This window comes from Flavobacterium frigoritolerans (genome assembly GCF_025847275.1).
Classification (GTDB): domain Bacteria; phylum Bacteroidota; class Bacteroidia; order Flavobacteriales; family Flavobacteriaceae; genus Flavobacterium; species Flavobacterium frigoritolerans.
Genome location: NZ_JAOZEV010000020.1, coordinates 1 through 49,805, shown reverse-complemented (window position 1 = coordinate 49,805; position 49,805 = coordinate 1). Strand labels below are relative to the sequence as shown.

Sequence of the window (49,805 nt, the reverse complement as noted above, 5' to 3'; positions counted from 1 at the left end):
CATGAGTAGGGATTGATCCTGAACATAAAGTCAAAACTCCGTTTGTCCCTGCGTTAGGAACTGTTTGTATATTAATAGTTTTAGTTACTCCGGTTATAATTTGACCACAAATACCATCTGTACTATTTGTTAAATTCAAAGTTGTATCTGAGGTTGGCGATGGAATAGTTACCGTTACTGAGCCTGCAGTTCCTATTACAGTAGTTCCAGAAATAGCTCCAGTATAGCTTACGAGGTCGCCTGTTGATCCTGTTATTGTAAAAATAGCATCTGATCCTGCGCAAATAGAATTGAGACTGGTTAAAGTTGGAACGGTTACTAGTGAATAGATTCCTGTAACCGTAACTATTGCAGGAAGTGAATTACAGCCTCCATTAGAAGTATTGGTTACCATTAAATTATAAGTTCCTGCTGAGCTAACAATTGGGTTTAGTGTTGTCGCTCCACTAACGATTGTACCATCGGTAGTAGTCCATTGATAGTCAATACCTGCACCGGTTGTCGAGCCAGTACCGTCTAATGTAACAGAAGGGCTGCTACAGTTGATTGTTGCAGTGGTAATAACTTTTGCTACTGGAATAGTACAAATAGGAGCTGTATTTGTCTGACAGGTTTTGTTCCCGGCTTCAAAGCAAGTATCAGAAGCGCCTATGGGAATTACAGAAAACAACACATTATCAGAAGGTTGTAATGAGGTTACATCATATGTGAACACGTTACCAATAGCTCCGATGTTTTGTACTGGGTTAGCATTCACCTGATAAGAAACAGAATAATCAGTAGCTCCTGAAACAGCTTCCCAATTAAAAGATACTGTATTTTGCGTTTGAGTTCCGCATGTGATTTTAGGTTTTACTATTGAATTTACAACAACTTCTATCTGCTTTTTTTTGATAATATCTGTAATACCGTCACAATCTTTACTGGTACAGGTTACTTCATAAGTACCTGCGTTTATGGCTTGTGCGTTTGTAATATTTGGGTTTTGAATTGCACTAGTAAAGCCATTTGGCCCTGTCCATGAATAAGTAGTTCCAGATGGGAGAGTACCATTTACGCTTAGATTGATAGTACTATTTGCACAAGAAGAAATAGGTGTAATAACAGCGGGTTCAAGAACAACAGCTGGGGTAACTACCAGATTTTTGGTTCTTGTAATTAAGCAGTCAAAAGAACTGATTTCTAAAGTATAGAGACCCGCATCTGTAGGCGTAACAGCAGGGATGTTATATTTTTTTGACGTAGAAACTACCATTCCTAAAGGATTTATCCATTTGTAGGTAATTCTGGAATCGGTATCCAGATAATCTGGAAAATTATTTTTTATTGTAAAATCGGCTGGATATCCTTCACATAATAAGTCAGGCATAGACTCAGTATATAGAATATCATCAAAATCATCAACATTAAACAAGAACATTTGTACTCCAGATACAGTACTGCCATATGTGATATTTCTAAAGTCAATTTTTTGAGGCTTTGAACAATCATTATTGACATAAATAGCGTGTACTTTTCCAGGTTTTGAATAGCGTGTATCTGTTCTTCCTGCTTTAAACTGAGTTTGAGTTTCGGGAATAGAAGTCCATAAACGTGGAGCGATAAGAGTACCATTATTTATCGTAATAGCGGCTTCTTCACCTGTTAATGGTGTTACTTTGTTTTTTTGTTCTACATACATTTTACCTAGAACAGGAGAATCACTATTGTTTCTTACGCCGGCATATAAGCCATCTTTATTGATAAATCCGTTACCATGCAGTCTATAGTATTTGCCTTTAGCTCCTGCAGATTGAAATTCAATATTATAAATGTATAAACCAGTTGTTTGTATTTTATAAATAACTCTGTCTGCATTAAGACCCAATCCGTTGAACCAGCTTCCATCATTTATACCTCCGTTTGTGATGGCCGGATCCGCAGAAGAAGTGTACAGTCCATGACCATCTATCCCTGTTGGAAAACATGGAGTACCTGTTAAAGTTGGAGGCAAACAGGGGCCTTGATTCGGTCCGTAAAATCCTGAATCATTGTTTCTGAAATTTAGAGTATTACTAACGGTTCCTGTGGTATAATTTACGATATTAATTTTTCCAGGTAAATTATTAAGCTGATGAAACCAACGTTGAGTTATATTTCCAGAAGCATCCAATTTGTCCCATGACCATTCATTCCCTCCTGGTAAGTTTTGAGTTTCAATCAAGTGAATTCTATTGTCGTGTGACATATCTCGCGCACCGGCAGCACCTTGAAAACTGAGCATATGCACTTTTTTTCCAGGTATTACTTTACAATCTAAAATTCGTTGTCTGTCTATCCACAAACTCGTTTCTTTCTCTTCAACCTTAGGGAGGGCAGTTTTAAAAATATCTACAAGTAAGGCACGAGAAGTTAGCAAGGTATGATTAGCATTCATTCTTTTGTAATACTCGGCATTGAATTTTTTGAAAACATCAACATCTTCAACATACATCTTATAAAAAGCGGCTGCACTTGTACCATAACGTTCCCAATGTGCACCGATACCCTGATCACTTGACCAAAAATCGGTAGTGGTGAGTTGTGAATGATTCTGAAAATCATAATCCCAATCAAAGGCATACCCGTCTTCGTGTCCCCAATGTTTGTTTAAATAGGCGCTGCTAACGGGAAAGTAGTTCGGATAAGCAGCTACAAATTTATCCATAACAATTTGCGCTACACATTCTGCCATACCTTCTTCAAAGCCACTTAAAGTGTTTTCGTAATGCCAAAGATTGTCTGAAGACAAACACACATTATCACGCCAGGCATGTAAAAGTTCATGTATCATTAAGCGTGGCTGAGTCATTTTTCCATAAGCATCGGCTGTATATTGGGTAGAAATCCAGTTAGGGCCATTATAAAAAGTGTTGCTACCAGAAGCATTACCATCATTAATAACATTTACTGTATAAGAATGAGATGAAGGACCATATACTTGTGTTATAATAGGAATCACTTTACTGTAAAAGTCCATCATGTTGGTTGTTTGCCAATTGGCAAAACCGCCTAGTCCATTGACTCCAAATTGTGTCTCTATGGTAACATTTACTATGTTGCCAGCAGTACCTAGATTTTCCCATGTAAAATTTAATGGGCCAATTACAGTGTCTGTACCACCATTTAATAAGTGAAAATAAAAATTTTGTCCTTGTGTAAATGTTGTTCCTAAAGCTAGAGCTGTTAAACGTAATTCTTCATAACTATAGCCGTAGGTAGTCTTATCAAGAGAGTTTAAACCTTGACTCCAGCGGATATTTTGCGAATTTGGACCATTAGGAACAGAGCCTGTACCGATAGAGAAACTTGTAAATCCACCGCTTTGCCAGTTTACAAAGGCGCTATGAATACTTTCAACTTTGCCTGTGACACCTGTAGCAGCTATTGCTTTTATTTTACTATTTAGGTTTGGTTTAATAGCTACGGGAGCAGGAAGGGTTGCAGGTTTACATCCCATTAACGTATTACTGGTTTGGGGTACTTGTATTTGAGCAGTAAGGGAGATGGAAAAAAAAGTAAACAGGAATAGAATGTATAATTTTTTCATTGTATAAAATTGTAGGTTAATCGACAATGAGTATGTTTTATCGAAGCACTACAAAATTAGTTTTGTCATGAAAAGAAAATGGTTGTAAATTAATCAATATTGATATTAAATTAACATTATTTATATGGTTATTTTATGTTTTTTGTATTAAAAATATTGTTATTGTTTTATTTTGGTATTTTTATTGAAAAATTAAAAAGTGGGTTTGTATGGCTTAAGTAAAGAAATTGCTATTTATTAAGAGTATTTCATTTGAGAGGGGGAAACATAGATTTTATGTGTAAAAAAGAACTAAAAAACAAAACTCATTTCTTTGAGATAGTGGCTGTACTAATTTAAAATAAGTGAAATTTTTTCTATAATAATACCAAAAACATATGGTTAAGTGTTAGTGTTAATAATGATTAATATGTTAATAGGTTAGTAATAGTATTATTTTTTAGTAATTATGATATTAAAAATAAAATTTTAGTTTGTTTGTATTTATGGAATGATAAAAATTGTTCTTGCGTTGTTATTGATAAGAAAGATTTAGGGATAAAGGCTAAATTTGTGAGGTGAAAAAAATTATTATTTACATATTCATTTTTTTAATAGCTTCTAATATTGGCTTTTTCCAGCAATTTTATAAACTGCCAGTATTGTTTCAGCATTTTAAAGAACATAAAGAAATAAGTAAAGTAAGTTTTATTGATTTTTTAGCCATGCATTATTGGGGTGATGATTTAGACGATGATGATGCTGATCGCGATATGCAGCTTCCTTTTAAAAATATAAGTGGTTACTCATTACAGCTTGTATTTATTCCTACAGACAAACATGCTATTTATATTCCTTTTACTAGTAGTCTAACGCAGACTAACAGTATTCCATATACATGCAATTTACATTCTAACCCCGCTTTATTTTCGGTATTCAGACCTCCTATAGTATAATTTGATTTTCAAATTTTTATTGTGGTTAAGACATATTATATGTTTTAGCCATAGCATTATTATTTCTAAAATTAAATCAAATTATGCTTAATAAGATAATACAATTTTCAGTTAAGAATAAACTGGTAATTGGCGTTTTTACATTGCTATGGATTATTTATGGCGTGTACGAAGTGAGTCGTTTACCTATTGATGCCGTTCCGGACATCACAAACAATCAAGTACAAATTATTACAACAGCTCCATCATTGGGAGCAGAAGACGTAGAGCGTCTTATAACTTTTCCGATAGAGCAGGCAATAAGCAATATTCCGCAGTTAAAAGAAAGCCGTAGTATTTCTCGTTTTGGACTATCGTTAGTTACTATCGTTTTTGACGATGATACTGATGTGTATTGGGCGCGCCAACAAGTTGCAGAACGCTTACAAAAAGTAGCGATAGACGAAAATGCCAGTACACCCGAAATGGCACCTGCTACAACAGGGCTGGGCGAAATATACCAATATGTTGTAAAGCCACAACCGGGTTATGAAGCCAAGTATTCTCTAGAGGATTTAAGAACAATTCAAGACTGGACGATCAGAAGACAACTTTTAGGAACTCCCGGAATTGCCGATGTAGCTACTTTTGGAGGGAAATTAAAACAATATGAAATTGCAGTAAATCCAGCACGACTAAAAGCTCAAAGTCTTACTATAAAGGAGGTATTTACAGCATTAAGCAGCAACAACGAAAATACAGGGGGAGCTTATATTGAGAAAGGACCAACGGTTCTTTATATCCGAAGCGTAGGACTTACCAAGAATATAAGTGATATTCAGAATATTATAGTAAAGAACACACAGGCAGGAACTCCAATTCTTATAAAAGATATTGCAGATGTAAAAATGTCTTCGGCAATACGATACGGAGCATTAACGACAGACGATCTTGGTGAATCTGTAGGCGGAATAGTGATGATGCTTAAAGGAGAAAATGCTAATAATGTTATCGTAAATGTAAAGAAACGAGTTGCCGAAATAGAGAAAATTTTACCAGAAGGTTTAAAAATAGAACCTTTTTTAGACCGTACAAAAATGGTAGATAATGCTATTGGTACAGTTCAAAAAAACCTTATTGAGGGGGCATTGATTGTTGTTCTGGTGTTGGTATTATTTTTAGGAAATTTAAGAGCAGGGTTTATTGTAGCATCAGTTATTCCTTTGGCGATGCTGTTTGCAATTATCATGATGAACACCTTTGGGGTAAGTGGTAATCTTATGAGTCTTGGTGCGCTTGATTTTGGTTTAATAGTAGATGGAGCAGTAATTATAGTCGAAGCCATATTGCACCATTTGCACAGTACCAAAAAATATAAGGGTACAGATATTATTTCGCAAGAAGATATGGATAAAGAAGTTACCGGATCGGCAGGACGTATGATGAATGCGGCTGTATTTGGACAAATAATTATCCTTATAGTATATCTTCCTATACTGTCGTTGGAAGGAATAGAGGGTAAAATGTTTAAACCAATGGCACAAACAGTCGCTTTTGCCATTTTAGGAGCCTTTATACTGTCACTTACTTATGTACCGATGGTTAGTTCATTATTTATAAGTAAGAATATGAACCATAAACCAAATCTTTCAGATCGAATTATGGCTAGGCTAGAGTTCTATTATGAAAAGTGGTTGTCTAAAGCTTTACGCATAAGAAAGGGTATAGTGATTTCGGCATTTGTTTTATTTGGAATCGCAATGTTTATGTTTTCTAGGATGGGAGGAGAGTTTATACCACAGCTAGAAGAAGGAGATTTTGCAGTAGAAACACGTTTGCTACTCGGAACTAACCTTTCGACAACTACAGCAACAATTCAGAAAATATCAGTAGCTCTTAAAAGCAAATATCCAGAAGTAGAAAAGGTAGTTTCTAGAATTGGAAGTGCTGAAATCCCCACAGATCCAATGCCTATAGAGGGAGGGGATATGATTATTGTTTTAAAAGACAAATCAGAATGGACAAGTGCTTCCTCATTTCCAGAGTTGGCAGATAAAATGACCGAAACAGTAAAAGAAGTTGCCCCGGGAGTTACTACAGGTTTTCAATTTCCAGTTCAAATGCGTTTTAATGAATTGATGACTGGAGCAAAGCAAGATGTTGTATGTAAGATTTATGGAGAAGACCTTGATAAACTTGCTGAATATGCGGAGAAATTAGGAGCAATAGCTAAAACAGTAGATGGAGCTACAGATCTTTATGTGGAGAAAGTTACAGGAATGCCTCAGATTGTTATTGATTATGATTGGGCAGAAATGGCTAAATATGGAATCTACGTTTCAGATATAAACAAAACGGTAAATGCTGCTTTTGCCGGAGCAGTAGCAGGTAGTATTTATGAAGGAGAGAAACGCTTTGACATGGTTGTTAGAGTAGAGGATAGTGGTCGAAAAGATATCTCAGATGTACGTAATTTATTGATAGCAACCCCTACAGGAATGCAAATCCCATTGTATCAGGTAGCATCGGTAAAAGAAATAGAAGGACCAAACCAGATACAGCGAGAAGATGCAAAAAGAAGAATAATTGTAGGATTTAATGTCAGAGGCCGTGATGTAGAATCTATAGTAGAAGAATTGCAGAAAAAGGTAAATAATCAAATAAAATTTGATCCCGGTTACTATATTACTTACGGAGGTACATTCGAAAACTTGCAAGAAGCAAAATCACGCCTAGGTGTTGCTGTTCCAGCTGCATTATTAATGATTTTAGCACTATTATACTTTGCATTCAGGTCTTTAAAAGAAGGAATTATAATTTTTACAGCAATTCCATTATCGGCTATTGGAGGAGTATTTGGACTTGCCTTGCGTGATATGCCATTTAGTATATCAGCAGGAGTTGGATTTATTGCACTCTTTGGAGTAGCAGTACTAAACGGAATTGTTTTAATATCCGAGTTTAATCGAATACAGAAGCTTGGTGAAATTACCGATGCCATACAAATTATCATTACAGGAACAAAAAATAGGTTGCGTCCTGTGTTGATGACAGCTGCAGTAGCTTCATTAGGTTTCTTGCCAATGGCTTTAAGCAATGGTGCAGGAGCAGAGGTACAACGTCCATTAGCAACAGTAGTTATTGGCGGACTTATAACAGCAACATTACTTACGCTGTTTGTACTGCCATCTATTTATTTAATGACCTACCACACCAAAGTATTTACGAAAAAAATGAAAAAAAATAAAATTGATAAATTGGCATTATTGCTTGTTGGTTTATTTATAACTGCCTCAGTTCAGGCACAACAGCTGCCTACATCACTAGATCAATCTTTGTCTATAGCTATTCAGAATAATAAAAGAGTGAAATCGGCTCAGTTAAACGAAAAATCAAAAGAGCAACTCCGAAAATCAGCTTTTGATATTCCGAAGACCTCGTTAGATGCAGATTATGGACAGTTTAATAGCCGACTTAATGATAGCCGTTTCGGAATAAGTCAAACCTTTGCTTTTCCAACAGTGTATAGCAATCAGAAAAAAAACTTAACAGAAAACTATAATGTTGCTAAGGTTGAATCGCAGTTAACGACACAGCAGATTAAATCAAATGTGAGGAATCTTTTTTACTCCTATATCTGGTTAAATAGTAAAAAAGAATTGCTGACATATGCAGACTCTATTTATAGATTAATGGAGCAAAAATCGGATTTGCGTTATAAAACAGGAGAAACAAATGTGCTCGAAAAAAGTGCTTCACAATCTGCTAGACAATTTTATACCAACCAGCTTACAATGGTAAATAGAGATATCGATATCACAATTCGATCCTTTAATGCCGTTCTTCAGGACAGTATAACCCATATACCAGCTTCAGAAAATATTAAGAATGATTTTAATATCTCGTTAAGTGATAAATCTAATATAACTGAATTACCACAGATAAGGCTTTCGAATCATATTGCAGCTGCAGCAAAATGGAAGTGGAAAACTGAACAAGCTAAGATGTTACCCGATATTACATTGGGATATAATAATTTAAGTATTATAGGTACACAAACCAATAACACCGGACAGGATGTTTATTATGATAGCAATAACAGATTTAGCTATGTTAATCTAGGATTGTCTATTCCGTTGTTTTATTCGAGTCAATCAGCACGTAATAAAGCTGCCAAAATAGAATATGACAATTACCAAACAATGGCAGAGGCAACAAAAATTGAAATAAAAACAGAGATTACAAATGCTTTAAGCGAGGTAGAGAAGTATAAAGAAAGCCTTAATTATTATGAGAATGATGGGCTTAAAAATGCATCAATTATAATAGATGCAGCCAATAGTCAATTAGAAAATGGAGATATTGATTATCTCCAGTGGGTATTGGTAGTAAACCAGGCAATAACAATAAAAAATGAATATCTCGATAGGATTAATGATTATAATAAAGCAATAGTTAACCTTCAAACCCTTAATAATTTATAATATAATGAGAACATATATAACCGCAATTTTAGGGATGTTATTTATAGTATCCTGTAAAAGTGATAAAAAAGAGCAACAAAATAATGCCGAAGCTAATAAGGAGGAAAGCAGTATTCAATTAACTAATGAACAAGTAAAGAATGCAGAGTTGGTAATCGGTAATCCTCAGGAAAAAGATGTAAAAGGAATATTAAGCCTTCAGGGAACAGTTACCGTACCGCCTAAAAGTGTTATAAGTATAAGTATTCCGTTGGGAGGGTATATTAAAAAGACCGATTTAATGGCTGGAATGAAAGTTAAAAAAGGTCAGTTACTAGCAGTAGTAGAAGATATGCAATATATACAGCTTCAGCAGGATTACCTAACTGCTAAAGAAAAGTTTCAATTAGCTCAAAGCGAATACAACAGACAAAAAGAACTAAATGCCAAGAAAGCAAGCAGTGATAAGCTGTTTGAACAAACCGCTACAGAAATGCAGACGCAACGTATAAATATGGCATCATTAGCACAGAAATTAACATTGTTGGGGATTCATGTAAAAACACTTACGGCATCAAATATTAGTAAAACAGTAGCTATAATTTCTCCAATAAATGGTTTAGTATCAAAGGTAAATGTAAATGTGGGTAAATATATTTCTCCAACAGATATGCTCTTTGAGTTGATGGAAACAAGCGATATTGTACTTGTTATGAATGCTTTTGAGAAAGATGTGCATTTACTTTCGATAGGACAAACAGTAACCGCTTTTGCTAATAGTAATCCATCAAAGAAATATACTGCAAAAATCGCATATATAAATCAAAGTCTTAATGGCGACAGGGCGGCTGAGGTTGTTTGTAAAATAAACCAATATGATAGTTCGTTACTTCCGGGGCTGTTTATTAATGCCGAAGTAGAATTTGAAAATGAAAAAGCACTTACAGTACCAGAAGATGCAGTCGTGAGATGGCAGGGAGAGTTTTTTGTTTTTTCAGATACAGGAAATAATAATTATAAGATGGTTGCAGTAACCCCTGGAACGACTAATGATGGGTATCGCCAAATTAAATCGGTTCTAATAAATTCATCATCAAAAATAGTTACCAAGAATGCGTACACACTTTTAATGACCTTTATGAATAGCGCAGAATAATAGCGATATAAAACATTATAATAAGAAGGGCAGTCTATTTTAGACTGCCCTTCTTTATTCAATAGCAATTTATTAGGTAGAATAATCTTATTTAAAAGACAGACAAATGAGATGTAGCTGCTTAATTTTTTTCTATATCAAAAAAAGGAATAGTTAGTTTTCTATATTTTTTTCTATATTTACTTTCAAAAATAAATACGGCTTTTAGCATATCTCATACGTGTTGTAAGCATATTATTTCATTTAAGCTTCTAGTGTTTTAAGGATAAAAATGAAGCAACTCAGTTTAAAAATCATTCCCCTATGATTTTTAATTGATAGCTAATTCCATAAGACACAATTTTATAGGATTACATATTGATTATGAAAGTTTTTTTGAAATTATATTAAAGCAAAACAAGCTTTGTTTTGTGAAAAAAGTTAAACAAATACCATGAAAAAAATTACACATCATTATGGAGTAGAGCTCGATTGGGTTGAACCGCTTGCAGAGGAACTTGAAGGAAAGGTTGATGGTAATTTTATTTTAGTGCCAGATTATATCCATACAGGAGACAGATATGTTTTAAATTGTGACCCTAATATTTCAGCACTTTATTTAGATGTAGTATATCATTCAGAAATTCATTTTAGACAAGTAAATAAAACAGACGATTTTATAGGAGTTTATTATAATCTTACAGAAGGAAGAGTTGCTCTATTATCAGATGATAATATAAATCGTATCGGAAAATGGAGTTACAATATGGCTATTATTGATAGTGCACTGCATTCAGACTATATTGTCAAACGTGGAAGTGAAACGTTTGCGCTTAATATTTTTATAAAAAAAGAAGCAATCAAAGAATATTTTAAAAATAATCTCACACAAAAAAAACATATAGACAATATACTCAACCCTGAAAAAAATACGATTATTAATCTTACAAGAATGAGTAATAAAAGTTACAATCTTCTGATGGATTTGAGATCTAAAAAAGTAGAAGACACCTCTTTTGAATTTCATTTAAAAGGGACAGTATTAAATCTTATAGCAGAGTTTATAGAAAAAATGAGCTTTGATGAAATTATAATTGATACTGTTAATGAAGATGATTTGGCTCATATTATGAGATCTAAAATCTATTTAACAGAAAATATAAAGGGCGCTTTTCCAGGTATTCCTTTTTTGGCAAAAGAAGTAAATATGTCAGTATCAAAATATAAAAAACTCTTCAGGAAAATTACAGGAATGACTCCGAATTATTTTTTCATGAATAGTAAACTATTGGAATCCAAGAGACTTTTGGAAGAAAAGCAATTAACAATCAGGCAAGTTTCTGAAAAATTGAATTTTTCGGGCAGCTCCTATTTTATTATAAAATTTAAGGAATCATTCGGAATGTCTCCAAAGAATTTCATTAAACAATTGCAATAATGATGGAAATAAGTCATACTTATACCTTAACAGCCGACTGGCAAAAACAATTTACTCAGCAACTTGTTGAGGAGATGGGAGCAGAGCTAATAGAAGAGAAGCTATTGCTCATGCCTAAAAGTATTGCAGATGGAGGTTTTTATTTTACTGGCGTTATACCTGGGCTATCAGTTGTAATTTGGGATTTAACATTTAAAAAACCAATCAAAATAAATAGTCTTAAATCAGATGATGATTTATACATAATACATTATAATCTTAGCGACGGGATAAATTTAATTAATATTCAAGGGGCAAATGATAAAATTGGATATAAATCAAATTTAGGATTAGGAGTATTTGATAATGTTGTTGACAAAGTTTTTCATCCAATTATAGGAGAACGTATTTTTGCAATGCGATTACTAGTTGCTAAGGATTTATTGAATTTTCCGGTTATTAATGGAACGAAAAATGAACATGATAAACGAAAGGCAAAAAAAAGTAAAAGCAGTGTTTTCTTCTACGATCATATTGATAGTGAGAGTATGCTTATAATACATGATATTAAAAGCAAATCCTTTCAGGACCCTGCCTTTGATATTTATTTAAAAGGAGTTGTATTTAGATTATTAGGGACATTTATTGATCGCTACTCTAAACAAGCTCCAATACTTCATTATATGCCTGAAAAAGAAATAGAGTTCTTAAATATTACTAAAGAATATTTATTAGATAATTTGTTTGCAAATTTTCCGGGAATTAAATTTTTGGCAAATATGGCAAATATGTCTGTTTCAAAATATACTTCTTCATTCAAGAAAATGTTTGTTAATAGCCCGAATCATTTTTTTATAAGAGAAAGGATGATTTTAGCCAATAAACTGCTTAAAAGTGGAAGTTTCGATTCATTAATGGAGGTCTCTAAAGAATTAAATTTTTGTACACTAAGCTATTTTTCTTTAAAGTATTATAAGCAATTTGGAAGAAGGCCTTCCGATGATTTTGTAAAAAATACGCTTTAATCCCTTACTGGTATTGCTGTTTTATTAAACATTTCTTTGGTTTTTTTAATGTCTATTTGCTTTATAAATACGATTGAAAAAAAGACTTATTGTGATATTTTTTTACCGTATTGTATGGTATAAAATTTATTATTTAGCCAAATAGAAAATTTAATAGAATGAAAAACAAAAGATTAGGATTGATACTACTAATTCTATCTATATATAATGTTAGTTGGGCACAACGGGAATCCCAATTTACACAATATATGTACAATACCACAAGTATCAATCCGGCTTATGCAGGCTCACGTGAAGTAATGAGCATTTTTGGTATGCATAGAAATCAATGGGTAGGCTTAGATGGAGCTCCGGTTACAAATGTTGTATCAATTAATGCACCCATTGAATTTAGTAATGTCGGTTGGGGAACATCAATTATTAATGATAAAATTGGTCCCATGACAGAGAATTCTATTTCAGCGGATTTCTCTTATACGATTAACACTTCGGATACATATAAACTATCCTTTGGATTAAAAGCGACGGCCAATTTACTTAATGTAGATTTTACAAAATTAAATATCTATGATCCTTCGGATCCAAGATTTCAGGAAAACATCGATAATAAATTTTCTCCAAATATAGGAGCAGGGGTTTATTGGTACTCAGATGTATCTTATATAGGATTATCGCTTCCTAAAATGCTGGAAACGAGTTATTACGATAAAAGTGCAAATAATACCGCATCGAGTTTTGTGGTCAAAGAACGTATGAGCTATTATTTGATGGCAGGTTACGTTTTTGATATAGATCGCGACATAAAGTTTAAACCTTCGATGTTGACAAAAGTGGTTAGAGGAGCCCCTTTACAAATGGATTTATCTGCCAATTTTATATTCGATGAAATATTTACGGCAGGAATAGCATACAGATGGAGTGCAGCCGTAAGCGGAATGGTAGCCTTTCAGGTATCAGACGGTATGTTGATTGGTTATGCTTACGATGCCGAAACAACCAAGTTAGCAAATTATAATTCAGGATCACATGAGATATTCTTTCGTTATGAGTTTTCTAAAAAACGAAAAATTACTCGTTATAGGTGCTTTTAAGCGAACAATATAGATTCAGAAGAACTCTATATTTATAAAAGCCCATTTTTAATTCAGAGAATTGAAAATGGGCTTTGTTGTTTACTAAATTATATTCCGATGAAAGTAAATGGTTTCGCAGTACTAAGTTTCTGAGAGCTTTCTCCTGCGTAGGTTTCATTTTTACTTACGCTTAGTCTTTTAACTGGAGCATTTTTATTAAAATTAATTTTCTTTAAATCGATCCAAAAAGTATTAGGAGTCTGTACAGTTTCAAAGTAATAAACTAGGTTTTTTTGGTCAGAAACAGATCTCCATCTGGTAGAAGAAATATTTGGTTCAGTCTCCGAAGAAATTCCGAAGGGAACAGAACAATTTCGTATAACGCTAAAAACACTAGCTATAGAGGTACGGATATCTGAAGTTTGTGGTATAGCATTGATATAAAAAGAGGCTCTTGCATATCTGTCGGCTGCCCGATTAGTTCCTGGTAGCATAACAGTTCCGGGAATGCCTTGCCAGTATTTATTAATGGCTAGTTGCTCTTCAAATATAGGTGAATTAGTCATGACGGTATAGAATGCATCGTGGTGGATTATTAGTTTTCCGCCAATATATTCAAAAATAGCATTGTCACCCGAAGCATCAGAAACAGAAAGATGTAAGGTGGTAAATTTTGTTGTACCAGGAATGTAATCAGAAACAACCACAAAGTCTTCTTTTCTCAACTCATCTACAGTTTCTTTAACAGACATAAAGTTATCCAGTACATATTGAGCCCATGCAGAGATAGTTATTCCTTTTGCGGCACCCTGAGGGCTATATTTGGGGTATTGGCTCTCAGCCAGCCACAAAACATTTGCAACTAATCCTTTTTCGTTGATACCATCTGTGGTAGCAATATCCCACGCACTGGTTATTACACTGCCGTATTTAGAAGTCCATTTAATGGAGTTTTTACCAACATTACCGTCTCTTTGTAATCCTCTGGGGAAAACCCAAATATTAGCATCAATTTCGTCTTTCCAGTCCATAGATCGAGCTGTAATTACAGTGTTTAGAGGGCCTTTGTAGACAACTCTAGTACAAGGATAAACTTCTGGTGACAGAATAGTTAAAAATAGTAGAGTAAGGGCAATACTATTTTTTAGGTTTGTGTGTTTTTTCATAAAATAGGGGGATAGATAGTTAGTATATTTTTCCTAATAATTTAAGTATAGCTAATTTAAGAAAAAAAAGAAGCACTTATTTTTAAAAAGTAACATAAAACAACTAATCACGAATAAGCTTTGATTTCTCTCTAATAACAATCAATTTTTAGCCCATAAAAAAAGCCTAACCAATGGTTAAGCTTTTATATACTACCTAACTTGTTGGGAGTAATTACTGAGTCTATTCGATTCGGTCGTAAAAATTTCATTTAACGCATAGAAACATAGGTTTCGTATACTCAAAAAAGACGTTTTACTTATTTTAAAGACATATAGACAGCGATGTGAAAGAAAAATATTTCTTTTTTGTGTTCTTTTTTACACATAAAATCTATGTTTCTATGCGTAAAATTAATTACACCCAACGGATAATGCCTATTTGTTTTGAATCAACTTTTCTAGTCTCAACATCATTTCGTCTTTTTCTTTAAGCATTTTGTTCTAGTAGTGATATTTTTTTTTGGTTCCAGTCTTCGCCAAGTTCAAATGCAAGTGCTTCTTGCTTTATGCCTAGGATTCCTTTGTTTATGGTGGTTTTTTTATCCTGCAACAGCCAATCTTATAAAATTTAATTTACGGTTTTTAAATTCGAATTGCCAATTATACATATATTCATTTTCAGAGTGATAGTCTGTAAATTCATTAAAGCCCTCAATTATTTTTGAATGTCCCGTATAATTGTAGTAAATGTTTATGCTTTCGCCTTCTATTGAAAGCTCGTAAACAATTTTAACAAAGCCATTATCTTCCATTACACTATTCAGGCCTTTGCTTTTGTAATAATTAATATTGTCTAAGTTGATTTTATTTAGCACCTCTTTAAGTGATTTCGGTTCATCAGCTCCTGTTTGATTTTCATAGAAAAAACCAAATTGTGATTTTAGCTCATTTGTTTTGTTGGTTAAAACAAACTCTTTAAATGATTTTAGCTGATTAATCAGTTCACTATCTTTTGTTTTTAGTGATTTTGTTGCTTCTTGTAAAAAACTAATGTTTTGTTTTTCGGTTTCGTTAAACACAACAGCCTTGTTATTGTTTTTTGATTTGTACCAAGATTTTTCACTAAAATAATTTTGGAATCTTGAGTTTTCAAATTGATACCCATTTCGTGCAAAAATTTCATTGGTTAATAATCGTATTTCATCAATACTTAAATTTTTTATTTGTGCAGATTTGATAATTTGCGTGGAGCAAGTGGAGCAGTCTTTTAATGTTTGTGCTGTTCCTTTAAAACAAAGAAGTAAAAAGGATATGTAAAGGATTTGTTTCATTGTAAAGTTTTAAATGATAATTTTATTCTTTTGGTTCCCAATCTTCATAACTAAACCAGGTTTGTTTTCCTTTTTTAATGTACTTTTTTGGATCGATCCATTTTTTAGCTTTCGGATTATAACTTATATAACCATCATTATCACCATATAGGATTCCTTTTTTGTCACAACTTTCAATAATTTTGACTTTTATGAAAAAATCTTTAGGATTTAATTCTGTGATAATTCCTTTAGCAATACAAATATCATCATCATATTTCTTTTCCTGTGCTTCACTAACAAATCCTTTTCGGTAATTGAATAGGATTGTATCCGAAATCTTGTATTTAGTAAACTCTGTTTTTTTTATCTCTATTTCAGCTTTTTTTGATTCTTGCCAATAGTCTTTATAGTATTGGATTTGTTCATCAAAATTTATTTCCTTGTTGTTCAAATATCGATAATAACTGTCCAAAATAATCCCAGACATATCATCAGGGTGGAATATTCCTTTATCATTAAAAAACTTTGAAAGTCTTGAGCCTCCCCAAAGTTGCCAATTGTTTCTCATCCACATTCCAAACCCCAGATGCAATCTTCCAGAAAACTCTTCTTCGGATAATTGCTTCAATTTAATTTTAGTACTGTCAGCCCAAAATGTGTTTATTTGTTTGAAACTATCTTCTAAATCTATTGGAATATAAATACTATTTAGTGTGTCTGTAGTAAATCTAACTTTTTCTTCTTCCTCTTTTTGCTTTTTATCGGCGGTTTGCCCAGAACAAATGGTGCTTGCAAATACGAGAAATAGGATTAATTGTAGTTTCTTCATAATATTGTGTTTAACTTTTTTTTCACGAAACGTTTCATGCTTCGATGCATTAAAAAAACGCAATAGAAGTTTTACAAATTAGCTTTGCAAACATAATTAAATAAGAATAAGTTTAGGATTTTTGATCAAATTATTTAGAATAGCGAAATAAAAATAGCGCTTTTATATTCGCAAGAGTTTTATGTTTACAGGATTTGACGCTCCGTTTTCTTAATGTATATAAACTCAAAAAAAAAACTTGGATCAGACTTTAATTAAAAAATCTAACCCAAGTTTGTAATCTTATTTAAATAGAACTTATTCCAAGAATTCTTTAGTTTATCAATAAAGACTTCAAGGAATTTTGGTTTTTAAACCAATTCGCAGTCCATTTTTATTGAAGTTATTTTTTGCAAATGCTTTTCTATTTGGTATTTATTAAAGTTATCCCATTTTGGTGCAGTGTTTGTTTTTTGTCCGTACATAGCATCCAGGCAAACATTGTTGTCTTTGTATAAGTGATGTAAAACTTCTAAAATTTTAAAGAAAAATTCATCTAGCATTACGATTGCATCAAATTCAGATTTTAGCGTATTGTAATTGCTGTCAGCTGGATTTAATAACTGTAGTAAATCTAAAATTTCGTTCTTTTCAGCTTCATTAATTTCGGCTAAATAACCTGTTTTCAGCGTTTTTACAACAAGATTATTCCAAGCAATGCTATCGTGTCCCCATTGTACATCAGGTAGGTTTAAAGAATGTTCACAAATTAGAAGAATTGATTGAAGCACATCATTTAAGTATTCCGTTGGAAACTCATCAAAGCTTCTGAATTCGAAACCACTTTGGTACATTTTCTCCTGATTAAAATCAAGTCCCAGTTCCGAAAGCATTTCATATTGCATATCTGCTTCAATCTGATCGCGCCACCAAATGTTTTCTTCTTTTTCAAATTTCAGCAGTTTTCTAAAATCATCTACATTATAGGTTAGAATTTTACCTTTTGGCATGGCTTTGTTATACGTTCCTACGCCTATGTAACGTGACATGGCATTTCGCATAGAACCTAGAGTAAAATTTTTGTCTAAATTGTATTTATCACTAATCACTCCCATAATGTCGGGACTTCCTAGAGTTGCTATAAAGAAGGGCTCAAACCATTGCAAGAGATAAATAGCATTAGCGTGTGTTTTTTCAAAATTTTTGTAATCAATAATTCTACTATCTTCGGTTAATGTTGGTAAAGTAATATGAAAATGATAGGTTCCAGTATTAAATAAAACTAGATTTTCCTGATTGGTCATAAACATATTAAGTCCATTGTTGTAATCTGGGAAATCTAATTTTTCTTTTAGTACAGCCGATTCATTAATTTTATCAATGAATAGTTTTTTGGTTGCTTTTAATTCTTTGCAGGAATCAACTACTGTTCTGTTTTCAAAATATTTGGTTACAAATTCGATAGAATCTCCATCAAAATGTACAGAACCCATTGTTTTATTCCTTTGGGTAATCATGCTCTGAATGTTGTAGGGTTGATCCTCAAGGAAAAGCTCCATGATTGATTTACCAAGGTATTCTGGATTTTCAATTGGCTGTACAGGTTCAGCAGTAGGGGCATCAACTAATGGAATTGCTTCTGCTAATGTTTTGTGCTGAAAGTTGATATCTAGTTTTTCCAGCGAATGACTATTCATCATTCTGCTTACTTGATAGTTTTCATTTAAATCAAAAGCTTTTTCCAATACAGGAGCCAAGCTATCTGGTTTATAGCATTTTCTGTAGTCAATACTATATCTCTCAAAGCCAATCTTTTCTTGTATAAACGCACCAGTGACTATTAAGGGGTCTTCAAATTGCAAGTAGGTTTCATTTTCTAATCCTATGCCCCAATAATATTTTTTTGTCTGTGTGTTTTTCATTTATACTAATTGTCTTTTTTGTGATTAATTAAAATTTTTAAAGCCTTTATTCTTATTTGGATATACGAGCTTAATCTGCTTAAAACAGGGACAAAACAATTTGTAATGGATCAACACAATAGATGCATCCATTAAAAAAGTTTAATTTTACTTTTAAAACTGTAGAAATTTATATTTTGTCCTCAGAAACTTGCATTTGTATCGACTGAAAGATTGATAAAAAGGTAAAATTTTATAATGAAGTTATAAAATTACGATTGTCATTAATTGCTTTTATATCAATAATTTAAGCGGATGAATAGCTCAATTATGATTTTGGCTATTCATGTTTTTTCCAAGTTGCGAATGTAGTTCTTTTTTACGTGATTTGCAACTATGTAATGCGTTGATAATCAGTAAGTATTTTAATTATTAAACAATCAAAGGGATTGTTTTTATTTATTCATGGTAATAAAGCACATAAGAGGAGTATAATTCATCATTCCACCAATCTTTTCTAACCTCAGAAAAGTAGTTATAATTTAGCTTTCCTGCCTGCGATTGGAGCGGATATACTACTACACCATTTTCACGGTAGGCTTTATTTGTTTCTGTTTCAGGAACAACAGGAACGATATGCCCAGAGAGCCCTTTTTGTTTTCTTTTGGCGCAAATTAGCCCAATTCCTCCATTGGTATTGACCTTGTTTTGAATTTCATCAACAGTATGCATTCTTTCCCAGCCAAAACTAGCTCCCCATTCTAAAAACCAATCGTGTAAAGCACTAGAATAAATGCGATCAACAGTTTGTTTAAAAACGGCTTTTTCTTCTTGTCCCTGCAATATTCTTTCCAGCGCTTTTTTTGTCCACCAAACCGTTGGGAGATATACTTTACCGTAATAACAATAATCGTATGAATACACATTACAATAAGTATCTTCTGTAGTTCTTTGATACCTAATATTAGTTTCAACATCTAGTTTATCAATGAGTAGGCCAATACTTTCTTTTTTACTAGCCGCATCGGTTAAATTTCTATACGGAATACTAGAATCCAGCATAGGTCTTTCTTTCTTTTTCATAGAATCTAACTGAGATTGCGGATCAGGTAATAAATCAGCTTTCTTTATTAGGCTATTGGGTATTGGATTATCTTCTAATGATACTATTTCTTCTGTTATGGTATGTTTTCCCATCTTGACTGCTTAAAATTAATTGGCTTTACGTTATAGATATTGACTATTTGTTCAACGTAATTTTGTGCGCTAAAAAGTAAATATAGGGATTTTAACTTTTCTAATGGGTCTGATAAAAGACAAATTATAGAAAAATTATGATTCATTTAATTAATCTATAGCTTTTAAAAAGCTTTATTCTCAGTGTGTTTACTTGTTATTTGTGGAATTATATTTTCTGTTTTTCCTTAGGTTTTAGTTGTAAAATATTGTTTTTCAATAAGGTATGTTACTTCGGTTGTTTTAAGAGACAATTTAAGTAGAGATTCAAAAAACAGATAAAACCAATAGCATTTCTAATAGATTTTTTTTTTGATGACTAGCAGGTCAAACGAAAGGATTGACTTCGTCAAATCTTTGATTTTGTGGTGAAGCGGGTTTATATAATTGTAGATAAAAATTATTTTAACCCGTTGGGTGTAATTACTTCGTCTATTCGCTTTGCTCGGGTCATAAAAGCTTAATTAAACACATAGGAACATAGATTTTATGTGTAAAAAAGAATACAACTAGCTATGTGTGCTTTAAATAAGTGAAACGCCTTATTTTTAGCTAAAAAACCATGTTTCTATGTGTTAATAATAATTACACCCAACGGGTTATTTTATTCTTCTGCTACAAATGTTTGAGCCGTTTTAATAACTGATATTTTACCACCAACAGAGCAAGGACAGATTGATTTGTCTAGCAATTCCTTTTTGTTGTCTATATCAAAAACCGAAATATCTTGCCATTTTGTTGGTGCTGGTATGCACGGAAAAAGACCTCCTAAATACATTTTGAGTTTACACTGTCCGAATGGCATAATGTTTTCGTTTGGTTTTATATCATCTTCAGTAGCTTGTAATTTGCCATCTATTTTCATAAATGTTTGGCTTGTTACTATTAATGCGGTTGGCTTTGTGCCTTTATCGCATTGAAGCTGAGTAGTGTCGATTATTGGGTTGGGCATAGGTTATTTTATAAATTATTTCATTCTTTTTCTATATACGAAGTTGTCTTTTCTTTAAAACATTGCTTTGCATGGAAAAAACTCATCTTAAATTATATTCTGTATCTAAACGTTTAAATGTTTTTCTAAATATCATTTTATTCAAAAAAACAGCAACAAGCAAACAGGGTATCATAAAAAAAAGTTTGTTATACCTCAACTTTCCGTCATAAGACATAACCACAATATTTAAATAATATTCATTGAATATATATAGAAGAGTAAAAGTTAAAAAAGTTGTCAAAAAAGCTGATACTATATAAGTTTTAGATATAGAATTATTAGGCTTAAAATAATTTATTATTAAAAAAATAACTGGATAAAAAAGGATACATAAACCCTCCATAAATAACAAGCTTATTGGGCTTAATAAGGTCATAATTAAAAAATCTTCTAAAATAAAAAAACCAGTTTTTAGATATTTAATCAGATTATATAATATCAAATACACAAAGGCGTATATGTAAATATGAGATATAAACAAAAAAATAATGTTTGATGTTTTATTAGGCTTCATCTTTTCTTAATTATTGCTTTAAATTCTTTTACTTTTAAATGATGTGGATGTTGGCTTGTGTCTCTCTAAGAAATCATGAGTATAGGTAAATCTATTCTAAACCCTACATCCTTGACATCGCCATACCAAGGATCATCAAATTGTTGGATTATTTTCTTTAGATTCTTTTGTATTTGTTTTTGAATAGCAACCAATTACAAGCAATAGAAACAATTAAACTTGGAATAATAAAATACATTAAATTGCATGAATCAGGAGAAAATAATATTTTGTCATGCTTATTATTTGAATACATCCAGAGATAATTTGATAAATAGGCAAAACAAATTGATATTATATAAGCTATAAACCATTTTTGTTTTAGTTTAGTTTTTATCAATATTAACATTAGTAGAATTGGCATCATAAAAAACAATGGTATTTGCTCAATCAAACCAAGAACCCCTAAAATAAACCCCAATAAAACTGTATATAGTTCATCATAATCATTATTAAACACCCTAATTGAAAGAGAAAAAACTAAATAATAAATAAATAGATGCACTCCCCATATTTGTATAAAAAAACCTGCTTTATTTTGCTTCATAATCACGAATAATTTTTTTATACTCTTCTTTTAAAAATCCTTTATTATCAACTTTTCCTTTAAATGGTGCAGAAGTTTGCTTGTGTCTATCTAGCCACAGCATAAGTATTGGTAAATCAATCCTAAATCCTGCATCCTTAACATCAACCTGCTATGGGCTAAGCTCATTTTAAATTATATTCTGTGTCTAAACGTTTAAATGTTTTTTTAAATATCATTTTATTCAAAAAAACAGCAACTAGTAAACTGGGTATCATAAAAAAAAGTTTATCAATGATGTAGTCTTGATTGTTTATTCGTCCCAATAATTTTATATAATTTTTTGAATTAAAAAACATTATTAAATACATAAAACTATTTACAAGAGTTGTTGATATAATATAGATATTAAAAATATTATGAGTTGATTTAGAATAATGACTTATAGCAATATAAAAAACGGGAATTAATAGAATGAAAAAGGGAATATCACCAAAATATAAAACATATAATGGACTAGCCAAACATGAAATTAAAAGTTCTTTAATTTCAAATCTATCTTCTATATAAAATCTAACAATATCATATAAAAGTACATATACAAGCGAGTATATATAAATATGTAAAAGGAATAATAAAAAAACAGAATTTGTATTATTTTTTCTCATAATTTCTCACTATTTTTTTAAATTCTTCTTTCAAAAATCCTTTGCTATCTGTTTTGTCTTTAAATGGTGCGGAGGTTGGTTTGTGCTTGTCTAACCAAAGCATAAGCATTGGTAAATCAATCCTAAATCCTACACCGATAACTTTTCCATTCCATGGTTCGTCAAATTCTATAAATGATTGAAAACTAATGTATTGGTTTTTTTTTTCATCTAATCCTGATAGATCGGGATAAAACGCGATACTATATTTAGGTTATTGCTTAATTGTAAAGAATGTATTTCTTGTTTTATCCAGCTTCTGTTTTTCCGTTATGGCCTTTGTTTATTATAGTTATTTTCCCTCCTGTTTTGCATAAACATTCTGATGTTTCCAGTACTATTTTTTGGTTATTTATTTCATCATTTTGGGTTGTTTTTTCCCATTTTTGAGTTTGTGGAGTGCAGGATTGGTTGTATTTTGCTTTACAATTGCCAAAAGGAAAAATATTTTCGTTAGGCTTTGCATCATTTTCGGTAGCAATAAATTTATCTTCAAAGGTGCTAAAGTCTTGGCTACTTACTTTTAGTTCGCTTAGTTTTGTGCCTTTATCACATTGGAGTTGAGCAGATTGGGTGACTTTTTGCGACATGGTTAGTTAGTGTTTATTGTTGCTCGGTAAATTCTATTTCTTTACTTATTAATACTTTATTTTTAATTTCTAAATTATTGAACTCATTAAATCCTTGAATTATTATTTTGCCTTTGGAAATTTTCCATTTATGTTTTTCAGTTAAATTATCAAACATGTGTTCGTACAAATTTTTTAATTCAGAAGAATTAACGTGTGCAGTAACTTTACGAGAGATTTTTACGGAGTCTTTACTGAACTGTAAAACTATTTATTGATGAAGTGTGTCTATTCCATCTTTACATGTTTCTCCCAAATTTGCAATATATGTTTTACCAATAATTTTGGATTGTGTGTTAGCACTAATAGCTAAAAATAACACTCCTACTAAAATTAAATTTTCATGTTACGACTTGTTTTTTTTATATTTTGTAGTGTTTTCATCAATTAATATCATAACCCACTTGGTTAAACGTTACATTTCTTTTATTCTCAAAATAAATAAGTGCTCCCATAATAAGAAGAAATGCTGCTAGAACGATTACTAATAATAAATTGTTGTTGCCACCATCGTTGTTATCGTTGTTATTGTTAACTAGTGGGATAGTGTTTTGGTTTTGCTTCGCATTAATTGTTTTATGAGCTGTTTTGGCTTTGGGTAAGCGATTTATTGCTTCTTTAAATTCAGAATTATATAGTCTTTCATACAGTATTTTGCCTGTTGTACCATCTATTATGACCCTTTTTGAAGGAATATCGTCCCCTCTTCTTCGGTGAAAAAATAAAACTTCATAAATAGGACGAAAATCATTTTCATAAACCTCTTCTTTTTCTATTCGTGAACAGATATATACAAGTCTGTTTTTATCAGGGTCATCTGGTACTTTCATTAAATCAATATCGTACTCTTCTTTAATTAATTCGCAAACACTTTCTACACTAAATTTATATGGTAAATCATGATTGGTTTCTTTTATTAATTCGCCATTGGCATTAAATTCTTTGCTAACCCCTACGCAAAAAGTATAAAATTCATATCCTATAAATGCTAAATACTTAGTTTTTCCTTTAAATACTTTTCTTTCTGTAATTGGAGAATTAAATTTTTCTCTTTTTACTGTAACATGATCATTACTGCTCATTACTTGAATTTGATCTCCATTAACATCTAAATAGTTTCCCTGTCCCGAACGTCTAGGATGTGGTTGTAGTCTTTTATATTTTTCTGTGTCAAAATATTCCATGGTATCTTTTTTTATATTGTTATTTATTAAAGTGTCTTTTATTTGACTTTTGCAACTTATCGAAACTAGTACTAAAGCTATTGTTATAATTAATGTTTTCATTTATTTTATGTGTTTTTTAATTATTTCCCATTGCCATTTCCAAGTTGTTTTACCATCAGGCTGATAACTCATAATATTATCTGTTGCACTAGACGGATCTGTACTTGCATGAGCAAATACAAATTTTTGTTTAGAATCTGTTATAGTTCCATTAGCATGCGTGTGATATAAACCTAAGCCGTGTAAAACTTCATGATTTAAAGTGACATTATCTCTTCCTGGATATAATACAACACTTTTTTTACCTATATCTTCTACTCGTCCAGCAACATTTTGTGTAGATTCTGGTATCCCAAAAACAAAAACATAAAAATAGTCTGTATAAACACTTGTGGTAGATCGGCTTAGTAATTGCCTCATATAACTATTTAGTGTGGGTTCAGTTCTTACTATTAATCCTCCGGATATATATATCCCTCCTATTTGAAAATTAGCATTTGTACTCAAATCTAAATAATCAATAATAGCACCTGCTGAATCTAATAAAGGATTACCGTGTATGTCTTTTGCAACAAACTCCTCCACCTCTCCATGTATCAAGGCTTGGTGTAAAGCATTATGTAAATTTATTTTTTCAGCTGGGTCAAAAACACCTGTCTCTTCTTTTCCCATAACATTCGTTCTTACTTGTACCAATACAAATTTCTGTGTTTTTCTATTTGTAATCGCTTTAATCTTTCCGTTTTTAGGTCTGTTAAGGTTGGCACACACTATTATTTTCCCTGCTAATCTACGCAAAGTAAGTTGTTTGGCTGTGGTTTCTAGTAGGGAATCTTTGGGGTAGGCATATACTTTTATTTCTTGGTCTGTGCCAAACTCACGGATGCATTTTATGTTTATGGTGCCTACTTCTCTTTTTGCACCTAGGGTTTTGTTGGTTAGCAATACTGGGTTAGCATCGGTACCGTCTTTGTTATCTATTGTAAAATAGCGCTTGTCAAAAACAAGGCGTACTTGGTCAGGTTCTTCTATTTCTACATCTATCAGAACACGCAATTCGGCTTCATAAGCGGGTTTGGGTGTCGTTATTATGGCATCGCTTACTGCTTTTGGGTACAAATTAAGCCATGGTACATAATATTGGGTTAGTTTTGGTGTGCTGGTTCGGCTTATGGGTAGTTGGTTATACATTTTCTCTAAAGCAGGGAAGGCTTCGCCTGCTTCGTATTCGGTATTAGAATCGGTATAAGTAATCTTTTTTGTAGTAGGGTTTACTATTTTGCCATTTGGTTTTTCGTAGCCGTTTACGAGACAATCTTCATACTTTTTTTCGTTGGTTAAGCCGTTATCATCTATTCGCAACCAATCGAACCCAAATTGTCCAGTATAAGTTCCGTCTTGTTTGGTTCTAAATTCAACAATTACATTAGTAAGATTTTTGGGTGGAGCAAGTGCTACTGCAAGTGGTGCATTGGTAAAACTGTTTTTGGTTTTGCCATGCATTTCGGCTACTTCTTTGCTGTTTATGCTGGTTAATTTATCAGAATGAACGAGCATTTTTTCGGTGCCATGTGTGGTTACTTCTTTGGCTTCGATGCTTATAGCATGACTCGAATTAATTAATGCTTTGGCACTAAAAAGGCTCATAAATCCGCTTACTACCTGCTCTAATGCTGGGGTAAAAGTAAATATTTTACGTTTTACATCCATTATCAATTCTTTAGAGATGTTCATTTCTAAATTATTGCCAGCGTTGAGCACAATATTATTACTGGCATTTATTACAACATTTTTAGCATGTATTGTTACAGTCTCTAAGGCATTAACATTAATATTGTTGCCTGTGCTGTCTATATGAAATTTATTTTCTTTGATGTCGCCCAAAGTAATATTACGTTCTTTTTCTAGCTCTAATCGATGCCCTGAACCGTCATAAATACTCCTTAAATCATTACTAGCTCCGCCTCCTTTTGCCGTTGTTCCGTTAAATAAGCTTCCCATTACAAAGGGTCTGTTAGGATCGTTATAACGAAAACCAAGTAGCACATGGTCGCCTACTTCGGGAATAAATACCATGCCTCGGTTGGTTGGAACTTCTGTGCTTGTACCGGCATCTGGTGTCATTACACGCAACCAAGGCGTGCATAGATTTTTTGTTTGTTGCCAAAGCAATTGTACTCGAATGCGTCCGTTGCCTTTTGGGTCGGCATTATCTACAACTATGGCTTGCTGAATTTGAGCCTGTGGGAAATCTATTTGTGGTTCTGGTAATTTTTTTATAAAAGCTGGTAAAGCTTTAAAATGGTTTGAATATTCACCAATATCGGTGGCTTTATGGGTTATTTCGGTAATAATATATTGTCCTACTTCTTGGGTTTCGAGTTCGTCTTTGAGCGTGCTTAAATGTGCAATTTGGTTTTTTACTTGCAAAGCATCAATATGAATAATTGAGCCTATTTTTAGCTGATTATTATGACTGCTTGCTGTGATATAATTGGCATCTGCCATGATGCTCTCTTGTCGCTTTTTTAAACTAGTTTCTAATGCCATATCATAGCCTGTGGCTATTCTGCCATATTCAAATGAGGGTGTTGAATATAGTTTTTCTGAGGCTTCAAAAGCTTCGTTGCCTAATTTTGGTAAGCCTTCTATTTTATCTTGGGTTTTAGCCTGATAAAGATTGTTTGTGTTTTCGTTATAGGTAAATGCACTAAACTGATTAGGAATGGCTTGTATTGATATATTGAGGTTATGAATGTCTTTGCTGTACGTAAGATTAATGGCTTCTTCTTGTTTTTTAGGTTTTCCAAAAAACAGTTTTTCGCCATCATACAAAAGCCATTCGTTGTATTGTTTGGCTAATCGCTGGATGTATTGAAAATCGGTTTCTAAATGCTGGGTTTGATATTCAATTCTGGTTGTGTTTTCGGGTTGGATATTGTTTTGTAGCTGTTCGCCAGCGGCAGTTTTGATAACTTCTTGCACCATATCTTGCAAAGTGGTGTCTTCCCAAGAGTGCATTTTTTTACCTGATTCTAACAAAATAGTTTTCGAAAATCCTGATAGTATGATTTGATTTCCTACATGATCTTGTTCTTGTGCAAATTGAATATTGGTTATAATTCCCAAAAAATTATTATTATTTTCTAAAACAATATGCACAACTTTTCCTAGCCATTCTTGAGCATTTTCTATGGTGTAGGCTCTTGGTTTTTCAATTACCGAATGTGGTACGCAAATCTTAAATCGATGATGATTGTTTATCGTTTGGTTCAGTTCTATTGAGATAAAATGTGGTATTTCTTTTTTATCTATTCCGAAAGTAATTTTTTGTTTTGACATTTTTAATCGGTTTGGTTTAGTTAAAAGGATATTATATACCAAATAAACCTTCGTGTTTACTCATTTTTAAGTAGATCAACGAAGGTTTGTTTTGCTTTTATCTGTTTTTGGTTTTTTCAAATATATTATTTTTTTTCTTACAAAAAAATAAATAAATATATTTTTAGATAAATAATTTTCTTACTTAAAGGTAAGTATAGGTAGCTTGTTAAAATCTTATCTACCATCTAGTAATATAAATTCTCTATATAATTAAAGAATACAAAAGGAAATAGATTTCTTTCACATATATCTGGCTATGTGCATTTCGAATAAGTGAAACGCTTACTATTAGCTAAAATGAGCTGTTATAAATAATTAGACTAACCACTTAGTAATAGCTCTAAAATAAATTAAAAATTCTGTATCTTTTTTAGCGTTGTACGATACATATTATTTTGTCTTAATTATTTTTAGCTCTTTAAAATAACCTATTGTACCAACATCTACCCAAAGACCAATGCCGCTGCCATTAAAATCTCCTAACATTTCATTTACAATAAACGAAGGGTGTTTTTGTCCGTTTAGATACAGTATTGCTTTTTTATCTTTGACTTCTATTTTTATAGTTATCCATTCGTTTAAATCAATATTGGCATACGTTTCGTATTGACCTTTGTATTCCTCTTTTCTGAGTTTAGCAAATTTATAGTTTGGGTAAGCATAGTATTGTACAGTATGATTTCTTTCTAATTGGTTTTCTGATCTTCCTGCTTTAGGTCTTAAATAAATTGACTGGTAGGCACTATTATCTTTATTAACTCTAAAAGCAAGCCCTATAAAACCTTTTGAAAATTTAAAAGGCAAAGGATCTTGTAATTGGCTCAAAACTTTAATTTCAATTATACCATTTTCAAATTCTACATTCTTTAGTTTAAGAAATGTAGGTTCATCAACAGTTTTTTCTAAATGGTTTATATCGAATGGAACTTTTGTTAGATCACGTTCAATTTTTAGAACTTTTTCGCCATTTAAAAAGGTAGTCGAAGCAATTACGTTTGAAAGTTCAAACTCTTTACCATCGTAGTTTATGGTTTGTGCATCGCTATATATAATAGATAAAGTGGAAAGTAAAATTGTTACACCAAACTTTTTCATGTCTTTTAGATTTATTAGTTAAATTTTGAAAAGGCAAAGTTCAGGTATGAAGGAGCGTTTACCAATGAACTAGATCAAGAAATAGTATTGATCTGGTTTAAGTATTTGATTTGTTTAAACGGCTACGTAAGCGACTAACAAACTCTGGAGTAATACCTAAAAAGGCAGCAATCTGGTTTTGAGGCAGGCGGTTTGCTAAATGAGAGTATGTTTCTAGAAATGAATTATAGCGGTCTTCTGCTGTAGAACTGATATTTTGGAGCAAGCGTTTTTGTAATGATACATAGTTATTTTCTATTAATACACGGAAGATAAGATTGAATTTTGGAGCCTGAACATAAAGTGTTGTTAAGTCATTATAGCTGATATGTAAAACCAATGTATTTTCTAAAGCATCGATGTTCATTTCTGAGGGCGTAGCAGAATAGAAACTTCCGATGTTGCTCATCCACCAGTTTTCTGCTGCAAAATGAATAATATGAATACTACCTTTGTTATCTACTTTATACATACGAAGGCATCCATGTACTACAAAATACATATGTGTACTTATATCTCCTTCTTGTAATACATATTGTTTTTTTTGGTAGAATCTTGATTGGAATTTTTCTGAAACAAGCGCTTTTTCTTTTTGGCTAAGTGGTATGATATTTTCAAAATAAGCAATAAGAGATGCTTTACTAGCTATTTCCTGATCTTCAATCATATTAAAGTTTTTTACAAAATTAATAAATATTTTGAGCGGGAATAAGTAAGTCAAAATTTTAAAATACGAGATTATATTCTTGTACTAATAATTACAGGTATTATTTTTTGTCTTACTAATTACCTCCAAAATAAATTAAAATTTCTGTGTCCTTAATAAAACGTATTTCTGTATCTGTGTCTTTTTTGCGTTGTAATTTACATTTGCCATGTAGCAAATTGTGAATGATAACAAAAACAAAGCAAGTTATGAATATTAAATACAGATCAGTTTACTTATCAGATCTTAAGAAGATTGTAGACTTATATACACAGCAAGACAGTTTCAGAATAAATGCATTGACACCAGATTTTGGTCTCCCTTTGGATATTATGATGGCGGACAATGATAAAATACTAGCCTGTTCTTTTATTTTGTTTAATGAATCGGATGAAGTTACTTATAGAGTACTCTCAGACAAAGCAAGTGTCTCTGAAGATATGGTTGCCGATTTATTACTTTTTACTCAAAAGGATAAAATGAAGCATCCTACCAATGAAAACTTAAAAAACTCAATCTCTAGGTTGACAAATTGGATAAATCATTCCGTTTAATAAATTCTAAAATTTAGAATAATAATTTAGGATACAGATTTGTATTCCGTAATTTTACATGGCACAGAAATTTTTATAAATGAGTAGGGAAGTTTTATATCATAAAATTGCGAAAATAATCGAGGCACAAATTCTTTCAGGAACATTAAGAATTGGCGATAAACTACCATCATTGCGATCTGTACAAAAGATTCACGGTATTAGTCTTAATACAGCCAAGCAGACTTTCTTAGAGTTAGAAAGTAAATCTCTTATTGAATCGAGAGCGAGATCAGGTTATTATGTAAGTATATCTAGCCAAAGAAAGCTGGCGCTGCCATCGATTAGTAAACCAGACTTGACCGCAAAAGAAAAAAATCCGGATGAATTAATCAATAAAATATATGAATCCTTAAACAGGAAAGATATCAGACAGTTTTCTTTAGGAATTCCTGATGATAGTTTGCTGCCTATTGCTAAATTAAACAAAAGTGTTATTAAAATTACCCGAGATCTTGGTAATAAGGGTGTGGAAATTGAACCCGCTCAGGGAAATGAAAACTTTAGAAGAAGTATTGCAAAATGGGCATTAGTATTAGAAGGGAAATTAACTGGTGACGATTTTGTGACGACTCCCGGAACAATGAATGCGATATTTAATTGCTTAACGGCTGTTACTAAAAGCGGAGATACAATAGCAGTAGAAAGTCCTGTGTATTTTGGAATTTTGCAATTAGCAAAATCAATGGGACTAAATGTAATTGAACTGCCTACTGATCCTGTATTTGGCGTAGATATAGATGCATTAAAAAAAATCATACACAAGGTAAATGCAGTTTGTTTGGTTAGTAATTTCAATAATCCGATGGGCAGTTTAATGCCCGATACTACTAAAAGGAGATTGGTAGAAATGCTTACTTTTTATAATGTTCCGTTAATAGAGGATGATTTATTTGGGAATCTTTATTTTGGTGCTTCAAGACCTAAGCCATGTAAGGTATATGACGAAGCTGGAATTGTGATGTGGTGCGGCGGAATTTCTAAAACCTTAGCTCCTGGTTATCGAATAGGATGGGTAGCTCCTGGAAAATTTAAAAATAAAATCATATCGCAAAAATTACTGCAAACAGTATCGATGCCTTCTTTATATCAGGAAGTTATAGCCGATTTTATGGAATTTGGGGGATATGACCAGCATCTGAGGAAACTACGGCAGACTTTACACACCAATTGCCTAAAATATCAGTGTACTATTGAGGATCATTTTCCTGCAAATACCAAAATATCACAACCGCAAGGAGGCTTTTTTTTGTGGTTGGAGTTGGACGAAAGGATTGATACAGCAGAGTTATATGATCTTGCAATAGAACAAAAATTAAGTTTTGCACCTGGACGAATGTTTACACAGCACGATCAATTCAATAATTGTATGCGATTAAATTTTGCATTACAGTGGGATGATAATCTTGAAAATGACTTAAGAAGATTAGGTCAGTTTTTTAAAAAAGCATTGTGAGTATTAAACTTTTGTTTAGAAGCCAAGTAAGTCGAAAGTTTAATAATATTAATTTAAACCCGTTGGGTGCAATTACTTCGTCTATTCGCTTAGCTTGAGTCGCAAAATTTCATTTAAACACATAGAAACATAGATTTCGTTTGTATAAAAAGAAAACAAAAAGAAATACATTTCCTTTACAAAGCTAGCTATGTGCATTTAAAACAAGTGTAACGCCTTTTTTGAGCGTGCAAAATGTTTAAATTAATTACACCCAACGGGTTAATTTAAATAATTACATTGCTATATTTTTATCTAATCCCGATAGCTATTGGGATTAAATGTGACATTATATGGAAGTTATTATTAGTGCATGAAATAATATAAAAATACAAAATATGTTATCTGAGAAATTATTAAAGCAAATTGATTTTATAAAAGAGATTGATAAAATCAAATACATTCAAAGGAAAACGAAACTTTTTAATAGCGATAGAAATGAAAACGATGCAGAACACAGTTGGCATCTGGCTGTTATGGCAATAGTTTTGGCAGAACATTCTGATTCTGATATCGATGTTTTGAAAGTGGTTAAAATGGTATTGATTCACGATGTTGTCGAAATTGATGCAGGGGATACTTTTATTTACGATACTCAAAAAAATCACTCTAATACAGATGAGGAACGTTTGGCAGCTAATAGGATTTTTGGTTTGCTGCCTCAGGAGCAGGCGGAGGAGTTTATTAAAATTTGGGAAGAATTTGAAGCAGGTGAAACGAATGAAGCAAAATTTGCCAAAGCAATGGATAGACTGGAACCGTTGCTACAAAATACGTCAAATAATGGTGGAACCTGGAGTGAATTTGGAGTGACTTATGACAAAGTTTATGAGAAAAAAATAGCTATTAAAGAAGGTTCAAGCAGCATTTGGAATTATGCCGAAAAGTTAATTGATGATAGTGTTCAAAAAGGAATCTTAAAGAAATAAGTAAGAACGAATTATCTAATTTTAATATTTGTTCTTTACGCTCGGTTTTTACTACCTCAACTGATGTAATGTAGAGTTGAGGTAGTAATGATATTAGTATTGAAAAAATAGAGTATATACTATTATTTAACCCGTAGCGCATAATTACAGCGTTTAGATTAGGGCATTTTTTATCTAATAAATAGTAAGGACAATCAAATTACTTTTTATTGAATTTATAACCTATTGTTACAAAAAAGCTTTCATTGTATATTTTCCATTGGTGTTTACTTTCGGAATTTTCTAATATTGGGACCAAGCCTCTAATGTATCTTGCGCCTATGTTTATACCATTTGGTAGAGCATAATTTAAACCCGCTACAAATCCGGCATCCATTTTTTGACTATAATCGCCTGAAGCTTGTCCTGTTCCGTAAATTGTTTTGTCGGTGTATGCATTTCCTTCTCCGTCTTTGCGTTGTACCGAAGCGTTTAATAAAAAACCTAAATAAGGTCCTGTATATACCTCAAACCCTTTGTAATAAAGAGCAGGGCTGACAGGAAATAGATCAATATACTGGCGTTTAAATTTACTGTCGAATACTGAATTTATTTCATCATCAATTCTGATTGTTGTAACTCGTTGGCTATAAAAAAGCTCGTGTTTTAAACCAAAGTAATTTGATGTTTTATTATCGAGTGTAACCCCGATCGCATATCCGGTTGCTCTTTTGGCAGATCCATCACGAGATAGATTATCAATATCTTCTCCTTTTAATGATGACCAGTTTGCACCAGCACTTATGCCAAATGTGAAGCTTTCTTGTTGCGCACTAATTTTTAATATAAAAAAGAGCATGATGCAGATTGTATATGTATTTTTCATTTTATCATTATTATTTTAAAAGTTAATATCCCAAATACCTGCTGATTTTTCTAGTTCAACTAGTGCGGTAGCATAATTGTATAGGGTTTCATAATAATTAAGTTGTGTTTCATTATAGGTTCGTTGTGCATTTAAAACTTCGAATAAACTAGTTTCTCCGCGTTTATAGCTATATACTTTTCCATCAAGAAGTTTTTGTGCATCGGCTAGCAAGCCTGTATTAAACTGGCGCACTTGTTTTTGTGTTGTGAGATAATTAAAGTATGCTTTTCTTACTTCTATCTGAATTTGTAATTCTGTTTGTTTGTACAAAACATCAGCTTGTTGCAGACTAAATTCAGCGGCTTTTAACTCTCCTTTATATCGATTTGAAAATTTTAAAGGTATTGTAATGCCTGCCGAAACAGCGTTTGATGATGGAGTAGGTGCTACTGCATTACTCACTATCGATGCGCTTTCTACACCTAAACTTAATCCCAGATCGATTACTCTATTTGCTTTGGCTAATTTTAAAAGATCCTGAGATACATTTTTGTTTTTAAGTGCAGCCAGTAAATCGGCTCGATTGTTTTCGGCAGCAGTAATTAGCTCATTTAAATCAAATAAACGGTCAAAATTCCCTAAGTCTCCAGATGGCGAATACAATGTATCTGCTTTTTGATTGCCTACCATAGTTCCTAGTTCTAATAGGGCAGTTTTCCAATCGGCTTCACTTTGGTACACTTCATTGAGCATTGAGTTGGCTTCTAACTTACTCTGGCGGGCATCAATTTCGGCTATATTGCCCAATTTATACTGAATGCTATCTGCAGCAGCTATGTTTTTAAGAATAGTGTAGGAGTTTAATTGTACTTTGAAGATGTCCTTTTGCTTTAAGCTGGTTAAATAGTTTAAAGTTGCCTCTGCACGCAGGTTGCGAAAATAATCTTCTAATAATGCTTTTGTGAGTTCGTTTGTGCTTTTAGCTACATTTATTCGGGCTTTACGCTTTCCGCCAAGTTCTAATGTCCAACTTACTTCTGACGAAAAACCATATCCCATTTGCATTCTTCGCTGTCCATTATCGCTAGCTCCTATAGCAAGTTCTGGATCTGGAAAAACTTTTGCAGCTTCTATATCTGCTTCGGCTATGTTTACATTAAATTTTTCGGCTGCATATCCTAAATTGTTTTTATTTACTAATGATAAAAAATGAGTATAGTTCATTTTTACTTGCGTAAATGTGGTGTCTATCTGAGCATTTGATACTACTGAAATATGCAGCAGTATCAAAAGTAGTATCCATTTATATTTTATGTTTTTAATCATAATGCATCGTTTTATTGATTATCGATTTCTTCTTGTAGTGCTTCGTTTTCGTTTCCAAATTTTTTCTCCATCAGGTAATAAAGAGAAGGCAAAGCAAATAGTGTTAGAATGGTAGAGAACAGCAACCCATATACAATTACTGTTGCCAAAGGCCGCTGTACATCGCTTCCTATGCCTGTTGCTAACGAGGCGGGTAATAATCCTAGGACAGCAACAGTTGCTGTCATTAATACGGGTCTAAAGCGTTGTTTTGCGCCATTTGTTACAGCGTCAAGTAAACCCATTCCTCTTTTGCGAAGCTGATTAATGTGCGAAATCATAATAACTCCATTTTGTATAGCAACTCCAAACAAGGCAATAAAACCTACTGCAGAGGATACGTTAAGTGTCATTCCTCGAACATTAAGCGCCAGCATTCCTCCAAATAAGGCCAGTGGAACGATACTCATTAGCAATCCAGCCTGACGGAATTTTCCGAATGCACCATATAATAGTACAAACATTAATGATAATGCTAGTGGCACAATAATAGCTAAATGGCTGTATGCTCGTTCTTGATTTTCAAATTGTCCGCCCCATTTTATTTTATACTTTTCGTGGTCGTATTTTACTTTTTCTTCAATTTTTGATTGTGCTTCTGCTAGGAAAGAACCTAAATCGGCACCTCTTAGGTTTAATCGAACCGTAAGATGGCGTTTGTTCATTTCTCTTGCAATGGTACTTTCTCCTGTATTAGGCTTAATATCGCATACTTGTGACAATGGAATTTTAATTCCCTCGGAATTTGTCAGCATTAGATTTCCTATTTTTTCCAGACTATTGCGGCTTTCTTCATTGTATCTCGTTATGATATCATAGACTTTATTTTCTACAAATATTTGAGATACTGCTTTTCCACCCATTGCTACTTCTATTAATTCAGATACATCATCTACGTTCAGTCCATACTGAGCAATTTTTTGACGATCGGCAATAACTTGTATTTGTGGTAATGGCGGTTCTTGATCAATGGCTAAGTCAACTGCACCTTTTACGTTTTCTAATGTTTTAATGATATCTTTGGCTATTCTTCGGGTTTCTTTAAAATCGCTTCCATAAATTTTTACAACCAATTCGCTATGTGCTCCTGATATTTTATCCATTACACCATCAATCATTGGTTGAGTAAATCCTACGTTGTAGCCTGGCATACTAGCGTATTCTTCTCCGAGTTCTTTAATTAGATCGGCTTTAGTTTTTCCCCATTTCCATTGGCTATAAGGCTTTAAACCAATGCTACATTCGTAATGTGATGGTGTCCAAGCATCAGTTCCGTCATCATTGCGTCCTGCTTGTACCATCATATAAGTTACCTCGTCGTGTTTTAATGTTCGATGACGAAGTGTATCGCTCATTTCTTTTGATTTTTCTAAAGTTATACCCGGCGGTAATGATACTTGTAGCCAGATTGAACCTTCATCGAGTGGAGGTAAAAAATCTTTTCCTACCATGGCAGTTAGTATAAATGCAAAGCTTAGTACAGCAACTAATGGTGCTATTACTTTTTTAGGAGCCTTCATTATCTTTAGGATGCTGTTATGATACGAATTGGTTAGTTTATCCAACCATTTATTATGATACATTTTTTGTGGCTTGCGATAAATAAAATAGGCCAATCCCGGAATAAGTAATAAGGCAACCGATAATGCTCCCAATAACGCATAACCAACTGTAAAAGCCATTGGTGTAAAAAGTTTTTTCTCTACACGCTCAAAAGCAAATAATGGCAAGTAAGCAATTATGATAATTAGTGTTGCAAAGAATATAGGTCGTGCTACGCTTTTTGCTTTCTCTGCTACACTTTGTTCTGTAAGCTCGACATCTTCATTATCTTCACGTTTTTTCAAGATGGTTTCCATCATTACGATTGCTCCATCTACAATTATTCCAAAATCAATTGCTCCCAATGAAAGTAAATTGGCGGGGATATTAGTAAGCTTCATTAAAATAAAGGCAATTAAAAGCGAAATAGGAATTGTAATTGCTACTAATAATGCGCCTCTCCAACTTCCTAGAAAAACAATTAATACAATAATTACCAGTGCCATTCCTTCTAGTAAAGTATGTGATACGGTAGTAAGAGTGGTATCGACTAAATCGGTTCTGTCTAAAAAAGTATGAATCTGAACTCCTTCTGGCAGGTAATTTTTATTTAAATCAGCTACAGCTTCATTTACTCCATTTAATACTACTGATGGATTTTCGTTTTTTAGCAAAAGCACAATACCTTGAATATTATCTGAATAATCTGCTCCTCGTTTGTCCGAATATCCCAAAGCCCCTTTGCGCTCAAGGTTTCCATATTTTAATTTCCCAAGATCGTTTAGATAAATTGGAACTCCGTTTACCGATTTAACTACAATACGTCCGATATCATCCAGATTTTTTACTAAACCAATTCCACGTACTACATACGCCTGATCTCCACGATCGATGACACTTCCTCCAACATTAGCATTGTTTTTCTCGATAGTTTCGGTTACTTCGCTTAATGACAAACCATATTGTTCTATTTTTCGAGGGTCAAGTTCTACCTGATATTGTGTTGTAATACCTCCAAAGTTGGTTACATCGGCAACTCCTGCAATTTGTTTTATCCTTGGGATAATGGTATATTCTTGTAATTCACTTAAGGCTCTTAAGTCATGGTTTTTACTTTCGATGATATAGCGATAAATTTCGCCAGTAGGAGAGGTAAGCGGATCTAAACCCGGGATTGCTCCATATGGTAATTCAACATCATTTAAGCGTTCCTGAATTCTTGCTCGGGCAAAATAATCATCGACACCATCATCAAAAACAATAGTTACCATAGATAGTCCAAAGGTGCTTTTACTTCGCATTACGTGCATACCTGGTAAACCATTTATAGCACGCTCTATCGGAATAGTAATTTGTTGTTCTATCTCTTCGGCAGCTAAACCTGAGACTTGCGTTACTACTTGCGAGGTTACATCGCCAATGTCTGGATAGGCTTCTACCGAAAGTTTTGTCCATGAATAATAACCAAATACTGAAAGAAGTAAGAATAACGTCAGTATTAACCAGCGTTTTGCTATTGTTGTTTGAAATATATTTTTTTTCATTTTTTTTCTTGTTAAGGTTCAAAGATGCTGAGTTTTAAAGGCTCAAAGAGACAAAGGTTCAAAGGTTTTAATTGCGACAGCTTACTTGTACTGAGAACTATTTTGTTTCAGGTTTCAACTGTGACTGTAAACTTGTACTGAGAACTTACTTCGCTTCAAGCAGATAAAAAGCTCCTTCGCTTATGATTATTTCATTTGGTTTTAATCCAGAGAGTATTGCTATTTTTCCGTTGCTTGTAATTCCAGTTTCTACATAACGTCTTATATATTTTCCTTTTTCTAGTTGAACAAGTACAAAACTTCTGTCGTTATATTGTAAGACAGCTTTGGCAGGAACAAACAGTGTATTTTCGGGAGTGTCTATAAACTTTACAGTAACATACATACCAGATTTAAGAGCATGATCTTCATTAGCACATTCTATTAATACTTGTACGCTTCGAGTAGCTTCATCAACTATTTCATCAACATGGAAAATTTTTCCAATAATTTTTTTATCGGGATATGAGGCTACCTGAATTTCGGCACCATCTAATTTTTTAATAAAACGAATGTCTTTTTCCTTTACTTGTCCTGCAATCCAAACCTTTTTTAAATTGGCAACTATGGCTTTAGGAGAATCATCATCTTTGATATATTGTCCCAAGACAATTTCATTTGTTATTACTTCTCCGGCAATAGGAGAGGAGATAATAAGTGGTTGACCAAAAACAAGTTTGTTTACATTTACTCCAAATATTTTTAAGCTTGCAATTGCATTTTGGTATTCTTTTTCGTTGATTTCAAAGTTGGTTTCTGCTTCTTCCAGATCTTTTTGAGATCCTACGCCATTAGTTTTTAAATCCTGCTGGCGTTTAAGCGAAAGTTTAGCTATTTGAAAAGTTGATTTTGCCTGAAAGAAGTTTTTTTGCGCATCAATAAAATCAGGTGAAACCATTTCAAAAAGGGGTGTTCCTACCTGAGTTTTCATTCCTAGTTTTAAATGTACTTTGGTAACTCTTCCAGAAAATGGTGGAGCAATTTCGGCATAAAAGTTAGGAATAGCTTTTACTGTACCTGCTGTTATTAGTTCTAATTGAAACGGTTCATTTGTAACCGCTTGTATTTTTAATTTCGGAGAAATTGTAGATGTTGCAGGAACTGTAATTGTATCATTCTGTAAAGTATAATTTTGTTTATCTGCAGTTTCTTCTTTACCACGGCAAGCTGTTAAGGCTATTGCAGTAATTAGCGTTAATAAAAGGTTTTTGTATTGAGTTTTTTGATTAGAGATTCTTGGTGTCAGGAATCTGTAACTGTTTTTAGTATTTAGTATCATGTTGTTTTAGTATTATAACCATTGATTAAATCTTTTAATAAACCACGTTTTAACGTATTGTGTTAATAAGCAATAGCAAGTGAGTATTCCAAATAACCAAGGAAAATAACTCAAAGGAAGCGGTTGCAATTTTAACATCGGTGCCAATGGCGAGAACGGAATAGCGATGTTTACGAGCATTATTATTGTTGTTAATGCCAATACAGGAGCTATTGCCCAACTTTGTACGAATGGAATTTTTTTAGTACGTATCATATGTATAATTAATGTTTGAGAAAGTAAGCCTTCTATAAACCAGCCTGTTTGAAAGGACGATTGCAGCTCTGGGCTATTCGCTTTGAAATAGAAAATATCACTCCCCGTAATTTGAATTGATTGGTAAACAATTAATTCTTAACCATGGCGCAAAATTAGTCTGGCTCTCTAGAATAAGCCATTAGAGATGTTTTAGAAAAAAATTAGAATTTTATTAGAAACGAGATGAATTGATTTTTGAGTTCATTGTGAGTTTATAGAAAAGGTTCAAAGGTTCTGAGGCTAAATATTATTTCTTTACGCTTTTGCGTACTATTTATTTAAATCAGCTTAATTAGCGTACTATTTAGTTTTATTAGGTTAAGATGTATAAAACTTTGTGAAGCTGAAGTTGGATTTTTTACAGAGGAGCTAAGTCGTTAAGTTTGGTGTTTAACTTCTTTGCATTCTCTTTGTCGATTTACATCTTTATCAATCTAGAATATTGGAAATCAAAAATGATAAATAAACGAAGAGTTTCTTAAATCTTAATAGAGCCTTTGGATCATAAAAATGAGTAAATAATTTTTTGTTTTTAAAAAGGAAGTAGAAAAGTTGAAAAAATGAAGACTATTCTCCTTTAAGTGTTAACGAGGTCATAAAATAAAAGGGTTTTATTTCTTTTGAGTAGATGTGTGTAGTGTATAATTGTTAATTAATGTAGGGATTACGGTAATTTTGCAGCCTGTAGTTAGGAGATAGCATAAATTTATCTGTTTTTTTAAATAGTGCTACAATTGTTTTATCCCCCAAATGATTTACTCTTTTAAAGACTAAGTTGTTGATTTTAATTTTAAATTCATGAAAAAATATATTTTGCTCTTTGCTCTTGCCTTTGTTTTTATAGGTTACAGCTCCTATGCTCAAATAGCAATAGGAACAAAAACTGCAGAGAAGTCATCGGCTTTAGATGTTAGATTTCCTAATAAAGGGGTTTTGCTCTCCCGAGTGTCGCTTACAGGAACTATAGATGATAAGGACATTGTATTCAAACGCAACAAAGTACAGATAGGTAGGCTGGCTCAAACGAATATTTCATTTGGAGAGCTGGCTTTACAAAATGTAAGAACAGGAATTGAGGATTTTGGAAATAGTATCTATGGAGTTAATATAAATAGGTCAGGAGTGACTTCAAGTATTGGAATTAAGTACACAGCGATGCTGGAATTGTACAAGAAGATCATAGTATAGATAAAATGCTCTCTGTACGTTATATCTATTTAATTGCTCCAATGATTAAAGCCATGCAGGAACTGTCTGAGCATAACAATAAATTAGAAAAGGAAAACAAACAGCAAAAAGATAAAATAGAACAATTTCAACTTGAATTAAAAGAAATAAAAGGTTGGATTGAACAAATAAAAGAATCGAGTAAACAAAATAATTAGCATTACTAGGTTAATGAAATTAAGTTAATCTGGTAGAATTACTTTGCCTGTTTGCTTTGATAATGTTAAGAGTAAAGGAAGTTAAGTTAATTAATAAACAATGGTTTATATAAAAAATGGAGCAAATGGATAAGAAAAAAAAGGGATTGATATACGATAGCCAAAAATGTTTTTCAAGGTTTTTGAAATATGAGTTTAAAGAACATTTTTCATTCGATGTCTATAAAAATTTTAAAAACTTCGATGATGAATTGGATAAATATGCTTTTATGCTATTTGTGGTTTATTCAGATCAAGAGTTAGTCGATTTATTACGAATATACAGAAGAGGAGTTCCATTGATAGTTTCGACATTAAACAAGGATATTAAATTAAATTTGGAAAAAATAGAGGATATATTATTATTTGATTCATCGAAAATAAAATCTGAAATGAGAACTGAATTGAAGTTCTTTATTAATACAGTCATCTAAAATAAGTATATCTATATGAAATAAATTATTATATATTGTTGTAAATTAATTATTTATAAGTGTGTTAGATGAAATGATATTTGTAAATTTATTACGGAAATTAAGAATCAAAAAAGCTGTTTTATACCCTATTATGGCTTTTTTTTGGTTTTTAAAGGTTATTTTTTCTTAAAAAAAAACAAACATAATACCTATATGAAATGTTATTAATTATATTTGCCACAAATATTTTTAAGAATCTCAACCTCCAATTTTGAGATTATTTTTATTAGATTATGATTTGTAATAAAACAGAAAAATAAGCTATTACAATTTTTTATTTTCAGTTTATAGACTGAAATAAAATAATATTAACATTTCTCTTAAAATAAAGAAAAGTACGGTTAAAGGATGACATAAGTTAGCTTTTAAAGCCATGTTTGTGTCTTTTTCTAAGAACTAATTTAACTAATTAAATTTATGAAAAGAGTATTACTTTTCATTTTATTGTGTACATATAATATTGTCATTTCTCAAAATAATGTCAGTAAAATTGATAGTTTACTCCATCATGCAATCAATATAGAGAATGATTTCCCCCTTGAATCTCAATTAGAAGCAATAAAGGTTATTTCTTTAGCTAAAGAACTCGATTATAAAAATGGAGTTATATTGGCAGAGATTTTTTTGAGTGAGAGTTATACAAGGAGTAAAGACAATAAACTGGCTTTGTATTATGCCACGCAGGCTGATAAAATAATAACAAACTCAGAACCATATTTAAAATCAAAGGCATTACGTTTGAGAGGTGTAAGCCTTGCCAGACTTGGTTTTTACAATGATGCTTCCAAGTTATTAAAGGAATCTATTGTATATGCCAAAAAAATTAAAGATGAAAATGACCGGAATAGAAGCCTAGGTTTTATTTATGGTAATATTGCTCTGAATCATGAAGAAAATGAAATAGATGAAGCTTCTGTTGGGTACTACTACAGAAAAAGCTACCTCTTTTTTGAAAACATAGATGAAGATAATCCTCATAAAAGTAGATGCATGGCTTTTGCGAATGTTATTCTAGGGTCTTTTTATCTTAAAAAACATGAATTCGGAAAAGCAGAACTCTATTTAAAAAGCGCAGCACGACTTTCTAAAGAACTTAAATTAGATTTTATAACCATTGAAGCTGTTTCTGGTTTGGGGTCTTTGAGTTTTTATGGAGGTAACTATAATGATGCAAAAAAGTACTTTCAAGAAGCATTGCTACTAGCAAAAGAAAATGGAAGAATATTTTATATAAATGATCTCTATTATAATCTTTCTAGAACTTACAATGTTTTAAAAATTCAGGACAGTACTAAGTACTATAGGTATAAGTATATTACACTAAATGATAGTCTTGCTAAACTCCATAAAGAAGCAATATATACTTCGCTCAAAATATTTTTAGAGGAGAAAGATGAAAAAATGACAACTAATGTAGAGGTAATAATTACATTATTGTCTTTACTTTTTATAATTATTATAATCACTTTTGTTTACATCAAAGAATATAGAAAAAGATTTGTAAAGGTAAAAAAAGAAAGTAATTATGTTGATAATCAGTTAGAAAGGAAAATTGAGCTAATAGAAAAATTAACAAGTAAAAAAACAAATAAAGAAGTAGAAGGAGCAGATTTAAAACTTCTGGTGATGGAAGGGAGTCCACTCTTTTTTGCGAAATTTAAAGAAATGTATCCAGAGTATATAGACAAGATAATTAAAATTACACCAACAATAGTTTCAAGTGAATTACGATTTTGTGCATTATTAAAATTAGGTTTCTCAACAAATGAAATTGCTATTTACACAAAAAGCACTATCAGAGCTGTTCAGTCTAAAAGATACAGACTCCGAAAAAAACTAAATGTACCTCCAGATGTGGATTTATATGATTGGTTAATAAATATATAATTTTACAAAAACTAAATATGAGTAAAAGACTTTTTTTACAAATACTAATTCTATTTGTAATAGTAAAAGGTTACGGCCAACAGTATACAGAAAAACAAATTGACAGTATATTGAGTAACATAGTAAAAATGGCAGATAGCATCCCTAACAAAGCTATAGAAAGCAGTCTGAAAAGTTATAAATATTCCGAAATTATAGATTATAAAAAAGGAATGGCAATAAGCGCAATGCTTGCTGGAAAAAATCTTTACGATACTAATCAGTATGATAAATCACTGGAACAGATTAAAAAATCAGAACAGTTTGCTTCTGAAATAAAAGATTATGAGTTGCTCTCAGAAGCATATCGTATAAAAGGAATTAGTTATATAGGTCTTGGGCTTTATGGACAAGGATTTATTGAGTTAAAAAAAGGACTGAAAGCAACCTCTAAAATAGCAACGATAGATGCCACTTTTAAGCAAAAAGGATTGATTTACAACGATATTGCGGTAGGGTATGATAGAAGCGGTGAAGTACTAGACTCTATAAAAAAATATTTTATATTGAGTTACGATCAATTCAATAAAATAGAAGATCAAAAAGTTAAAAATGTTAATTTATCTCTGGCAAGTGCTAATGTAGGAGCTTGTTTTTTAGCACAAAAACAATACAATACTGCAAGAGCCTATTTGATTAAGGCTGTCAAACTTGCAGAAAAAGAAAATTATAACTCTGTTAAATTATATGCTTATCTTGATTTAGGTAACCTGGAATTTGAAAGAAAACAGTTTGATAAAACAATAAGTTATTACCAAAAAGCACTTTATTTAGCCAAAAAGCTTAAAAAAAGAGAAATACAACGAGATGTTTATCTCAACCTTTCAAAGGCATATGATGAACTAGGTGATAAAGTAAAGGAAGAGATGTATTCCGATAAATATTTTTCTCTTAACGATAGTTTACAAAAAAAACAGCAGAAGGCTGTAGTTAAAACAGTTAAAAAACTTATTAAAGAAGAATATTCTACAGTTGAAAAAATTAGAAATACTGGAGCTGTTGCTATTATTGTAAGTGCTTTGTTTACAGTTACTTTTCTGTTTTTTGCAATACGATTGTATAAAAGGAAGAAAAAAGAGAAAAGAAAAGTTGCTGAAAAAAAGCAAAGACTGGAAAATAAAAAAGAGATACTTGAAAAAGTAATACTCTTAAATGGAACCAGCTTGGATGAAGTTTTGAAATTAGCAAAAGATAACGACCCGATGTTTTTATCTAAGTTTGAAGCCAGCCATCCTGATTTTTATAATAAAATACTCCAAGAGGTTTCATCTCTATCCAAAACGGAATTAATTGTATGCGCTTTCTTAAAATTGGGTTTCCCTGTTAAAGATATTGCTTTATATACAAATGTTACTGTCCGATCTGTTGAAGCAAGAATTTATAGAATAAGAAAAAAAGCAAATCTTGAAGCGAAAAATGATATTAGTATCTGGATTGCGGGTTTATAAGATTTAATATTCCCATTAAAGCATAATACTAAATGCGTTAAATATCTTTTCTCCTATATCAGCAAAGGTTGATAAAAGAATAATTTACTGTAGAGGTATCCTTATTATAAGCAATAAGGATACCTTTTTTTTTGCCTTTATTTTCAATATTAGTTGTTGTTAATCTATATTTCTACTCTTTGAAAAACAGAACCTACGCGTTTACTACTTACTATTATAAAATGTACTTTCTTTTATGTCTTTTTTAGGTATAAAAAAGAGATTAATGTATTGATTTTTAATTGTTTATGATTTTTTTAATTGTTGAGTAGATAAGTGTAGCGTAGTGAGTGTCTTTTTCTAAAAAAAATGCTTCAATTTGCTAAAGTTAAGATGTTTGATCAAGCTATTCTATGATTTTTATAAATCACAATGCTGTTTGTTTTAAGTGCATTAATTAATGTACGTAACTGGCAAGATAATATGTTGTGTTTAGATTACTATTTATAGATTATCCTGAGATTATTGTTATTATTTATAGTTAGTGACAAAAAAGGGGGGAGAGCTTTGGTTAGCTGTCATTCCCCCTTTTGAAACAACATCGATTTAAGAAGAAATTTATACTGAATTAAAACGATTTTTAAGCGTTTATCAGAATTGTTGGGGGACAAACTGATAGATTAAAGAGACTGTTATGGGAGCAGTCTCTGCTTAAAATCATTCTTCACTTACTAATTAAGGTATCATGATAAATATAGATGTAAAACATATTGCCATATCCGTAATGCTATTTGTTTCCATGAAAGAAATTTTTAATGGAATCGATATCATAAACTTAGATGGCGGCTTGGTAAATATCTTTTTGGAATGGGGGTTTTCTACAAAAGGGGTAATATCATTAGGCATAATTACAATTATGGGTGGTGTATTACTGTTGATTCCTTACACATTCGTTTGGGCTAATTGCTTAATCGCATCAAAATCCTTTTTAGTAGTCTTTCTGTATTTATTGGATAGCAATATAAAAGCAGCCTTTTGGGAGTTTCCATTATTGTTTTTGATAGTAGTTATGATATACTTTAAATACCCTTTTTCTAAGCAGTATAAAATTATAAAAATTTTAAGTTGTAGCTAAATCATGCCAGATAATGGTTTGATTGCAATAGACTGTATTTTAATTAAGTGAAAATATGAATAATGAACATTTACTTGCTATGCTAGGTAGTGCACCTTTAGGTTTTGGAGTTGATAAAACTAGAGCATGGCTTAAAGATATTCCTGAAATAAAAAGCTTTGCGGAAATTGAGAGTGTTTTCTTAAGTAGAGATTTGTCTTCTAAAGAAGCCAGAGCACTTGTATTACTATTACAAAGAAAATATATTGACAGTGCCGATGAAGTAGGTCTATCTGATAGTTATTATAATCCGAGTATTAAATATGATAAAATATTTGACATATATAATGGTCTCTCTATTTTTGGAGATACAACTAACAGCATCTTAGATTTTTCACGACTTGACAAAAAGCTACTAAAAGTAAAAGTATGCGCCGCAAAAAAGGCACATAAAATTGTTTTACCTAAAAATATAGCATTTGAGGCATTGGATATAAGTTATACGCCTAAATTAACTCATATTGAAAATATTGGACGTATTGCGGGTATGAAATCTTTATCATTTGATAAATGCAAAGGTTTCCTGGATTTTAAGTTTGTAGAAAAACTAAATAATTTGCGCATACTTGAAATTTCAGGTAATGAAAACTTACCAGAGCTCGATTTTTTTACTGAAAAGAGTAATATAAGTATATTGCATTTAGTTGAAACAAATGCAATTAAGTTAAAAAATACTATAGATAATTTATCTAAGTTGAAAAAATTAAAGCATTTAAGTATTACTGCAAATCCAAAGGAATTAAAAGAACTTAGAGAACAACTTCCTGCATGTGCTATTAATAATGGGCCGTCATTAAACGAATTATTAAAAAGTAAATTAAAAATAAAGGCAATTTCTAGCAATGATCTTGACGATTTACCCTATTACGACTGAAGACTAGTACTTGTTTAAAGTTGTTTTTTAGATTTTGAACACATTGAAAAATTAAAATATTTGTAGATACTTAGTATTTCTGACAATGAAAAAAATGTCTAGATACTTAATTTCTTTAAGTAAAGTAGAAATATCACCATTTTTATGGATGTAAAAGTCATAGGTAGAATAGAAAGTAAACATAGCGGTAATATCTAAAAAAAATAGATCTAAGTATTATTAATTGTCTCAATGTTACTATAGAAGTTGCAATAAGGGGAAATTGCAAATTTTAGCTAGTATTGATGTTGATTGTATTGGATGGATGAAATTTAGATTCACTTTTCTGCTTTTAGTAGTATGGCAATTAGGAATACTTACATCGCAAACAATCCTTTTGCCTTCTGAAAGGCTAAAGATTAGTCTCGATTTACTTAAGAATAGTACTTCATTAAAAGAAAAGAGCAATACAGTTAATTATGGTTGCAGAAAGTTATTATGATAGAAATGGAAGTGAATAAAGATTAAAATTTCAACAATATATGATGAATCAAATGATGTTTATTTTGGGAGTATTGTTAGCTATAGTAGTGCTGAGTGTAATTACAGGATTTGTGTTGTTTCAATATTATAAAGAACAACAGAAACTAGATCAAGGTAAGTTTAATGAAAAAGAAGGATTATTGGTAGAGTGGTTAGTAGAAAGAAAACATGATGCCGATAGTCTTTTTCAGCTTGTGAAAAATAATGATTTAGGTGATTTAGCAAGCAAAATGAAGTTGTTATATCCTGATTTTGCCAAAAAGCTTGCAGTGTATTTGCCGAATGCTACTGCAGAAGAACTTATATTATCGGTATTAGTTCGCATGAATTTTACCAATAAGGAGATTGCAGAAGTTTTAGATATGTCATTATGCTTTGTAGAGTCAATAAAATATAGGTTAAGAAAAAAAATCAATCTATTGCCAGAGGAAGATATGAACTTATGGATGATTAACCTCTAAAATAAATTGTATAAAAAGAGTTTTATTTGAGTTTTTTAAAATAATAAATGGAGCTCAGAACAAAATAAAGAAGTAATGAGGGGCTTTTATATTAGCTTATTTCCTGTTTTAATTATTGTTATGTTTTTTTTTGGACGATTTAAACTATCAAAAATTACTCAAGTATTACTCTTTTTTAATAACGCTTTCTTTTAGTGTTAATTCAGCATGATCTTGCTAAGAATCTTTTAATCTTATTCCTTTTCCGAAACAGCTTAATAGTAAAGATAAGTACCATTATTGTAATTAGTTTTTATTAAGATTTTAATTGGTATTCAAGTTCAAAGTATTTGCCTTTTTTTATCAAAGACTGTAATTGTAAGATTTGTAGATGGAGGGTATATGGAATGAAGAAAAGTGCTTTTTATAAATAGCTATTCTATTTAGTATTGATTTTATTTTGATGATTATTTTTAAAGTTGTGTTTTTTTTCTTGTTTTGGGACTATACTTTGAATTTAACTATTGTTTAGTTTTTTATATTTCTATATATAGCCTTTTTAAGGCTACGCAATTTCACTCATTAGTAATATTTATACCGTGCTATTGCCTTTAATTACAGGTGGTTAGTTTTTTTTAATGACTGAGTAGATGTGCGTAGCTGTTTTCTTTATTTTAAGCTTTTTTAGTGCCTTCTTTGCAGAATCTAGTTTGTGTTAAAATTGCATTTATAATAGTAAACTATAAATATTGAATCAATATAATCATTTTTAAAACTGACGCCCCAGTCTTAAAGTTTTATTTATTCTTGTTGTAGATGAGTTGTATCCTATTAGTATCGTAGGTAACCATTTACACAAGCTCCATGGTTTTATACTAAGTTTCATTAGTTATTTTTTGCTTAAAACTGAAATAAGATAATTTCAGTTTTAAGCACATTTATGGATATGTTTTTTTAAATAACAAAATTGGATTGTAAAATGGCAACTAATAATGTAGCTACATTTTATAGCAATATGGAATATTATTATAGTTAGTTGTAATACTCTATCTAAATTTTGATAGCGTATTATTAAATAATAGTTGCTCAATTTTTGAGCGCTTCCATGTGATATTGTTCACAAATAATCTAACAAATTACATTTAGTTTTTATTAATTTTTAATGAACATTTATGAAAAATCAATTACTCTCCTTATTTCTTATTTTGGGAGGATTTACCGCTTATGGGCAGGTAGGTGTGGGAACCCCTTTGCCCAATAGCTCGTCACAGTTAGATGTGGTGGCCTCAGATAAAGGGATCTTAATTCCTAGAGTAGAACTTAAAGCCACAAATCTTATGAACCCTATTGTAAATAGCGGTTCATTACCTTCAAGTCTTTTGGTTTTTAACGAGGCAGTTGCAGGTACAGCTCCATTTAATGTTGAACCTGGTTATTACTATTGGTTTGATAATAAATGGAACAGAATAGTTGTTTCAGATGAAATTACATCATCTGAGGGAACGGTTATTTTTAATCCAAATACAAATGTATTTACTTATATAGATCAAAGTGGCAATCCGCAAACAATCAATATTCAGGATATAGTTGGGGCAAATGAAACCTTGACAAGTTTAGATTACGATAAGGATAGAAATACCTTGACGTATAAAGCTGAAAGTGGACCTGATAAAGTGTTTAATTTAAAGGATTTAGTTGGGGCAGCAACGAGCGTGAATAACACATTAGATGGCTCAAAATTAACTACTACAG

At 31.8% G+C, this 49,805-nt stretch carries 33 protein-coding genes and 3 pseudogenes; 18 read left to right on the top strand and 18 right to left on the bottom strand.

The window, feature by feature from the left end; all coding sequences use genetic code 11:
* Window positions 1-3,568: pseudogene (locus tag OIU80_RS18795) on the bottom strand (hypothetical protein); the annotation flags it as partial.
* Between the two features lie 557 nt (window positions 3,569-4,125).
* Between OIU80_RS18795 and OIU80_RS18790 the strand changes: the two are divergent.
* The 6 genes from OIU80_RS18790 (at window position 4,126) to OIU80_RS18765 (ending at window position 13,613) form a co-directional block, all read left to right on the top strand.
* Window positions 4,126-4,503, top strand: coding sequence for a hypothetical protein (locus tag OIU80_RS18790; RefSeq protein WP_264288512.1), 378 nt, complete (start codon window positions 4,126-4,128; stop codon window positions 4,501-4,503).
* Between the two features lie 83 nt (window positions 4,504-4,586).
* On the top strand, window positions 4,587-8,966 hold the full coding sequence (locus tag OIU80_RS18785; RefSeq protein ID WP_264288511.1) for a CusA/CzcA family heavy metal efflux RND transporter: 4,380 nt from the start codon (window positions 4,587-4,589) through the stop codon (window positions 8,964-8,966).
* 4 nt (window positions 8,967-8,970) lie between these two features.
* Window positions 8,971-10,101 carry an efflux RND transporter periplasmic adaptor subunit gene (locus OIU80_RS18780; RefSeq protein WP_264288510.1) on the top strand — a complete coding sequence of 377 codons (1,131 nt, stop codon included), beginning with the start codon at window positions 8,971-8,973 and terminating at the stop codon, window positions 10,099-10,101.
* A 433-nt stretch (window positions 10,102-10,534) separates the two neighbouring features.
* Window positions 10,535-11,518: a helix-turn-helix domain-containing protein gene (locus tag OIU80_RS18775; RefSeq protein ID WP_264288509.1), complete on the top strand. Its 984-nt coding sequence runs from the start codon at window positions 10,535-10,537 to the stop codon at window positions 11,516-11,518.
* Window positions 11,518-12,522: an AraC family transcriptional regulator gene (locus tag OIU80_RS18770; RefSeq protein ID WP_264288508.1), complete on the top strand. Its 1,005-nt coding sequence runs from the start codon at window positions 11,518-11,520 to the stop codon at window positions 12,520-12,522. The genes OIU80_RS18775 and OIU80_RS18770 overlap by 1 nt, the downstream gene beginning before the upstream one ends.
* 158 nt (window positions 12,523-12,680) lie before the next feature.
* The gene (locus tag OIU80_RS18765; RefSeq protein ID WP_264288507.1) at window positions 12,681-13,613 is read left to right on the top strand and encodes a PorP/SprF family type IX secretion system membrane protein; all 933 of its coding nucleotides are present in this window, start codon (window positions 12,681-12,683) and stop codon (window positions 13,611-13,613) included.
* 89 nt (window positions 13,614-13,702) lie between these two features.
* Here OIU80_RS18765 and OIU80_RS18760 read toward each other — a convergent pair whose 3' ends face one another.
* The 12 genes and pseudogenes from OIU80_RS18760 to OIU80_RS18710 form a co-directional block, all read right to left on the bottom strand.
* Window positions 13,703-14,761, bottom strand: coding sequence for a linear amide C-N hydrolase (locus OIU80_RS18760; protein ID WP_264288506.1), 1,059 nt, complete (start codon window positions 14,759-14,761; stop codon window positions 13,703-13,705).
* Window positions 14,762-15,239: 478 nt separating this feature from the next.
* Window positions 15,240-15,353: pseudogene (locus OIU80_RS20925) on the bottom strand (XRE family transcriptional regulator); the annotation flags it as partial.
* The gene (locus OIU80_RS18755; protein WP_264288505.1) at window positions 15,343-16,074 is read right to left on the bottom strand and encodes a YARHG domain-containing protein; all 732 of its coding nucleotides are present in this window, start codon (window positions 16,072-16,074) and stop codon (window positions 15,343-15,345) included. The gene OIU80_RS18755 and the pseudogene OIU80_RS20925, both read right to left, overlap by 11 nt.
* A gap of 22 nt (window positions 16,075-16,096) precedes the next feature.
* On the bottom strand, window positions 16,097-16,885 hold the full coding sequence (locus tag OIU80_RS18750; protein ID WP_264288504.1) for a DUF6794 domain-containing protein: 789 nt from the start codon (window positions 16,883-16,885) through the stop codon (window positions 16,097-16,099).
* 350 nt (window positions 16,886-17,235) lie between these two features.
* Complete coding sequence (locus OIU80_RS18745; RefSeq protein ID WP_264288503.1) at window positions 17,236-18,786, bottom strand: hypothetical protein; 1,551 nt, start codon at window positions 18,784-18,786, stop codon at window positions 17,236-17,238.
* Between the two features lie 438 nt (window positions 18,787-19,224).
* Window positions 19,225-19,962 (bottom strand): hypothetical protein, encoded by a 738-nt coding sequence (locus tag OIU80_RS18740; protein WP_264288502.1) that lies wholly within the window; start codon window positions 19,960-19,962, stop codon window positions 19,225-19,227.
* Between the two features lie 643 nt (window positions 19,963-20,605).
* A complete protein-coding gene (locus tag OIU80_RS18735; protein ID WP_264288501.1) occupies window positions 20,606-20,953 on the bottom strand; it encodes a DUF4280 domain-containing protein in 348 nt (115 codons plus the stop codon).
* Window positions 20,954-23,029: 2,076 nt separating this feature from the next.
* The gene (locus OIU80_RS18730) at window positions 23,030-23,371 is read right to left on the bottom strand and encodes a DUF4280 domain-containing protein (RefSeq protein ID WP_264288500.1); all 342 of its coding nucleotides are present in this window, start codon (window positions 23,369-23,371) and stop codon (window positions 23,030-23,032) included.
* A 422-nt stretch (window positions 23,372-23,793) separates the two neighbouring features.
* Entirely contained in the window at window positions 23,794-24,696 is a 903-nt protein-coding gene (locus OIU80_RS18725) for a hypothetical protein (protein ID WP_264288499.1), read from the bottom strand.
* Window positions 24,697-27,978: a phage baseplate assembly protein V gene (locus OIU80_RS18720; protein WP_264288498.1), complete on the bottom strand. Its 3,282-nt coding sequence runs from the start codon at window positions 27,976-27,978 to the stop codon at window positions 24,697-24,699.
* A 432-nt stretch (window positions 27,979-28,410) separates the two neighbouring features.
* Window positions 28,411-29,115 (bottom strand): hypothetical protein, encoded by a 705-nt coding sequence (locus OIU80_RS18715; RefSeq protein ID WP_264288497.1) that lies wholly within the window; start codon window positions 29,113-29,115, stop codon window positions 28,411-28,413.
* Between the two features lie 97 nt (window positions 29,116-29,212).
* The gene (locus OIU80_RS18710; RefSeq protein ID WP_264288496.1) at window positions 29,213-29,821 is read right to left on the bottom strand and encodes a Crp/Fnr family transcriptional regulator; all 609 of its coding nucleotides are present in this window, start codon (window positions 29,819-29,821) and stop codon (window positions 29,213-29,215) included.
* A 248-nt stretch (window positions 29,822-30,069) separates the two neighbouring features.
* Here OIU80_RS18710 and OIU80_RS18705 point away from each other — a divergent pair, with 248 nt between their 5' ends.
* The 3 genes from OIU80_RS18705 to OIU80_RS18695 all read left to right on the top strand — a co-directional run bounded on the left by OIU80_RS18705 (window position 30,070) and on the right by OIU80_RS18695 (window position 32,877).
* Window positions 30,070-30,414: a hypothetical protein gene (locus OIU80_RS18705; protein ID WP_264288495.1), complete on the top strand. Its 345-nt coding sequence runs from the start codon at window positions 30,070-30,072 to the stop codon at window positions 30,412-30,414.
* A gap of 79 nt (window positions 30,415-30,493) precedes the next feature.
* Window positions 30,494-31,909, top strand: a complete 1,416-nt coding sequence (locus tag OIU80_RS18700) for an aminotransferase-like domain-containing protein (RefSeq protein ID WP_264288494.1) — start codon at window positions 30,494-30,496, stop codon at window positions 31,907-31,909.
* 377 nt (window positions 31,910-32,286) lie between these two features.
* Window positions 32,287-32,877: an HD domain-containing protein gene (locus OIU80_RS18695; protein WP_264288493.1), complete on the top strand. Its 591-nt coding sequence runs from the start codon at window positions 32,287-32,289 to the stop codon at window positions 32,875-32,877.
* A gap of 199 nt (window positions 32,878-33,076) precedes the next feature.
* Here OIU80_RS18695 and OIU80_RS18690 read toward each other — a convergent pair whose 3' ends face one another.
* The 5 genes from OIU80_RS18690 to OIU80_RS18670 all read right to left on the bottom strand — a co-directional run bounded on the left by OIU80_RS18690 (window position 33,077) and on the right by OIU80_RS18670 (window position 39,859).
* Window positions 33,077-33,742: a porin family protein gene (locus OIU80_RS18690; RefSeq protein WP_264288492.1), complete on the bottom strand. Its 666-nt coding sequence runs from the start codon at window positions 33,740-33,742 to the stop codon at window positions 33,077-33,079.
* A 15-nt stretch (window positions 33,743-33,757) separates the two neighbouring features.
* Complete coding sequence (locus tag OIU80_RS18685) at window positions 33,758-35,050, bottom strand: TolC family protein (RefSeq protein ID WP_264288491.1); 1,293 nt, start codon at window positions 35,048-35,050, stop codon at window positions 33,758-33,760.
* An 11-nt stretch (window positions 35,051-35,061) separates the two neighbouring features.
* A complete protein-coding gene (locus tag OIU80_RS18680; RefSeq protein WP_264288490.1) occupies window positions 35,062-38,175 on the bottom strand; it encodes an efflux RND transporter permease subunit in 3,114 nt (1,037 codons plus the stop codon).
* 145 nt (window positions 38,176-38,320) lie between these two features.
* On the bottom strand, window positions 38,321-39,493 hold the full coding sequence (locus OIU80_RS18675; protein ID WP_264288489.1) for an efflux RND transporter periplasmic adaptor subunit: 1,173 nt from the start codon (window positions 39,491-39,493) through the stop codon (window positions 38,321-38,323).
* 12 nt (window positions 39,494-39,505) lie between these two features.
* Complete coding sequence (locus OIU80_RS18670) at window positions 39,506-39,859, bottom strand: cation transporting ATPase C-terminal domain-containing protein (RefSeq protein ID WP_404827385.1); 354 nt, start codon at window positions 39,857-39,859, stop codon at window positions 39,506-39,508.
* A gap of 729 nt (window positions 39,860-40,588) precedes the next feature.
* Between OIU80_RS18670 and OIU80_RS18665 the strand changes: the two genes are divergently transcribed.
* The 9 genes and pseudogenes from OIU80_RS18665 to OIU80_RS18625 form a co-directional block, all read left to right on the top strand.
* Window positions 40,589-40,978: a hypothetical protein gene (locus tag OIU80_RS18665; protein WP_264288487.1), complete on the top strand. Its 390-nt coding sequence runs from the start codon at window positions 40,589-40,591 to the stop codon at window positions 40,976-40,978.
* A gap of 5 nt (window positions 40,979-40,983) precedes the next feature.
* Complete coding sequence (locus OIU80_RS18660) at window positions 40,984-41,175, top strand: hypothetical protein (protein WP_264288486.1); 192 nt, start codon at window positions 40,984-40,986, stop codon at window positions 41,173-41,175.
* 125 nt (window positions 41,176-41,300) lie between these two features.
* Window positions 41,301-41,648: a hypothetical protein gene (locus tag OIU80_RS18655; RefSeq protein WP_264288485.1), complete on the top strand. Its 348-nt coding sequence runs from the start codon at window positions 41,301-41,303 to the stop codon at window positions 41,646-41,648.
* A 459-nt stretch (window positions 41,649-42,107) separates the two neighbouring features.
* Window positions 42,108-43,577: a helix-turn-helix domain-containing protein gene (locus OIU80_RS18650; RefSeq protein WP_264288484.1), complete on the top strand. Its 1,470-nt coding sequence runs from the start codon at window positions 42,108-42,110 to the stop codon at window positions 43,575-43,577.
* Window positions 43,578-43,594: 17 nt separating this feature from the next.
* Window positions 43,595-45,064, top strand: a complete 1,470-nt coding sequence (locus tag OIU80_RS18645; RefSeq protein ID WP_264288483.1) for a hypothetical protein — start codon at window positions 43,595-43,597, stop codon at window positions 45,062-45,064.
* 724 nt (window positions 45,065-45,788) lie between these two features.
* Window positions 45,789-46,178, top strand: a complete 390-nt coding sequence (locus OIU80_RS18640; RefSeq protein WP_264288482.1) for a hypothetical protein — start codon at window positions 45,789-45,791, stop codon at window positions 46,176-46,178.
* A gap of 55 nt (window positions 46,179-46,233) precedes the next feature.
* Complete coding sequence (locus OIU80_RS18635) at window positions 46,234-47,091, top strand: hypothetical protein (protein WP_264288481.1); 858 nt, start codon at window positions 46,234-46,236, stop codon at window positions 47,089-47,091.
* A 521-nt stretch (window positions 47,092-47,612) separates the two neighbouring features.
* A complete protein-coding gene (locus OIU80_RS18630) occupies window positions 47,613-48,074 on the top strand; it encodes a hypothetical protein (RefSeq protein WP_264288480.1) in 462 nt (153 codons plus the stop codon).
* Between the two features lie 1,151 nt (window positions 48,075-49,225).
* Window positions 49,226-49,805 (top strand): annotated as a pseudogene (locus OIU80_RS18625) (hypothetical protein); the annotation flags it as partial.

Excerpts from the sequence above, each read along its gene's own strand:
- OIU80_RS18690 (WP_264288492.1), bottom strand. The coding sequence starts at position 33,742 with ATGAAAAATACATATACAATCTGCATCATGCTCTTTTTTATATTAAAA.
- OIU80_RS18680 (WP_264288490.1), bottom strand. The coding sequence starts at position 38,175 with ATGAAAAAAAATATATTTCAAACAACAATAGCAAAACGCTGGTTAATA.
- OIU80_RS18720 (WP_264288498.1), bottom strand. The coding sequence starts at position 27,978 with ATGTCAAAACAAAAAATTACTTTCGGAATAGATAAAAAAGAAATACCA.
- OIU80_RS18765 (WP_264288507.1), top strand. The coding sequence starts at position 12,681 with ATGAAAAACAAAAGATTAGGATTGATACTACTAATTCTATCTATATAT.
- OIU80_RS18780 (WP_264288510.1), top strand. The coding sequence starts at position 8,971 with ATGAGAACATATATAACCGCAATTTTAGGGATGTTATTTATAGTATCC.
- OIU80_RS18660 (WP_264288486.1), top strand. The coding sequence starts at position 40,984 with ATGCTCTCTGTACGTTATATCTATTTAATTGCTCCAATGATTAAAGCC.
- OIU80_RS18735 (WP_264288501.1), bottom strand. The coding sequence starts at position 20,953 with ATGCCCAACCCAATAATCGACACTACTCAGCTTCAATGCGATAAAGGC.
- OIU80_RS18775 (WP_264288509.1), top strand. The coding sequence starts at position 10,535 with ATGAAAAAAATTACACATCATTATGGAGTAGAGCTCGATTGGGTTGAA.
- OIU80_RS18695 (WP_264288493.1), top strand. The coding sequence starts at position 32,287 with ATGTTATCTGAGAAATTATTAAAGCAAATTGATTTTATAAAAGAGATT.
- OIU80_RS18750 (WP_264288504.1), bottom strand. The coding sequence starts at position 16,885 with ATGAAGAAACTACAATTAATCCTATTTCTCGTATTTGCAAGCACCATT.
- OIU80_RS18740 (WP_264288502.1), bottom strand. The coding sequence starts at position 19,962 with ATGGGAAAACATACCATAACAGAAGAAATAGTATCATTAGAAGATAAT.
- OIU80_RS18710 (WP_264288496.1), bottom strand. The coding sequence starts at position 29,821 with ATGATTGAAGATCAGGAAATAGCTAGTAAAGCATCTCTTATTGCTTAT.
- OIU80_RS18640 (WP_264288482.1), top strand. The coding sequence starts at position 45,789 with ATGATAAATATAGATGTAAAACATATTGCCATATCCGTAATGCTATTT.
- OIU80_RS18770 (WP_264288508.1), top strand. The coding sequence starts at position 11,518 with ATGATGGAAATAAGTCATACTTATACCTTAACAGCCGACTGGCAAAAA.
- OIU80_RS18655 (WP_264288485.1), top strand. The coding sequence starts at position 41,301 with ATGGATAAGAAAAAAAAGGGATTGATATACGATAGCCAAAAATGTTTT.
- OIU80_RS18725 (WP_264288499.1), bottom strand. The coding sequence starts at position 24,696 with ATGAAAACATTAATTATAACAATAGCTTTAGTACTAGTTTCGATAAGT.
- OIU80_RS18635 (WP_264288481.1), top strand. The coding sequence starts at position 46,234 with ATGAATAATGAACATTTACTTGCTATGCTAGGTAGTGCACCTTTAGGT.
- OIU80_RS18700 (WP_264288494.1), top strand. The coding sequence starts at position 30,494 with ATGAGTAGGGAAGTTTTATATCATAAAATTGCGAAAATAATCGAGGCA.
- OIU80_RS18755 (WP_264288505.1), bottom strand. The coding sequence starts at position 16,074 with ATGAAACAAATCCTTTACATATCCTTTTTACTTCTTTGTTTTAAAGGA.
- OIU80_RS18685 (WP_264288491.1), bottom strand. The coding sequence starts at position 35,050 with ATGATTAAAAACATAAAATATAAATGGATACTACTTTTGATACTGCTG.
- OIU80_RS18665 (WP_264288487.1), top strand. The coding sequence starts at position 40,589 with ATGAAAAAATATATTTTGCTCTTTGCTCTTGCCTTTGTTTTTATAGGT.
- OIU80_RS18650 (WP_264288484.1), top strand. The coding sequence starts at position 42,108 with ATGAAAAGAGTATTACTTTTCATTTTATTGTGTACATATAATATTGTC.
- OIU80_RS18785 (WP_264288511.1), top strand. The coding sequence starts at position 4,587 with ATGCTTAATAAGATAATACAATTTTCAGTTAAGAATAAACTGGTAATT.
- OIU80_RS18705 (WP_264288495.1), top strand. The coding sequence starts at position 30,070 with ATGAATATTAAATACAGATCAGTTTACTTATCAGATCTTAAGAAGATT.
- OIU80_RS18730 (WP_264288500.1), bottom strand. The coding sequence starts at position 23,371 with ATGTCGCAAAAAGTCACCCAATCTGCTCAACTCCAATGTGATAAAGGC.
- OIU80_RS18715 (WP_264288497.1), bottom strand. The coding sequence starts at position 29,115 with ATGAAAAAGTTTGGTGTAACAATTTTACTTTCCACTTTATCTATTATA.
- OIU80_RS18675 (WP_264288489.1), bottom strand. The coding sequence starts at position 39,493 with ATGATACTAAATACTAAAAACAGTTACAGATTCCTGACACCAAGAATC.
- OIU80_RS18745 (WP_264288503.1), bottom strand. The coding sequence starts at position 18,786 with ATGAAAAACACACAGACAAAAAAATATTATTGGGGCATAGGATTAGAA.
- OIU80_RS18645 (WP_264288483.1), top strand. The coding sequence starts at position 43,595 with ATGAGTAAAAGACTTTTTTTACAAATACTAATTCTATTTGTAATAGTA.
- OIU80_RS18760 (WP_264288506.1), bottom strand. The coding sequence starts at position 14,761 with ATGAAAAAACACACAAACCTAAAAAATAGTATTGCCCTTACTCTACTA.
- OIU80_RS18630 (WP_264288480.1), top strand. The coding sequence starts at position 47,613 with ATGATGAATCAAATGATGTTTATTTTGGGAGTATTGTTAGCTATAGTA.